General features: G+C 65.6%; 43 protein-coding genes and 1 pseudogene. 19 read left to right on the forward strand and 25 right to left on the reverse strand.

Annotation, left to right across the window (positions count from 1 at the left end; all coding sequences use genetic code 11):
- Nucleotides 1-204: 204 nt before the first annotated feature.
- The 6 genes and pseudogenes from A5692_RS22005 to A5692_RS22030 all read right to left on the reverse strand — a co-directional run.
- Nucleotides 205-540: pseudogene (locus A5692_RS22005) on the reverse strand (AMP-binding protein); the annotation flags it as partial.
- Between the two features lie 11 nt (nt 541-551).
- Nucleotides 552-1028: an aromatic-ring-hydroxylating dioxygenase subunit beta gene (locus A5692_RS22010; protein ID WP_067926473.1), complete on the reverse strand. Its 477-nt coding sequence runs from the start codon at nt 1026-1028 to the stop codon at nt 552-554.
- A gap of 53 nt (nt 1029-1081) precedes the next feature.
- Nucleotides 1082-2383, reverse strand: coding sequence for a Rieske 2Fe-2S domain-containing protein (locus tag A5692_RS22015; RefSeq protein ID WP_197509365.1), 1302 nt, complete (start codon nt 2381-2383; stop codon nt 1082-1084).
- Nucleotides 2380-2853, reverse strand: a complete 474-nt coding sequence (locus tag A5692_RS22020) for an OB-fold domain-containing protein (RefSeq protein WP_231984407.1) — start codon at nt 2851-2853, stop codon at nt 2380-2382. The genes A5692_RS22015 and A5692_RS22020 overlap by 4 nt, the downstream gene beginning before the upstream one ends.
- Nucleotides 2850-4001 carry a thiolase family protein gene (locus tag A5692_RS22025; RefSeq protein ID WP_068059863.1) on the reverse strand — a complete coding sequence of 384 codons (1152 nt, stop codon included), beginning with the start codon at nt 3999-4001 and terminating at the stop codon, nt 2850-2852. Before A5692_RS22025 ends, A5692_RS22020 begins: the two co-directional genes overlap by 4 nt.
- Nucleotides 4001-4279 carry a hypothetical protein gene (locus A5692_RS22030; RefSeq protein WP_067926379.1) on the reverse strand — a complete coding sequence of 93 codons (279 nt, stop codon included), beginning with the start codon at nt 4277-4279 and terminating at the stop codon, nt 4001-4003. Before A5692_RS22030 ends, A5692_RS22025 begins: the two co-directional genes overlap by 1 nt.
- Nucleotides 4280-4537: 258 nt before the next feature.
- Between A5692_RS22030 and A5692_RS22035 the strand changes: the two genes are divergently transcribed.
- From A5692_RS22035 to A5692_RS22055, 5 genes are read left to right on the forward strand one after another with little or no spacing between them, the layout of a single operon-like run.
- A complete protein-coding gene (locus A5692_RS22035; RefSeq protein WP_231984412.1) occupies nt 4538-5389 on the forward strand; it encodes an alpha/beta fold hydrolase in 852 nt (283 codons plus the stop codon).
- On the forward strand, nt 5386-6201 hold the full coding sequence (hpaH, locus tag A5692_RS22040; RefSeq protein WP_067926385.1) for a 2-oxo-hept-4-ene-1,7-dioate hydratase: 816 nt from the start codon (nt 5386-5388) through the stop codon (nt 6199-6201). Before A5692_RS22035 ends, hpaH begins: the two co-directional genes overlap by 4 nt.
- Before the next feature lie 2 nt (nt 6202-6203).
- Nucleotides 6204-7004, forward strand: coding sequence for an aldolase/citrate lyase family protein (locus tag A5692_RS22045; RefSeq protein ID WP_067926387.1), 801 nt, complete (start codon nt 6204-6206; stop codon nt 7002-7004).
- Entirely contained in the window at nt 7001-8152 is a 1152-nt protein-coding gene (locus A5692_RS22050; protein WP_067926482.1) for an acetyl-CoA acetyltransferase, read from the forward strand. The genes A5692_RS22045 and A5692_RS22050 overlap by 4 nt, the downstream gene beginning before the upstream one ends.
- A 4-nt stretch (nt 8153-8156) precedes the next feature.
- Nucleotides 8157-9644: a class I adenylate-forming enzyme family protein gene (locus A5692_RS22055; protein WP_067926390.1), complete on the forward strand. Its 1488-nt coding sequence runs from the start codon at nt 8157-8159 to the stop codon at nt 9642-9644.
- A gap of 172 nt (nt 9645-9816) precedes the next feature.
- On the opposite strand, the gene A5692_RS22060 is transcribed toward A5692_RS22055, so the two are convergent.
- From A5692_RS22060 to A5692_RS22075, 4 genes are read right to left on the reverse strand one after another with little or no spacing between them, the layout of a single operon-like run.
- Nucleotides 9817-10740, reverse strand: coding sequence for an SDR family NAD(P)-dependent oxidoreductase (locus tag A5692_RS22060; protein WP_067926393.1), 924 nt, complete (start codon nt 10738-10740; stop codon nt 9817-9819).
- Nucleotides 10737-11171: a Zn-ribbon domain-containing OB-fold protein gene (locus A5692_RS22065; protein ID WP_067926396.1), complete on the reverse strand. Its 435-nt coding sequence runs from the start codon at nt 11169-11171 to the stop codon at nt 10737-10739. Before A5692_RS22065 ends, A5692_RS22060 begins: the two co-directional genes overlap by 4 nt.
- Before the next feature lie 4 nt (nt 11172-11175).
- Nucleotides 11176-11970 carry an enoyl-CoA hydratase/isomerase family protein gene (locus tag A5692_RS22070; RefSeq protein ID WP_067926399.1) on the reverse strand — a complete coding sequence of 265 codons (795 nt, stop codon included), beginning with the start codon at nt 11968-11970 and terminating at the stop codon, nt 11176-11178.
- Nucleotides 11970-13100: an NDMA-dependent alcohol dehydrogenase gene (locus A5692_RS22075; RefSeq protein WP_067926402.1), complete on the reverse strand. Its 1131-nt coding sequence runs from the start codon at nt 13098-13100 to the stop codon at nt 11970-11972. Before A5692_RS22075 ends, A5692_RS22070 begins: the two co-directional genes overlap by 1 nt.
- Nucleotides 13101-13260: 160 nt before the next feature.
- Here A5692_RS22075 and A5692_RS22080 point away from each other — a divergent pair, with 160 nt between their 5' ends.
- The 3 genes from A5692_RS22080 to A5692_RS22090 are packed head-to-tail and all read left to right on the forward strand — an operon-like array spanning nt 13261 to nt 15513.
- The gene (locus A5692_RS22080; protein ID WP_082962988.1) at nt 13261-13707 is read left to right on the forward strand and encodes a MaoC family dehydratase N-terminal domain-containing protein; all 447 of its coding nucleotides are present in this window, start codon (nt 13261-13263) and stop codon (nt 13705-13707) included.
- Nucleotides 13704-14126: a MaoC/PaaZ C-terminal domain-containing protein gene (locus A5692_RS22085; RefSeq protein ID WP_067926405.1), complete on the forward strand. Its 423-nt coding sequence runs from the start codon at nt 13704-13706 to the stop codon at nt 14124-14126. The genes A5692_RS22080 and A5692_RS22085 overlap by 4 nt, the downstream gene beginning before the upstream one ends.
- Before the next feature lie 49 nt (nt 14127-14175).
- Nucleotides 14176-15513: a TetR/AcrR family transcriptional regulator gene (locus A5692_RS22090; protein WP_067926408.1), complete on the forward strand. Its 1338-nt coding sequence runs from the start codon at nt 14176-14178 to the stop codon at nt 15511-15513.
- Here the strand turns inward: A5692_RS22090 and A5692_RS22095 are convergent.
- The gene (locus A5692_RS22095; RefSeq protein WP_067926411.1) at nt 15510-16364 is read right to left on the reverse strand and encodes a 3-carboxyethylcatechol 2,3-dioxygenase; all 855 of its coding nucleotides are present in this window, start codon (nt 16362-16364) and stop codon (nt 15510-15512) included. The two genes, A5692_RS22090 and A5692_RS22095, sit on opposite strands and share 4 nt — an antisense overlap.
- Nucleotides 16365-16530: 166 nt before the next feature.
- On the opposite strand from A5692_RS22095, the gene A5692_RS22100 reads away from it, so the two are divergent.
- Entirely contained in the window at nt 16531-17706 is a 1176-nt protein-coding gene (locus A5692_RS22100; protein ID WP_067926415.1) for an acyl-CoA dehydrogenase family protein, read from the forward strand.
- Nucleotides 17707-17733: 27 nt separating this feature from the next.
- Nucleotides 17734-18756, forward strand: coding sequence for an acyl-CoA dehydrogenase family protein (locus A5692_RS22105; RefSeq protein ID WP_067926418.1), 1023 nt, complete (start codon nt 17734-17736; stop codon nt 18754-18756).
- Here A5692_RS22105 and A5692_RS22110 read toward each other — a convergent pair.
- The gene (locus A5692_RS22110; RefSeq protein ID WP_068059865.1) at nt 18753-19838 is read right to left on the reverse strand and encodes a TIGR03857 family LLM class F420-dependent oxidoreductase; all 1086 of its coding nucleotides are present in this window, start codon (nt 19836-19838) and stop codon (nt 18753-18755) included. The genes A5692_RS22105 and A5692_RS22110 overlap by 4 nt on opposite strands.
- A gap of 69 nt (nt 19839-19907) precedes the next feature.
- Here A5692_RS22110 and A5692_RS22115 point away from each other — a divergent pair, with 69 nt between their 5' ends.
- Nucleotides 19908-20984 carry a phosphotransferase family protein gene (locus tag A5692_RS22115; protein WP_082962990.1) on the forward strand — a complete coding sequence of 359 codons (1077 nt, stop codon included), beginning with the start codon at nt 19908-19910 and terminating at the stop codon, nt 20982-20984.
- Between the two features lie 29 nt (nt 20985-21013).
- Here A5692_RS22115 and A5692_RS22120 read toward each other — a convergent pair whose 3' ends face one another.
- Nucleotides 21014-22480, reverse strand: coding sequence for a FadR/GntR family transcriptional regulator (locus tag A5692_RS22120; RefSeq protein WP_067926427.1), 1467 nt, complete (start codon nt 22478-22480; stop codon nt 21014-21016).
- 157 nt (nt 22481-22637) lie between these two features.
- On the opposite strand from A5692_RS22120, the gene A5692_RS22125 reads away from it, so the two are divergent.
- A complete protein-coding gene (locus A5692_RS22125; protein WP_231984408.1) occupies nt 22638-24233 on the forward strand; it encodes an AMP-binding protein in 1596 nt (531 codons plus the stop codon).
- 65 nt (nt 24234-24298) lie between these two features.
- Here the strand turns inward: A5692_RS22125 and A5692_RS22130 are convergent, their stop codons facing one another.
- Together A5692_RS22130 and A5692_RS22135 are read right to left on the reverse strand one after the other, a co-directional pair.
- Nucleotides 24299-25498, reverse strand: coding sequence for a cytochrome P450 (locus A5692_RS22130; RefSeq protein WP_067926433.1), 1200 nt, complete (start codon nt 25496-25498; stop codon nt 24299-24301).
- A gap of 51 nt (nt 25499-25549) precedes the next feature.
- On the reverse strand, nt 25550-25771 hold the full coding sequence (locus tag A5692_RS22135) for a hypothetical protein (protein WP_156766214.1): 222 nt from the start codon (nt 25769-25771) through the stop codon (nt 25550-25552).
- Between the two features lie 376 nt (nt 25772-26147).
- Between A5692_RS22135 and A5692_RS22140 the strand changes: the two genes are divergently transcribed.
- The 3 genes from A5692_RS22140 to A5692_RS22150 all read left to right on the forward strand — a co-directional run bounded on the left by A5692_RS22140 (nt 26148) and on the right by A5692_RS22150 (nt 30003).
- A complete protein-coding gene (locus A5692_RS22140; protein WP_156766215.1) occupies nt 26148-27758 on the forward strand; it encodes a class I adenylate-forming enzyme family protein in 1611 nt (536 codons plus the stop codon).
- A 260-nt stretch (nt 27759-28018) separates the two neighbouring features.
- Nucleotides 28019-29320, forward strand: a complete 1302-nt coding sequence (locus tag A5692_RS22145; RefSeq protein WP_067926441.1) for a phenylacetate--CoA ligase family protein — start codon at nt 28019-28021, stop codon at nt 29318-29320.
- On the forward strand, nt 29317-30003 hold the full coding sequence (locus A5692_RS22150) for a hypothetical protein (protein ID WP_068059876.1): 687 nt from the start codon (nt 29317-29319) through the stop codon (nt 30001-30003). The genes A5692_RS22145 and A5692_RS22150 overlap by 4 nt, the downstream gene beginning before the upstream one ends.
- Nucleotides 30004-30073: 70 nt before the next feature.
- On the opposite strand, the gene A5692_RS22155 is transcribed toward A5692_RS22150, so the two are convergent.
- From A5692_RS22155 to A5692_RS22185, 7 genes are all read right to left on the reverse strand, one after another.
- Nucleotides 30074-30310, reverse strand: a complete 237-nt coding sequence (locus A5692_RS22155) for a hypothetical protein (protein WP_067926447.1) — start codon at nt 30308-30310, stop codon at nt 30074-30076.
- A complete protein-coding gene (locus tag A5692_RS22160) occupies nt 30310-31455 on the reverse strand; it encodes an amidohydrolase family protein (RefSeq protein WP_067926450.1) in 1146 nt (381 codons plus the stop codon). The genes A5692_RS22155 and A5692_RS22160 overlap by 1 nt, the downstream gene beginning before the upstream one ends.
- Nucleotides 31456-31926: 471 nt before the next feature.
- Complete coding sequence (locus tag A5692_RS22165; RefSeq protein WP_231984411.1) at nt 31927-33015, reverse strand: cytochrome P450; 1089 nt, start codon at nt 33013-33015, stop codon at nt 31927-31929.
- A 213-nt stretch (nt 33016-33228) separates the two neighbouring features.
- Entirely contained in the window at nt 33229-34683 is a 1455-nt protein-coding gene (locus A5692_RS22170) for an aldehyde dehydrogenase (protein ID WP_068059879.1), read from the reverse strand.
- A 35-nt stretch (nt 34684-34718) separates the two neighbouring features.
- On the reverse strand, nt 34719-35483 hold the full coding sequence (locus A5692_RS22175) for an SDR family NAD(P)-dependent oxidoreductase (protein ID WP_067926487.1): 765 nt from the start codon (nt 35481-35483) through the stop codon (nt 34719-34721).
- Nucleotides 35484-35623: 140 nt separating this feature from the next.
- Nucleotides 35624-35815: a hypothetical protein gene (locus A5692_RS30020; RefSeq protein ID WP_082962992.1), complete on the reverse strand. Its 192-nt coding sequence runs from the start codon at nt 35813-35815 to the stop codon at nt 35624-35626.
- 266 nt (nt 35816-36081) lie between these two features.
- A complete protein-coding gene (locus A5692_RS22185) occupies nt 36082-36795 on the reverse strand; it encodes a histidine phosphatase family protein (RefSeq protein WP_067926462.1) in 714 nt (237 codons plus the stop codon).
- 83 nt (nt 36796-36878) lie between these two features.
- Here A5692_RS22185 and A5692_RS22190 point away from each other — a divergent pair, with 83 nt between their 5' ends.
- Nucleotides 36879-37751, forward strand: a complete 873-nt coding sequence (locus A5692_RS22190; RefSeq protein WP_068059885.1) for a MaoC/PaaZ C-terminal domain-containing protein — start codon at nt 36879-36881, stop codon at nt 37749-37751.
- On the opposite strand, the gene otsB is transcribed toward A5692_RS22190, so the two are convergent.
- A complete protein-coding gene (otsB, locus tag A5692_RS22195; protein WP_068059888.1) occupies nt 37748-38875 on the reverse strand; it encodes a trehalose-phosphatase in 1128 nt (375 codons plus the stop codon). The genes A5692_RS22190 and otsB overlap by 4 nt on opposite strands.
- Nucleotides 38876-38916: 41 nt before the next feature.
- Nucleotides 38917-40263: a wax ester/triacylglycerol synthase domain-containing protein gene (locus tag A5692_RS22200; RefSeq protein WP_067926471.1), complete on the reverse strand. Its 1347-nt coding sequence runs from the start codon at nt 40261-40263 to the stop codon at nt 38917-38919.
- 164 nt (nt 40264-40427) lie between these two features.
- Between A5692_RS22200 and A5692_RS22205 the strand changes: the two genes are divergently transcribed.
- The 3 genes from A5692_RS22205 to A5692_RS22215 all read left to right on the forward strand — a co-directional run bounded on the left by A5692_RS22205 (nt 40428) and on the right by A5692_RS22215 (nt 44959).
- Complete coding sequence (locus A5692_RS22205) at nt 40428-43745, forward strand: error-prone DNA polymerase (RefSeq protein WP_068059892.1); 3318 nt, start codon at nt 40428-40430, stop codon at nt 43743-43745.
- A 76-nt stretch (nt 43746-43821) separates the two neighbouring features.
- Nucleotides 43822-44169: a hypothetical protein gene (locus tag A5692_RS22210; protein ID WP_067919056.1), complete on the forward strand. Its 348-nt coding sequence runs from the start codon at nt 43822-43824 to the stop codon at nt 44167-44169.
- Between the two features lie 145 nt (nt 44170-44314).
- Nucleotides 44315-44959 carry a nitroreductase family protein gene (locus A5692_RS22215; protein WP_068059894.1) on the forward strand — a complete coding sequence of 215 codons (645 nt, stop codon included), beginning with the start codon at nt 44315-44317 and terminating at the stop codon, nt 44957-44959.
- 28 nt (nt 44960-44987) lie between these two features.
- Here A5692_RS22215 and A5692_RS22220 read toward each other — a convergent pair.
- Nucleotides 44988-45899, reverse strand: a 912-nt coding sequence (locus tag A5692_RS22220) for an IS481 family transposase (protein ID WP_156765893.1), incomplete at its 5' end; no start/stop codon positions are given.

Raw genomic sequence — 45899 nt, forward strand, 5'->3', positions numbered from 1 at the left:
GCACATCGTGGATGACTCGGGTGCCCGCGCCGCCATCGTGCACGGCGACCAATTCGACAGGTTCGCCGTCCCGCTGGATACCTTGGACCCGTTCATGATTGGCAACGACTACGAGCGCCGCCTGGCCAACGCGTCCCCTGCCGCACCGCCATGCGCGACGTCGCCCGACGATATGGCCGTCATCCTCTACACCAGCGGGACGGCGAACCTGTCGAATTGGTCGCCGTGCACGATGGCGGCGCGGGCACCCGAGTCATCCACGATGTGCACGACCTCGTCAGGGGCGAGCCGGATGTTGACGGGGATGGCGACGAGCCCCGCATACGACAGACCGAAGGAGATCTCTGGCCATTCGATGCAGTTCCGGGCGATGACGACGACGCGGTCGCCGGCCTGAAGACCCCGATCGAGCAGGACGTTAGCCAGTCGGCGGGCACGGTCGTCCAGCTGCGACCAGGAATGCCGCCGGTCACCATCGATTAAGGCGATCTTGTTGGGGTAGCGGCGGGCGTTGTTGGCGGCGATGTCGTGGATGAGCAGCAACGTTTCCCCTAGATCAGGAAAGCCAGCGTGTCGACGGGCCCGCTCGCGTCGATGAGGTGGACGATCTTTCGGACCAGCCACAGCTCGCCATCGGCGTCCGCGCGCCTGACGGTATGCACCACCCGGCCCGCCCAGACACGCTGTCGCACACGGTATTCGAACAAGGCGAAGTTCGACTCCACGGTTATGGTGTCAGCGCTCGAGCCGACGACCTCGGAGTTCGACAGCAGCCGGCGCAGGTGTGACGGTGGGACCTGCGAGTGCCGGTTTCCGGTGTTCAATTGCGCGACGCGGCTTTTGATGCGCCGCCGGTTGTCGTTGATGTAGGCCAACGATGTGCGCGGATCGTCGTCGGGATTCATCGGTACTCGGTATTCGGCGTCGTCGGCCCACAGCGACTCCCAATCCGAGTACCGGCCTTCGTCGGCCAGTCTTGACTCGAGGTAGAGAAACGACAGGATGTCGGAATCGGGTACGGGGCGCATCGCGGCCGCGATCGCGGCGGAGCGATCGCCGGTAGCGGTGTCGGCTTTCGTGCTCACGAGGCTGCTCCGCTGACGACCTGCGCCCAGCGAGCGTAGAAGCCCCGCTGCGGCGTCTCTGCGCTCTTGTCCGAGTTGACCGTTCCCGTCTCGTCGACGACGTCGGTGGTCACCCCTCGGGACAGCACCAGCCACTCCGGCGTCGTCGCGGCCAGCCCGGCCTGGTTGCGCATCCCGATCTCGCCGTCGTCGGCGATCAGGAACCCGGCCGGGCCCATGGCGCCCTCGGCGCGGCGCATGGTGCGCTGGTTGAGGTTGTCATGGCCCGGAATAAGCACTGCGGTGGTGTAGGCCACGGTGCGGTTGACGGCCTGCGGTTCGACGAACATGACGTTCATCTCGGCGAGAAAGAGGTTGGGCCAAATTAGCGTGTGCGGGGGTCCCACCACGAGGGCGTCGTGGGTCTGGTCGGGTCCGTAGGCGCGCTCGAGGGCATCGACATAGCCAGCCAGCTTGGCCCGGGGGATGCGCCCGTACCAGACGAATTCCTCGTCCAGTTTGCGGTATTCGTCGGAATAGTCGATCTCCGAATGCCCGTTGCCCATGTCGCGGACGACGACGTCGACTTTGGTCGGTACGTGCGACACCTTGGCGGGGCGAATCGCGTCGTACACCGATGCGTGGGTGAACAGGGCGTGGTAGCCATCAACGTTGTTTTCCACCACCATCTTCCAGTTGGCGTGGTGGAGATGCTTCATCCAGTTGGCCCGCAGATCGATGCGGCGGGTGGGGGACAGGTTCAGCAACCTGTCGATGGCGTGCGTGGCGTTGCCGAGGTGCTCGGCCAGCGTCGGTCCGTCCGCGCTCAACGACGCGAAGATGAATCCGCCGTAGCTGTCCACCCGGGGGGTGAGGGCCAGGCCGAGCTCGCCGCGTACCTGTTCGAAAGCATCGCCGTAGGCCTCGCGCATGGGGACGCCGCTGAGCTCGCCGGTGTTCTTGAAAGTCCAGCCGTGGTAGGGGCAGCGAAACGCGTTGGCATTCCCCTTGTCTGCGTTGCATAACCGGTTGGCTCTGTGGCTGCAGCGATTGAGCAGTACTCGGACCACGCCGTCGCGGCCGCGCACGACGATCACTGGGTCGGTGCCAATCATTCGCGTGAGGTAGTCACCGGGTTCGCTCACTTCACTGTCGTGGGCGACGTAAACCCATCCCATGCGGAAGATGGTGTCCATTTCGCGCTGGAAGATGGCCGGCGAGGTGTAGACCGATCCGTGCACTCGGTCTGGTCGCACGACGTCGGCGATGTCGTCATGGGGCGTGGGTGTGGGCTGCTTTGATTTCTCGACTGTCGTCACGACGATCCTTTGCTGTACTCGATGGCCGGGATGGTGGTCGCTCCAAGGCGTCTGAAGCTCAGGAAGACCTTGGTTCCGATCGGGGGGGCAGCGGGGCAGGGCGTCGCGGTCGTGACCACGATGCGGTGACCGCTGGCGAGTTCGACGTCGACGATCGGATACGGGCGCTCGGCAACGACTAGCCCGCGTTCGTGCCGATGCATCATGGTGGCGGCGTGGACCTTGCCGACCGCTTCGACTTCGCGCCACAGCACTTCGAGTGCGCCGCAGCCGTCGCACCGCTGTTGCTCGAGCTCAAGCGCCAAATCGCAATGCGCACAAAAAGGCATTGCCAGCACCCCGTGCGCGGCGAAGTCGTACAACGGCTGGAGGGGATCGCCCTGCACTTGGGGCGCCACTGATTCTGCGAGTAACCAGTCGGCTGCGCAGTGCGCGGCTGTCGGGTCCACGGAGGTGTCCGGAATACTCACGCAGCACGCTCCAGGACTACCACCGCGTGGTGGTCCATTCGCCCGCCAAGCCCGCTGACCAGTGCGGTGGACGCATCCGAAACCTGGCGAGCACCGCCCAGTCCGCGCAGCTGCAGGATGGCTTCGGCGAGCGGTGTCATGCCCTGGAGGTAGAAACCGGCCAGCTGGCCTCCGCCGGTGTTGACAGGCCGATCGCCGCCCGGCCCGATGCGGCCTTCCTGGACGAATGCGCCGACGGGCGCGTCGTTGGTCAACCCGTATTCGGCGAGCAGGATGAGTGTCACGATCGAGAACGGGTCGTAGAGTTCGACGACGTCGATGTCCGACCTGGCCATGCCGGCCTGCGCCAATGCGGTGTTCACGGCGCTCCGTCCACCGCCGAACCATGACTCCGCCCCAGCGCGCCTGCGCCGCACGGGGTGCGACCGGCCGAATCCGCGCAGTCGAATCCTATTGTGGCCCAAGGCCGTGTCACCAGTCACTACCACGGCGACGGCACCGTTGACTGGGCGGGCGCAATCCGGGCGGCGGAGCGGCTCGGCGATCATCGGGGCGGCGTGGTAACTGTCAGCATCCAGCGGACTGCGATCCACGGCATCGGGATTGCCGGCTGCCCAGCGGCGTGCCGTGACGGCGACCGTGCACAAATCCATCGCAGACCCACCCATGACGTGGAACCAGCGCTGGGCCAGCAGCGCATAGGTCGGTACCGAGCCAAGCAGTCCCGACGCCCGCTCCAGGCCTCGGGTGCCGCTGTGGCCGCCGCTGTGGGCGTAGGTCGAACCGGAACCGCGTCCTGCAACGATCGGGGCGTCGGCGAATACGCAGACGACGGTGTGCGCCTCACCGGAGGTGATCGCGTAGTGGGCTCGCTGCAGCATGGCCAGGGTGGTGGCGCCCTTGATCTCGAGGTGCTCGAGCAATCGCAGGTCGACAAGTCCCGCGGTGGCAGCCAGCCCGACCCCCACCCGCTCGGGTCGCACGCCCTGGGAGGAGGCCACCAGAAGGCCGTCCACATCGGCATGGCTGATGCTCGCGTCGCGCAGCGCTGCGACGATCGCGTCGCATGCCAGGCGCGCGGGAGTCGCGCCGGGTCGCAAGGACATCGGCGTCATGCCCAGACCCGCAATGTCGACGTCGGTGCCCATTAGCCCGCGCTGTACTTGCGTTCTGCGCGGTAGGTGCCCACGTGCAGCCACCGCTCGCGATCGCTTTCGGTGGACCGCGTCATGCTGGCCAACTCCAAAGGGCATAAGAACACCAGATCCCCGCTGTCGAGATCTTCGATCGCCAGCCGGTCACCGTTGCCGTTCGAATCCAGCCACAGGCGCACCCCGGCGAACTCATTGACCACGTCGGCTAGTGGTTTGCGGCGACCGGGCGCTGGATGCGGGACGTCTGCCTGCGCATCCTTGTCGCCGCTCATCGATACCGCTTCTTTCGACTCGTCTGGATCAGGGGTCACCCCAGTATTACCGCATAGCACTGTCAGAATCAACGCTGGGCGTGTGGGAGGGCGTCATTGCGCTTCACCGGCTTGGACATGCAGACTATCGGTACCAATGTTTGGTGATTGAGTAGTGACAATAATGTCAGAAATGTATAGATGAGGGAGCCCGTCCCAGTGACACAACCCGCCACGGTTGGACCCGCCGCGTCCGAAGAGGCCTACCGCAGCATCTGGATGTACCTCAAGCAATTGTCGTTTTCCCAGCGCTATCTGACGGTGCCTGTCAACGGGCAGGTGGTGCGCACGCGGGTGGCCGAAGCCGGCGATCCGGCGATGCCGCACGTGGTCCTCCTGCACGGCACCGGTGGTCACTGGGAAACCTTCGCGCCCAATCTTGGCGAGCTGTCTGTGCACTTTCATTGCATCGCGCTGGACATGGTCGGTAACGGGTTCACCGAGAAGCCGGATTTCGACTACGAGATCCCCGTCTACGTCGAACATGTGCTTGCGGTGATGGACGCGCTCGGCATCGAGCGGGCGCACCTGGTGGCGATGTCGCTCGGGGCGTGGGTGGCCGCGGCCATCGCGGTTCGCTATCCGGAGCGGGCCGACCGGCTGATCCTGATGTCGCCGGCCGGTAAGGAGGCGTCGGCGACCAATATGGCCCGTATCCGCGCCGAGCGGACCAAGGCGGTCAACGAGCCCACGTGGGAGTCGCTGCACGCGGTATTCGCGCATCTGATTGCCGATGAGCGCAACCGGCTGCCTGATCTCATCGGGCTGCGGCAGGCGATCTACCAACGTGAGGACACCCGGGCCAGCATCGATCATCTGCTGATCCTGCAGGATCCGGATGCACGAGACCGTAATCTGATTGCGGAGGCGGATTGGCGATCGATCAGCTCGCCGGTCACGGTGGTTGCCTCGGGGCGCGACCACGGCGTGTATCAGGAAACCGCTACTTCGATCGCGGCACTGATCCCCGATGCCAGGATTTTGGAGATGCCCGAGGTACGTCATTGGCCACACTTTGAGGACCCGGACATGTTCAACGCCGCGGCTGTCGCGTTCCTCGCCGGCCGATGACTCGGCCGTCGCCCGCCGATATCGATGTCCTCGCTGCGGAATTGCACCGTGCTGAGCGCGAACGCCGCACGATTTCTCAGCTGTCGCTGAGGTATCCCGAGATGACGGTTGAGGACGCCTACGCGGTGCAGCGGGCACTGGTTGGACTGAAGGTTGCTGATGGTCGAGTCATTAAGGGCCGCAAGGTAGGTCTGACCTCTAAGACTATGCAGCGGGCGGTGTCGATTGACGAGCCCGACTTCGGCGCGCTCTTTGATGATATGTTCTTCGCCGACGGCGGGCGGGTACCGCTGGGCAGATTTATCCGCCCACGAATCGAGGTCGAACTGGCCTTCGTGCTGGGGCACGCACTGCGTGGTCCCGACGTTACGGCGGCTGACGTAGTGGCGGCCACCGACCACGTCGTGCCGGCTATGGAGATCCTTGACGCCCGGGTGGATATGACCGACCGCGACACCGGGCACCGGCGCACGATCGTCGATACGATAGCCGATAACGCCGCCAATGCGGGATTGGTCCTGGGTTCTCAGGCGGCGTGTCCTGCGGAGCTGGACTTGCGCTGGGTGCCGGCGCTGCTGTTGCGCAACGGTGTCATCGAAGAGTCCGGGGTATCGGCGGCGGTGCTGGACAACCCGGCTCACGCGGTCGCGTGGTTGGCCAATCGCATTGCCGGATATGGAATCTCGCTGTCTGGGGGTGATGTCGTGCTATCAGGGTCGTTCACCGCGGCCATTTTTGCCGACCCTGGCGACGAATTTGTCGCCGACTTCGGGGAGCTGGGAACGGTGTCGATCACGTTCGCGGAGCTGTGACGATGAACAGTCAGTGGACGCAGCGCATGCGTAGCGGGACCCGACAGATCGGCATGTGGGTGGCGTCGGGCAGCCCGTATGTCACCGAGATCTGCGTGGGCTCGGGGGTGGACTGGGTGTTGCTCGATCAGGAACACGCCCCCAACGATTTGCGCAGTACGCTCGCTCAATTGCAGGCCGCCGCTGGGTATCCGGATACCGAGGTGGTGGTTCGGCCGCCCGTTGCTGATCCGGTCGTGATCAAACAGCTGCTGGACATCGGAGCGTGCAATCTGATGTTGCCGATGATCGATTCCGCGGAACAGGCTTTGGCCGCGGTGGCTGCGACTCGTTATCCGCCGGTGGGCATTCGAGGAGTAGGCAGTGCGTTGGCGCGGGCGTCGCGGTGGAATCGCCGGACAGATTACCTGCGCACGGCTGATCGCGATGTCTCGGTGACGGTCCAGGTCGAGTCCGACCGTGGCCTTGCTGCGCTTCCGCAGATCGTTGCCGTCGAAGGTGTGGATGCCGTGTTCATCGGCCCGGCCGATCTGGCGGCGGCACTGGGCCACCTGGGCGACCCCGAGCATCCCGAGGTGGTGGCCGCCGTGGAACGTGCCCTCGTGATCATCGCGGCGGCCGGAAAACCTGCAGGTGTCAACGCATTTAACGAAGTTCTTGCCCGCCGATATCTTGCCGGGGGGGCGAGCTTTCTGCTTGTGGGCGCCGACGTCACGTTGTTGGCGCGCGGTGCGGAGCGGCTTGTCGATACTTACGAAGAGGTGCGTGAGGCGCCCACTGGCTCTGCGGAGGTGTGGCGGTGAGCCGCGCTGTTGCCATTGCCGGGGTGGCACTGTCGGAACTGGGTACCGTCGGTGACCGCAGCCCCTATGACTTGATCGCGCAAGCGAGTCGGCGCGCGCTGGACGATGCGGGGCTAACTGCCGCTGACATTGACGGGCTGGCCTCCACTGGGCAGGGAATGTTGGCTCCCGTCGAGGTGGCCGATTATTTGGGGCTGCGACCGACATGGCTGGATTCGACGTCGGTGGGCGGTGCGGCCTGGGAGGTGATGGCATCGCATGCAGCCGATGCGATCGCCGCCGGTCACGTCGACGTCGTGCTGCTCACCTACGGGTCAACTGCCCGTTCGGATCTGCGACGCGGGTTGCGTGGGGCCGGAATCGCGTGGGGCGCCCGCGGCCCGATGCAGTGGGAGGCGCCGTATGGGCACACGCTGATCTCGAAGTACGCCATGGCCGCTCGCCGGCATATGCACCAGTACGGCACCACCATCGAGCAACTTGCGGAGGTCGCGGTGTCCGCGCGGACGAACGCCGCGCTCAATCCGGAGGCTTTCTACCGGGATCCGATCACGATCGACGACGTGTTGGGCGGTCCGATGATTGCCGATCCGTTCACCAAACTGCACTGCTGCATCCGCAGTGACGGCGCGGCGGCGGTGGTCTTGGTCGGTGCGGACCGGGCCAGGGACCTGCCGCGCGATCCGGTGTGGATACTGGGCTCGGCGGAGACGACGTCGCACATGCTGACCTCGCAATGGGATGACCTGACTGTGGGACCCGCCGCTGTCAGCGGCCCGCTGGCGTTTCAACGCGCCGGCGTGCGTCCGGACGAGATTGACGTGGCCACGATCTACGACGCCTTCACCTACATGGCACTGCTCACGCTGGAGGATCTCGGGTTCTGCGCGAAGGGCGATGGCGGTCCGTTCGTCGAGTCCGGTGCGTTGCGGCTTGGTGGCGCCTTGCCGACGAACCCCGACGGCGGCGGATTGTCGGCGTGTCACCCGGGCCAACGCGGGCTTTTCCTCCTGGTGGAGGCGGCCCGGCAGTTACGTGGAGACTGTGGTCCGCGCCAAGTTCCGGACGCGACGCTGGCCTGCGTGAGCGCGACCGGCGGCTGGTTTTGCTCCAGCGGCACGATGATCCTTGGTCGTGGAGCACCCTAGCCTGATGGCCGTCCCACCCCTGAACCCCGACGAATTCGCCGGTACCGCTGAATTATTCGCGGCCGCCGCGCAAGCATATGGCGACCGGATCGCCTACGTCGACCGCGGCGACCGGATCGGCTTCGCCGAGTGGTACCGGCGGTCCCAGACGGTGGCAGCGCAGATGCGCAGGCGCGGGGTGGGTGCCGGTGAGGTCGTCGCGTTGTTGTTGCCGTCGGGTATCGACTACGCGGTGTGCTACGGCGCCGCCGCGCTGCTCGGCGCGATCACCACCGGTGTCAATCCGCGGCTGGGCCCCTACGAAGTCATCGGGATCCTCGCGCGGGCGGACCCGGCGTTGGTGGTGGTCGACGAGGCTACGGCAAAAGCCGAGCTCGCCGGCTGCCCAACGTTGCGCCGTGCCGAACTGGCGTCTGGTGTCGGCGCGGTGGTCCCGCCGGCTCCGACAACGCGCAGTGATCCTGTGGCACTTATTTTCTCGAGCGGAACGACTGGGCAGCCTAAGGGTGCGATCTTTGACGCTGACAATCTCGCGGCCGGGGCCCTCGCATCGGGGGTGATGAGCGAGCCCTTCGACCGGCGGCTCACCTCGACGCCGTTTTCGCACGCGGGCTACATGTTCAAGTTATGGGATCAGCTCGTGTGGGGTTCGACTCTGGTCATCCCGGATACGCCGTGGTCGGTGCAGTCGATGGTGGCTCGGCTGACCGAGGAGCGGATCACGGTCGCCGGCGCGGTGCCCACCCAGTGGGAGAAGCTTTTAGATAGCGATGTCAGCCGAGAGTCGCTGAGCCATTTGCGAATTGGCGTGGTTGCCAGTGCTCCGGCTTCACCCGAGCTCGTCCGGCGGGTCGGCGAGCGGATTGGCGTTCCGCTCGTGGTGCGGTACGCGATGACGGAATGCCCGACGATCAGCGGCACCGATCCCGACGATCCGCCCGATCTGCTGTGCACGACGGTGGGCCGACCGGCCCCGGGGATGGCGGTCCGGATCAACGACGGATTGGTGGAGGTCAGCGGTCCGTGCGTGATGCGTGGATATTGGCGCCAACCTGACTTGACGGCCGAGACCGTACGGGACGGATGGTTGCGGACCGGGGATGTCGGCGAGATCGGAGAGGACGGCTGTCTGCGCCTGCTGGGCAGGAGCGGCGATATGTACATTCGCGGCGGATTCAACGTGCACCCGTTGGAGGTCGAACGGGTGTTGGCCAGGCATCCTGGCGTCGCGCGCGTCGCGGTGGTGTCGCGGCCGGCCCCTGTTATCGGCGAGATCGGTGTGGCCTTCGTCGTGCCGGCGGGAGAACCGCCTTCGCTTTTCGATGTTCGCGGTTGGGTGTCGGACCGACTCGCCGACTACAAGGCTCCCGACGAACTCGTCATCGTCGACGAACTGCCGCTGACGGCGATGTTCAAACCTGATCGCGCCGCACTGCGGCGGCGGCTCGAGGCGGCGTCGGGTGCCCGCGGTGGCCCGGGTCAGCGAAGGTGAAGAACGGGAAGTGCTGTTCGACCGGATCGGACGTAGCCACCCGCACTTGCACGGGTATCGGGACAGTGCGGCGAAATTGGGCCGGGAGCTGCCTTTGGTCGTGATCACACCACGGCCATCGCAGTGGTGACGGAGCGGTGTTCTGGCGGAATTTGCGCACTCGGGGTGTGGGTCACCCGCCCAGCCGCAGGCCGGTATTGCGCGTGCCGAAGATTTCGGTAGCGAAGATGGAGCCCAGTTTATCTGCGTCCCAACGCGTTCCGCCGTTGGAGGCCGCCGCGACCGGATGCCACCCCTTGAGCAGCTGCAGGTTCTCGCCCATCGCTCGGACCACCTGCCCGCTGACGTGCCCGGCCTGTGGGCTGGCCAGCCATGCCACCACGGGTGATGCCAGGGAGGGATCCTTGGGGTCGAATTCGTCCTCACCGCGTTCATCGGGCTCGATGGCCGGTGCCGCACCCGGCATGGACGCCGACATCCGCGTCCGTCCACCGGGGCTGATCACGTTGGCGGTGGCGCCGATCGAAGCCAGTTCCACGCTCAGCGTCTGGGTCAGCCCGACGATGGCCGACTTCGCCGCGCTATAGTTGGTCTGTCCGAAGTTGCCGTGCAGACCGGCGCCCGAAGTGGTGTTGATGATACGGCCGTACACCGGGCCCCCGGTCTCCTTGGACTCGGCCCGCCAGCGGCGTGCCACCGCCCGGCTCAGCAGCCAACTCCCGCGTACATGTACGCGCATCACCAGGTCGAAGTCCTCCGATGACATATTCCAAATCGCTTTGTCCCGAACGATTCCGGCGTTGTTCACCACGATGTCCAGTCGACCGTAGCGCTCATACACCCGGCTCACCGACTGGTCAACCGCGTTCTCGTCACCGACATCGGTGAAATCGGCGAACGCAGCTCCGCCGCGGTTCTTGATGATGTCGACAACCTCGTCGGCGATCTTGCCGGAACCCGTCCCGTCGAGGGTGGTCCCCAGATCGTTCACAATTACCGTGGCCCCATGCTTGGCAAGCTCCAGCGCGTGGCCGCGGCCTATGCCGTGGCCAGCCCCGGTGACGAGCGCGACCAGTCCATCCAGCAGGCGGCTCATTCGTTCTCCTCATCAGTGGTGTCGGGAATGAAGATCGTCAGGTATGGAGATTCGTCGTCGGCGCCGTCGACGGGCCGAAAGCCCGCAATCACCGCCATGCCGACCGACAGGGTGCCGGGGTCGAAGCCTTCGATCAGGGTCATCACGCGGGGCCCCTCCGCGAGTTCGACGATGGCCGCGACGTAGGGCACCCAGTCGCGAAACGGCGGCATGTCGTTGACGTGGATCGTCGAATAGGTGTAGATCGTGCCCTTACCACTTGCGGGTGTCGGGGCCACGTCGGGACTCCAGCAGCGCGGGCACAGTGGCCGCGGGTAGTGATGCACCGACGAGCAGGCCCGGCAGCGGGCGATGAGGAGCTCACCGCGGCGCGCACCCTCCCAATACGGTCGGCTCGTGCTGTCGATCATCGGAATGTCGTTGCGCGCCATCGGGTCACCACCCCGTGAACTGCGTCGGACGCCGCTCGACGAAGGCACGCACGCCCTCGGTGGAATCGTGCGAGTGCGATTGAATCTCCTGTGCCATCGCCTCGGTGACGAAGGCGGCTGAACGGTCGCAGTCCAGGGAGTCGTTGAGTAGGCGCTTGGTCAAAGCGATGGCACTTGTTGGGCCAGTTGCGCAGCGCCGCGCGAAATCTTCGATCGCAGCATCCAATTGGGACTCCGGAACGACGCGGTTCACCAGGCCGAGCGCAAGTGCCCCAAATGCTGAAAGCTGCTCGCCGAAGAACGCCAATTCCTTGGCCTTCTGCATCCCGATACGGCGGGGAAGCAGATAACACCCGCCGCCGTCAACAACGAGGCCGCGTTTGACGAACGCCTCGGCGAAATATGCTTGCTCTGTGGCGATGACCAGATCTGAGGCGTACACGAGGTGAGCGCCGAGGCCGGTCGCCGCGCCCTGCACCGCCGCGATGACCGGCTTCTGGCAGTCCAGTACGCTGGCGACCAATCGCTGGGCTCCTGTCATGATCCTGCGCATCGGATCGAGCACCCGTTTGGGCGATTCGTCGCGTCGTTTGGCGAGAGCGGCGACATCGGCGCCAGCGCAGAAGTGCTTGCCGACGGCCCGCACCACGACGACCCGGATGAGCTCGTCTGCATCGGCGTTGTGCAGCAGCGCGATCAGTTGATCGCGATCCTCTGGGCGGAGCGCGTTGGCCGCTTTCGGCCGGTTGAGGGTGATCGTCAGGACGCCGTCGGAGGAATCACTCAGAATTCCGCTCATCACCGATCCTCCCTGCCGGCCGGAAACACAAGCACGCCACGCACGTTAGCGCCCGACCGAAGGTCGTCGAACGCCTCGTTCACCCCATCGAGCGGGTATTCCCGTGTAACCATCGCATCCAGATCGACCTGCCCCTGCGAGGCGAGTTCGAGGATCTTGGGTATGTCCGCTCGCGGGTTGCCCGAGCCGTAAAGCGTTCCGACGAGCTGCTTTTCGGTCAGCGTCAGATCCATGAAGTTGGCCGTGATCGACCGGTCAAGCATCGGGTGAATGTTGGTGATCACCACGCGTCCTCGTTTGGCGGTCATCGACAGCGCCTTGCCTACCAACTCGCCGTCACCAACGCCCATCGCGCAGATGAATCGGTCGACTCCACGGTCCCACGTCGCCGCTGCCACAACCGATGTCGCGTCATCCCAATTGAGGCTGGTATGGGTGGCGCCCATCGTCACTGCGGTGCAGCACTTGGTCTCGGACGGGTCGATTACGACGATGGCGCGGGCCCCGGCGAGCTTAGCGCCTTGAACGGCGGCCGCGCCAATGCCCCCGAAGCCGGCGACCGCCACGGTATCGCCCGGGCGGACGTCGGCCGCGTACACCGCCGAACCCCACCCCGTGACGAAGCCGCACCCCAGCAGACATGCCCTAGTCAGTGAGACATGGGGATCGACCTTGACGCAGCTAGCCTCGTTCACCACGGTGTGGTGCGCGAACGACCCGACACTGCACGCTAGGGCGAGGTCGACATCGCCGAGGTGATGGCGGGAGGTGTTGTCGTGCAGCTGGGTGCCCAGATACATCCGGGCTCCCAGGTCGCACAGGCTTTGATGACCCGTCGAACATGAGTGGCAGCGGCCGCAAGAGGGGACGAAGCTGAAGACCACATGATCGCCCGGTTGCAGCCACGTCACGTGTTCGCCGACCTCGCGCACGACACCGGCGCCCTCGTGACCTCCGATGCACGGCAGCCGCAGCGGCATGTCTCCGGTGACCAGATGCTCGTCCGAGTGGCAGATTCCCGAGGCGTGCATCTCGACGAGCACCTCGGGCGCCTTGGGCGGATCCAATTCGATCGTTTCGACGATCCATGGCTTCCCGCGTTCGCTCAGAACGGCGGCGTGTGTGTGCACCCTGGGTCCCTCCTGGGGCTGCGCGGCTGCCGGACGGGCCGACGATGACGACTTACCTGATTGGTCGGGCCAATTCTGGCATCACTGTATTGCTATTACAACTACGTGTACTGCTGATACTGGCTTGACATCAAACCTATTTCTGACAGTATTGACTACTATGGTCAACGCTGCCAACGTCGCAGAACCGGCTCCTGTCGGCACGGTGAGCCAGGCGTGGGAGATGGTCGTGGAGCGGGGCAAGCTGAACGAGTTCGCGACCGCGATGCAATCAGACCACCCCGCGTACCGCGGGCCCGATGCAGTGATAACGCCGACATTCCTCATCTCGGCGGCGCGCTGGGCGCCCGCGGGTAGCCGGGTGGCCGTCGGCTTCAACCGCAAGCGGCTGCTGCACGGTGAGCAGGAGTACACCTTTCATGGCGCGCTGCCGCGCGCGGGTGATGTGCTGACAGTGTGCGAACGGGTGGCCGACCGGTTCGAGAAGCCCGGAAAACGCGGCGGAGCCATGCGTTTCGCGGTTGTCCTCACCGAATTCCGTCGATCTGACGGCACGCTGGTGGCGGAAGCCAAGGCAACCTACATCGAACGCGAGGCCGGCGCGTGATACCAGACTCGCCGGTACTGGCGACGCTCGCGCTGGGTGACGAGGCCCCGCCGCGGCAGTTCGGCCCGCTCTCCAAGGAGATGTTCGTGCGCTACGCCGGTGCTTCGGGTGACTTCAACCCGATGCACTACGACGACGATCTGGCGCGGTCGGCGGGATATCCGTCGGCATTCGGGCAGGGCATGTTCACCGCCGCGCTGCTCGCCACCTTCGTGACGGATTGGCTAGGGCCATGGCAACTGCAACGCTACGGTGTGCGATTCAGGGGACAGGTGTGGCCGGGTGACACGCTTACTTGCACCGGTCGCGTCACCGCCATCGACCATGACCGCAATCGGGTGACAGTCGAGATAAGCGTGATCCGGCCCGATGGCACCGTAGCGGTATCGGGTTCGGCGGACTACCTGCAGGCGCCGTGACGAATCGACGCCCCGCACCAGTGGGCGCTTCCGCCTAGACTGAACGACCATGTCCGGGGCCGAGGTCGTTCGTCGATCGAGTTACGGCCCGACCAGTCCGCGCATCGGCAGTCGCGGTGCCACGACCCGCAGACGCATCGCCGAGGTTTCCCTCGAGCTGTTCGGACGCATCGGCTATGTCGACACCTCTGTCGATGCTCTGGCCAGGGCGGCAGGCGTGTCGCGCGCCACCCTCTACCAATACTTCCGGGGTAAGGACGACATTTTCCTGGAGTTACTCGAGGAATGCCGCGAGGCGTTGTACCGGGTGTCGCGCCGAATCGGCCCGCTTGGCGCCGATGCGACTGGTTTCGACAATCTGCACTGGTGGTTGGGGGAGTGGAGCTGGGTCTTCGAGAAGTACTCGACGATGTTCATCCAATGGTCCGCCGTCGCGTCGATGGATCAGACCGCGCGCGACCAGATCACGCGGTCGATCCGTGGCTACAACCGCCTCATCGCCGCAAGGTTGAAGGCGTCCGAGATGGAGGGCCTCGATCCCGAGGCCGCGGCAATGATGATCACCGGGCTCGTCCACGACGTCAACCTGTTCGTTCACACCGGCCGCGCGTACGGGCGCAGCACGCAAGATGTCGTCGACACACTTTCGGTATTCCTGCAGTCGATGCTCTACCCGGCAACGCGGCCCGAGGTGTTGAGCGGTCTCGACCCGCCTGGTCGCACTGAACAGCGCGGGACGATTGCGTTCGCGCAGCCTGCGCTGCCCGACCTGACCGGCCTGTCCGTCGAAGACCGGATCGCGAAACTGAGCAAACGGTCGGCGCAAACGGTCGAGGGGCTGGTTCGCGCCGGGACCACGCGGTTTAACGCCTACGGGTATCGCCGGACATCGGTGGAGGACATCATCGATACGGCGCAAGTCGCTCGGGGAACGTTCTATAAATACTTCGCCGACAAGTTGGACATGCTCGTCGCTATCAGTGCCGATATGCGTGATCAGCTCGCCGCGATTGCGGGCGCGGCCGATGCGCTCGATCCGGTTACCGACCCCGAAGGTTTATTTGATTGGCTGATGCGCTCCTACGATTTCTACGAATGTCATTTCGGTTCCATCGAGGCGTGGAACGGCGGTGTCACAGATAGCCCGCTGATCGCCGCTATCGGACGCGCCAGCGAGGCCCACTTCGACTCCGCTGCTGCGACGATGCTGGCACGAGCCCCGCAGCATTACCCCTTCGATCCGGTGGTGTCGGCGCTGATTTTGCGGGCGTCATCCACCAGCGTGCTCAACAAGGCCAAGGAAATCCTGCATCCTGTTTCGGGTGAGGAGCTTGTGAGGTTGACGACCAGTTGTGTGCGGCGCGGATTCTTCGGTGAGTCAGGCTAAGCCGAGACCGCCACGGCCATGCCGGTAATCCATTCCGGCACTGGCTGATAGACAAGTGTGCGCAGCGGCTGGCCGCCGCCCGCTGCGGCTGCGGCCAGCCAGGTCCGCACCTCGTTGGCGCCCGATCCGCCACGTATACGCGCTGTATCGACCAAGTGGGTGAGCGCTTCGGGATCCCATCGCGCGAATGCGGCGAGCACTTCCTCGTCCCAGTCGGGACGGATCTTTTCGCGTGCGGCGGGCATGCCTTCGCTGATAAGCCGGCGACGCTCATCATCGGTGAGCTGATATGCATCGACATCGAGGCTGGGAGGCGAGTGCGATAGCCCTCCGGTACCGATCACCAACGCACGCAGGTGCTGCCGGTCAAGGAACTCGGCCACCGCCACACCGAAATCCAGCACTCGCGCGGCGGTGGGCAGCGGGGCGGTCGCACAGTTGATGGGTATCGGAATGACGGGCTTGGCGGCGACGTCGCCTAAGAGGTCTCGTAACGGTTGCGCGAAGGCGTGGTCCAGTGCGATGTCGCGGCAAACCGCCACGTCGAAATTCGCGCCGAGCAGGAACTCACAAGCAGCGAGGCCGACGTCGGTGGCGACGTCGAGCGTTCCACCGGGGTGCGGTCCCTCGGCGATGATCGTCGCGGAGAGCGCCACGGCGAACGTCGGCACGACGTGATTGAAGGCGCGGCGGTGGTCGCCGCCGAATACCACCACGACGTCGGGATCGAACCCCTGACACCGTTGCGCCGCATCGGCGAGCGCTGCACGAAACTCCGTCCCTTCGCGACGTTCGGTGTCGCGGTCCTTGCCGGGGCTGTGGCTGGCACACACGACGAGGCGGTCAGCCATGCGACAGCCCGTCGGAACGCAACCGCGGTCTAGAGTGCTATTGAGGATGCTCATTAACCCGTTACCTTACACTTGCGGGGGCTGCCGGGCCCGTGCTTAATCATCATGAGTATCATGATTGCGATAATCGACCGCTGATGGGCAGCTGGACGACGATGGTGAGGCAATGGATCTGACGTTCTCAGCGGGGCACATCGAGTTCCGCGACGAGGTGCGTACCTGGTTGGACGAGAATGCGCCCACCGAGCAGCGGCCCGATGTGCCCGACCTGATCCGTGAGTACGACCTCGGGTGGCAGCGCACCCAGTGGGGTGGTGGTTGGGCCGGGATCTCATGGCCGGTCGAATACGGTGGGCGCGGCCTGTCGCTAGTCGAGCAGCTCATCTGGTACGAGGAGTACGCGCGGGCCGGACTTCCGCCTATCGATGCATGCTTTGTCGGCCTCAGTCACGCCGGTCCGACTTTGATGACGAAGGCGACGCCCGAACAACGCAGTTTCCACCTCCCGAGGATCCTTCGTGGCGAGGCCATCTGGTGCCAAGGGTTCTCCGAGCCGTCGGCGGGCTCCGATTTGGCATCGCTGCGGACGCGGGCAGTCGTCGACGGTGACCAGCTGGTCGTCAACGGACAAAAGATCTGGACCAGCTTCGCCAACGTCGCCGACTATCAGGAATTGCTCGTGCGAACCACCTCGGACGGCAAGAAGCATCACGGCATCACGTGGGTGATCTGCGACATGCACTCGCCTGGAATCGATATCCGTCCGATCAGGACCATCGACCACGGTGCCGAGTTTTGTGAGGTGTTCTACGACGACGTGCGGATTCCGGTCGCCAACGTCGTTGGCGAGATCGACAACGGTTGGGCCGTCGCCATGTCGACTCTTGCGTTCGAACGCGGAACAGCTTTCACCGCAAGCCAAGTCAGGCTGTCGAACACCGTGGAGAGTCTCATCATGCTGGCGCATGAGACCACCGGGCCGGACAACCGGCGGCCGGCCATCGCCGATGACGAGATCGCACGCAGGCTGGCGACTGCACGAGCCGAGGTCGCCGCAATGCGCGCGATGACCTATGCCAGTGTGAGCGCGAACGCCCGCACCGGCACCCCCGGTCCGGGGGGATCGATGCTGAAGTTGTTCTACAGCCAGATCGCCGTGTCGGTCGCCAAGCTGGCCATGGATATCCTCGGAACCCAAGGGCTGCAATTTAATTCGCGTTGGGGACGACCGATGGGCTGGTCGGGTCACTACCTCTATTCCTATTCGGTGCCGATATCCGGCGGTACATCGGAGATCCAGCGCAACATCATCGGTGAACGTGTGCTGGGTCTGCCCCGGTGAGGGCGAGCGCGAAGGACTGATCGACAAATGGACATGTCGCCGTCACAAGAACAGCTTGAATTGGCCGCAGCGGCCGCAGAGTTCTGCGCTGAGCACGGCGCGCTAAGCGGTCTGCGGGAACGGGCTGACGCCCCGTCGGCGGTCGAACCGAAGGTCTGGCACGCGGGGGCCGAACTCGGTTTCCTTGGTTTGAGCGCGCCCGAACACATCGGTGGCCAAGCGCAACGCCTTGAGGATCACGCGTTCGTGTTCCGCGAGGTGGGAAAGTCATTGCTGCCAGGTCCCTTCGTTGCATGCGTGGTCGCTGCCGAGCTCGCCTGCCACGGCGGGGACGTCGAGCTGGGCGCCCGGTTCGTTGACGGCTCGGCCCGGGCCGGTGTGGTCAACGCTGTGGGCGCCGCCGTGGACGCCTCGCGACTGACCGGGACTGTTCAGCTCGTGGATGCGGTCGATGCCGAAATCGCCGTGGTCTACAGCGAGTCCGGTATCGGCCTGGTCAGGATCGCAGACCTTACTGAGGTGGTTTCAGTGCCGTGCATCGATCCCGGTAGCCGCATCGCCCGCGCGCACGCCGCCGAGGTGCCAGTGTCGTACTGGGCCGCTTCGGACTCGCATCCTGCACTGCATCTCGCGCGGGTGCTGACGGCGGCGCAGCTGGCTGGAATCGCTGAGCGCGCGTTGGCGATCACCGCCGAGCACGCCAAGACGCGAATTCAGTTCGACCGGCCGATCGGGGTCAATCAGGCTGTCAAGCACAGGTGCGCCGACATGGCAGTGGCGGCGGACGCGGCGCTGCAGCAGACCCTCTTCGCTGCGGTCACCGTGTCGGGAAAGCACCCCAACGCCGAACTACAGACCAGGGCGGCCAAGTTCATCGCGGGCCGCGCCGCGATCGAGAACGCCGCGAGCGCGATCCACCTGCACGGTGGTATGGGGTTCACCTACGAGCACGACATCCACCTCTATCTTGAGCGGGCGCACGTCCTTAATCAGATATTCGGTTCGGGCGCAGCTCAACTCGGCTCGATACTTGCGTTGCCGCAACCCTAAATCGCCGGACCGGACGACCCGGTGCACTCGGCGGCATGAGCCATCAGCGGTCCGAGCAGCTCTGGGGTCGCGCCGTGCAGCACGAGTTCATCCGCCCCCGCGGCGAGGTATTCGACGAGTCGTTCGGCGCAGTGCCGAGCCGAGCCCACCACCGCCGCCGACTCGATCCATGCGCTGGGAATGCACTGCTTGGCGACGTCGGCGAGGTCGTATCGGGTGAACCGGTAGTCGGCTATCGCTGTGCTACCGCCAAAGAACGGGTGTGCGCGCAGTTGTGTCAAAGGGGACGGATCCCAATGGTTGGCGGCGGTCAAGCTCTCGCCGTAGCCGGCGATCTGGAAATAGGTCACGGCGCGAGCGGCGATAGTGGCAATCTCTTCGCGCTCGGGCAGTTCGGGCGCCACCAGCACACAGGCATACACCCGCACCTCGCTCGGGTCGCGCCCGCTGCGGTCCGCGGCGTCACGCACGGCGGCGGCCGAGCGGGCCACCGCATCCACCGTCAGCATGGGGTGTAACAGCACCCCGTCGAAGTGCGTGCCCGCCAATTCGAGGCTCTTGGGCCCGATCGCTCCGAACACCAGCGGCGGTGGAGCGACGTTGGGCAAGTCCGTGAGGCGGAGCTTGGGAAAGGTCCCCGCGGGGCCCGAATAGGACACCTTCTCGCCCCGACACAGCCGACGCAGCAGGTCTGCGGTGTCGGTGACGACCGCGTTCGTGACGGGGGGTAGACCGTAAGCCTTGGCCGCCGCCGGATTCAGGCGGCCCAATCCCAGGACGAAGCGGCCACTGGCCAAGCCCTGCAGCGTCATGGCTGTCGAGGCCACCTGAAGCGGATGACGCAACCCGATGTTGGTCACGCCGGAGGCAACCTTGATGGTGGTAGTCGCCTGCGCGACGGCAGCGGCGAGCGGCCCGATGTCCTTGTTGCCCAACCGTTCACTGATCCACGCGGTCGACAGTCCCGTTTGCTCTGCCGCGCGCGCCTGCCCGATTGCAACGCGCGGATCCAGTACGCGTCCCGGCAGGAGGTATGCGCCGAACCGATCATGCGGCGAACCATGAGGTTCGAGGGTTCCCATCGTTTCCTTATACTCTATTATCGCCATTGATCAGGCATCGGTGTCGGTCGGTCCGGGAAGGCGACGTCTGTGACCATTGCCACGCAGCGCGACATCGATGCCACCGGTCGCACGCTGCACCGCTGGTTCGTTGCCAGGGCGGGTGCGCGCGTCGTCCACGATGTGGAAGTGACGCCGTCGAAGAGCGGGTTTTCCAACGAGACCTTCATGTGTCGCGTGCGGTGGTCGGATGCCGCGTCGAACGAACACGATGACAGTCTGGTGCTGCGCATTGAGCCGACCCACCATCAGCTCTTCCCGACCAGCGACGCGCTGCATCAGGCCGCGGTCACGGAGGCGCTGGCTCGCGCTTGCCGACTTCCGTTGCCGCAAATCCGCTTCACCGAGTCCGAGTCGCAGTGGTTCGGTGCCGCGTTCTACCTGATGAATCGAATCGATGGCCGGATACCGACCGATGTGCCGAGCTATCACAAGCGTGGCTGGGTGGCTGAATTATCAGCCGCCGAGCGTGCGCGCCTCTACGACAATGCGGTTGCAAAGCTGGCCGAGCTGCATCAGCTAGATCAGCGGCGGGTTGCACCTGTGCTTTCGCCCATGTCATCGACCGGCAGCCCCTTGCAGGCCTACGTCGAACATGTGACGGCATGGGCGAGGTGGGCGGACGCTGATCTGCAGATCAACCGGTCCTGCATCGCAGAAGCGTTGCGTTATGTGCAACGCGCCCTACCCGGTGATGTCGCGCCGGTGGTGGTGTGGGGCGATGCACGCATCGGCAACATGATCTTCGGAGCGGATCTGTCCGTGGCCGCAATGCTTGACTGGGAGGCCGCTACCATCGGCCCCGCCGGCATCGACGTCGGGTGGTGGTTAATGTTCGAGGAGTACATCTGTGAGGCCAGCGGGCTGACGAGACTGCCGGGTATCCCGTCTCGTGACGAGATGCTAGAGCGCTACGAGTCTTTCCGGGGCCGCGCGGTCAAGAACATAAACTACTTCGAAGTGCTTGCCGCTCTTGTATTCTCGTTGATCAACAGTCGGCTGGCGACGTTGTTGCGGAATGCCGGAGTCGACGAGCGACAGGCGGGGCAGTTCGCCGAACGCTCGACCGGCATGCTGAGTCGCGGGCTCGACGTCGCGAATGCCTAAGTGCGATCGGCGGGTCCGACCGGACATGATCAGGCGTGCCACCAGTCGGCGAGTGCACGCAGGTAGCGGCGCAGTCGGTTCTTGGCCAGGCCGGGGTCGTTGACCAGCAACGCGTCGACGATCGCGGCGTGCACGGCGGCCAACTCGGGTGCGCGGGGCCCGGCCGCGGGGTTCGTCACGGGAAGCGCTGCGCTGTGACGCTCCCACAGTTCCAGTAGCACCGTCAGGAACAGTCCAAGAATCGGATTGCCGCTGAGATCGGCGAGCTCGGTGTGGAATACCCGGGCGGCTTCCAACACATCGGACTCCGGCGTGCACTCGTCGATTAACAGCGATCCGCGCAGCCGGTCGGCAACGCCGGGTTCGTTGATGCGCGCCGCGACATTGTCCAGGCAGCCGAGCTCAATGGACTCCTGCACCCCGAGCAGGTCGCGGACCTCGATGTGACGGTAGTCGAGGTACAAGCTCATCGTCTCCACGCTCGCCTCGGCGTCGGGTGCTGACACGACGAGTCCGCCCCCAGGTCCCCTCCGCATCTCCGCGATGGAGTGGAATTCGAGCAAGCGGATGGCTTCGCGCAATACCGACCGGCTTACGGCGTAGCGGCCTTGCAGGGTGCTTTCCGAGCCCAGCACGTCGCCGACTCGTCCGTCGCCGTGCCGGATGTCCTGTCGAATTCGTTCTGCTACAACCTCGGCCAGCTTGTCGCCGCTGATGACGTTCTCAGAGGCCGATGGGCGCCCCTGATACGACAGCATCTTCGCCTGATCGGCCAACCACGCACCCATGGCCTCAAGGTGGTTCTGCATGACGAATTGGGCGCGCGCTGCGTTGCCGGCGATGATCGCTTCGACGACCGCGCGATGGGCGTTGACGGCTTCGTGACCCATCTCCGCCGAGGTCGCGGCACGCTGGCCGCCCTTGGTCACCTTCGAGTAGCGCTCAGTGAGCTGAGCCAGGATCTCGATGAACAACGCGACTGCCGGGTTCCCAGACAGTTCCCCGATCGCGACGTGTACGACATGGCCGGAACGGCCGCGATGGAGCAAGTCGGAATCGTCTGCCGCCAAAACCGCACGCAGATGTTCGACACCCTGCTCGTCGACGCGCTCAACAGCAAGTGCCACCGCCAGCGGCTCGAGCAGGAGCCGTGCTCCGATGAGGTCTTCGAGGTTGGTGCCGATGCTCTCGAGATAAATGACCATCGCCCGGGTGGCGCCGCTGGGTTCTGGAGCTCGGACTACCAATCCGCCCGCGGGGCCGCGACGCATCGTGGCGGCCTGGTGATGCTCGGTGAGGCGGATTGCTTCGCGCAGCACGGCCCGGCTGACCCCGTATCGTTCGCGTAGTTCCCCCTCGGAGCCAAGTAGAGTACCGACGGGCCACCGTCTACGGATGATGTCGGATTCGATCCGTTTGGCGGTCAACTGGGCGAGCTTGCCCCTCGAGCCGCGTACGCCGTTCGTATCGGCCGCCGACAAGCTGGGCGAAGTCATTGAGTGTGCTCCATACGGTCAGTGAGTTGCACAGAGCGTACTGCCAGCCGGCGCGTCGTGGTGGATCCCGCGCTAACCAGTGCTTGATCCAGCTTCCTCGGGGAAATCTGGGCTCATGCTATCCTCCCCGATTGAGGATACTTAATAGATTCCCGCGATGCGCGCACTTTTTCCGCCTGCTCAAAGTCGCGCCGAAGGCCCGATCCATGAGGAGTGTCGTATGTATCGGTTGACGCTGGGTGATGTTCTGGATCAGAACAGTCGCACCTATCCCGACAAGGTCGCCACCGTGTGTGGCGAACACCGCTACACCTATCGCCAACTGAGGGAACGGGTCGATCGGCTGGCGGGCTGCCTTAACAAGGCCGGCGTTGGCGAGGGCGATCGGCTGCTGTGGCTGGGCCAGAATTGCCACCGGTTGCTCGAGTTGATTTTGGCAGGCGCGAGGCTGGGCGCGATGACATGCCCGGTGAACTGGCGGCAGTCCGTCGACGAGTTAGTGTTCGTGATCGAAGACCTCGACCCCAAGGTCGTGCTCTGGCAGGAGGACACCCTCGGCGACGTGTCGAAGGAGGCCCGCACCAAGGTCGGCGGCGCCGCGCTGTGGGTTCAGCACGACGGCGATGGCGAAGACGGCTACGAGCGTTTGCTCGCCACGAATGAACCGAACTCCTCGTTCGGCGATGTCGATCCGGCATTGCCGGTCGTGGTGATGTACACCGCGGCTTTCGGTGGTCGCCCGAACGGTTCAATGATCACGCAGCTCGGGCTGCTAACGCAGGACGCGAACCTCTTCTATCTCGCCGAGATCACTTCGGAATACGTGTATTTGAACTGCGGACCGTTGTTTCACATTGGCAGCCTGATGTTCACAGTGGCCACCTTTCACATCGGCGGAACGAACGTATTCATCGCGCGAGCCGATCCGCAGCACGTGATGGAGGTAATCAGCCGCGAGCGTTGCGTGTCGGGATTCGTGCTCCCCCCCACCATCGAGAAGATCGTCGAACTCAACGCCGATGGCGCGCACGACTTAACAAGCTTCCGGTCGCCATTTCCGATGCCCGGCTGGGTCGACATGGTCTCGCCTGACACGTCGGCGTTCTTCCGTGGTGGATACGGTCAGACCGAGGCTACGGGATTCAACTGCTTCGCCGGATACGGCGGCAAGGCAGGGGTTTCGACGGCTGGGCGTCCATCGCCGTGGACGCGCGTCTACATCCTGGACGAAGACGGTCGCGAGGTGCCGCAGGGCGAAGTCGGCGAGATCACGTTCGACGGTCCGATGGTTCATGCGGGGTATTGGAACAGGCCGCAGATCAACGCCGAACGCACCCGCAGTCGCGGCTGGCGGACCAACGACCTCGGATTGCGGGACGAAGACGGCATCATCAACTTCATCGGACCCAAGACACAGATGATCAAGTCCGGTGTCGAGAACATCTATCCTGCGGAAGTCGAGCGGTGTATCGAGGAACTCGATGCGGTCAAGGAAGCGGCCATCATTGGTGTGCCGGATGCCCAGTACGTGCAATCGGTCAAGGCGATCATCGTCGTTGAGCCGGGACACACGGTCACGGCAGAAGACGTAATCGCCCACTGCAAGGCGCGCATTGCGTCGTACAAGAAACCAAAATTCGTCGAATTCCTCGACGCGTTCCCACGTTTGGTCACCGGCGGCAAGGACTATGCGCTGTTGGACCAGAAGTTCGGTGGCGGTGGCTACCCCGGCGGAGGTACCCGCAGTCAATAGGCGCCTGCCAACGAGCGGCGGCCCCGCCCGTCCGTTCTTGTTGAGCTGCGGCCGGGGACCGCCGTTCAGCCGTTCAGGAATTTGAGGGGCAGGTACTCCGCGCTGCGCACCGGCAGGTTAACGTATCGGACGTCTTCGCCAGGCGCGAGCTCATAGTGTGGCAAGCGCTTGTGCAGTTCTTCGATCGCGATCTTGAGCTCCATGCGGGCGAGATTGGAGCCCAGACAACGATGCGTGCCGCTGGCGAAAGCGATGTGCTGATGACGCGGCCGATCGATGTTGATACGCAAGGGATCGTCATGCACCGACGCATCGAGGTTCGCTGTCGCCCACGATGCGACGATGGCCTCGCCGGCCTTGATCACGAGGCCGTCACCGAGGTCAATGTCCTCGGTCGGGTAGCGCGTGCCGACAGGCACCGGCGACTCGTAGCGCAGTAGTTCCTCAACCAATCCGCGAATCAGCGACGTATCGGCGATGACCCGGGCGCGTTCGTCGGGATGCCGAGCGAGCCAGTCGATCATCAACGAAAGTGACGATGTCACGGTGTCGAGGCCGGCAAACATCATCAGCGTGATGATGTTCATCAGCTCCATGTCGTTTAACCGTTCGCCGTCAATCTCGGTCTCCAGCAGGATGCCCAGGACGTCATCGCGGGGCTCGGTGGCGCGACGATGAGCGAGGTGCTCGGTGAAATAGGTGACCAGGCGCATGCCGGCGGCAGCTCCGATCTCCTGGTTCGCTTCGGGGGTCTTTCCGGTGGGATGAAGGATGTCCTTCATGAATTGCAAGAAGAAATCGAGATCCTTTGTGGGAGCACCGAACAATTGCAGAAATGTCAGACAGGGAAGCGGCACGCAATAGCGCTGGGTGATGTCCACGACGTCGTCTCCTGCGAACCCATCGACGAGCTCACCGGCCAGCTGGCGCACCGCATCCTGGAGACGTGCCACCTGCTTGGGCGTGAACATCGGATCGAGGATGCGCCGCCACTTGGCGTGGTCGTCGCCGTCGATCTCGAGTGGGATCAGGGGCATGGGAACCCCGAATGCCGGCCCGCGGCCACCCACGCCAAGGACCTTGGGGTGTCGATTGATCCTGATGATATCGTCGTGGCGGTAGAGATAGACGACACCCTCTTCGACACGCTCGTACCGAAGATCGGCGACCTTTTGCGCGAGATACGGCTGTGGAGGCTGGACGTGTTCGGTCGCCTTACCGTATTCCGAGAGCCGGAAATCGAACGGCTCGAGTTTGGTCTCCATATTCTTTGATCTCCTGATGTTTTGATCTTGCGATAAGTGCCGTGGTCGTTTCTAACGGATGTCGAGCATGTCGCGACCGGTGAAGCCGGCGGGCGCATCTTTCACCCCGGGACGCACCGGCCACGCGCTCGTAGAAGTCGGCGGGCTCTCACCACGCGGGTCGCCGGCCAGCAGCACTTCGCGCCCGGACGCGTCGTAGCTGTGTTGGTCCAAGCTCACCCAAACGCCCCAACCGTCGGGCAATTCGCCGACGGCGTCTTGTACGAGCGCCATGTGGGTCTCCTGTCGCATGCTGGCGAGACCAGATCGTAGGTGAACGTTGGTCAACCGCTCATCGAGCGTACAACAAAGAGCACTCTATTCGAACCCTGTTCCCGTCGGTGCCGCGCATCCGGGTATTTCGCGCCAGGGTGAGCTCCCCAGCGCCGCGTCGCGGCCGGCTTAGCCGGTTACGAGAATGATTAAAGTCCGAGGTAAACAGCGATATTGGCCGGATTCCGGCGGTCGACCGTGCGGCGGCCTATCGGCCGGATTGGGCGCCTGCCAGTCGATCCTGTTGATGATGAGAGGAGCGCAAGCGAGCCGCAGAAGCGCAATCTAGGACACTATTTTCGCCGCCCGGATACGCGCCGAATATAGTGCCGTATCAGTGGGTGATGACAGATTGCTGGAGGTAGCGATGGGCAAGGTCGACGGTCTGTCGTTGTGGTTGCGTGATCCCGACTTCCCCTGGATCGACCAGTCCGTTGGTGCTTTACTGGAACACCGCGCGCGCCACGACGCGGGCCGGGTTGCGCTGTACTGGTCGGCCGCCGGCGGCACGATCACCGCTTTGACGTACGCCGACGTCTATCGCGACGCGTGCAGGATTGCCCGAGGACTGCTCGAGTTAGTCGAACCAGGCCAGGCGGTCGCGGTCTGTGGCCCCAATTCGATCGAGTGGGTATTGCTCGAGTACGCCTGCGCCCTCGCGGGCGTGGTGTTGGTGCCCATGAATCCAGCGATGCGTGAAGACGAGTTCCTTCACATCCTCGACATGACCGACAGCCGTGTGGTGCTGGCGGTGAACGAGTTCCGCGGACGGGGCGTCGTCGACTCCCTGCGGTCGGCGGCGGGCTCATGCGCGGGGCGCCCGCAGGTCCTGGAGCTGGTCGACTGGGCGGGATCGACCGACGGCACCAACTCCTTGCCCACCGTCGATCCCAAGGCGCCCTTCATCATTCAGTACACCTCCGGCACGACGGGACGACCAAAGGGCGCGGTGCTCGACCACGCTGCATCGGTCAACGCGGGGGCACTGTGGGTAGGGGGCTGGGGGCATACCGCCGATGACATCCTGGTGACCGCGGCGCCGTTGCACCACATCGGCGGTTCGGTGGCGATTGTGCTGGGTGCGCTTGCCGCCGGCTCGTCGTTCGGCACCTTGGCAACTTACGACGTCGATCAGCTGATCGCCTTCGTCAAGAACACCGCGGCGACCGTCGTGGCGGCGGTGCCGACCATCCTCTACGACCTGCTCGAGCGACCCGGCTTCAGCCCGGATCAATTACCCTCCTTGCGCACCGTCATGGGGGGAGGCGCCTACGTTCCGCCGGAGGCGATCCGCACGATCGAATCGCGGTTCGGCGTGGAGTGCATAGTCAGCTATGGGCAGAGCGAAGCCCCGGCGTTCTTGCAATCGAGCCGCGACGACCCGCCTGAGCTGAAGGCGACATCGCTGGGACGACCGTTGGCAGGCCGCGACGTACGCATCGCCCTGCCCAACGGCGTTACGGCTCGCGACGGTGTGGTGGGGGAGATTTGTACCCGTTCGGACATGCGCATGGTCGGCTATCTTGGCCAACCTGAGGCAACCGCCGAGGTCGTCGATGACGACGGATGGCTGCACACGGGGGATCTCGGAGCGATGGACGAAAACGGGTACGTGACGTCGCACGGGCGTGCGCGAGACGTAATCATTCGCGGCGGCGAGAACATTTACCCGGATGAGGTCGAGGCTGTGCTGTCCACGCATGAATCGGTGGCTGCCGTGGCGGTGGTTGGTCAACCCGACGTCCGTTGGGGTGAGGTGCCTGTGGGATTTGTCCTGCTCAATGCCGGTTATGACATGGACGAGGCACGGTTGATGGAGTACGGGCGGGAGCGGCTCGCCTCGTTCAAGGTGCCCAAAAAGTGGATTCCTATCGAAGCCATGCCGCTGACGTCGTCGGGCAAGGTTCGCCGCGTCGAGCTGCGAAAAGCGTTGTCCGAGAAGGCGTGACGTGGCTAGACCCCGGTGAGGGGTATCCGTTGGCGGCCGTGCAGGTGTTGGCGCCGAAATGAGGGCTGCTTGGGTCCTGACAGGCCGTCGGAGGTCACCGGACCGAATCCATTCCCAACCATGGTAATGCGCGGGGAAGCGGCAGCGGCGGGTGCGATGTCAGCGCCGGCGCGCCTTGACTCGCTCGGCGGCTCAAGCCATGATGTGGTATGGACAATGAGTATACTGTTTAACTATCGACGGCGAATCCCCGGAGACCGATGAGTAAAGAAGATCTGTTCGAACCTGAAATCGAGGCCATGCCACGGCCGGAACTCGAACAACTGCAGGAGCAACGCGTTCTCGAGCTGATTCCGTATGTTTACGAGCGGTCAGACTTCTACCGCATGCACTGGGATGAAGCGGGGGTCAAGCCAGCCGACATCCGGTCGTTGCAGGATTTCAAGGAGCGAATCCCGTTCATCAACAAGGACATGATCCGCGACTACCGGGAGAAGACCGGCGACCCGTACGGAGGGATCCTGTGCGTCGACCCGGCCGACTTGACGTCGATCGCGTCGAGTTCGGGGACCACCGGTGACCCGACGTTCTTCAACGAGCAATATGACGAGTACATCCCGCTGATGGTGGGTTGGGTGCGGGCACTTTGGGAGCACGGCCTGCGACCGGGCGACCACGCGATCACCGGGTCAGCGACGTTTCGCGGTGCGTCCTGCCACGAGCACCGAATCCTCGGTGTCGTACCGATAGCGATCGACAGCTGGTTTGGCCAATGGGATGCGGTGCTGGACGCCATCAAGCGGTACGACGTCAGGCAGATCCATGTTGTGGGACCGCTGATTTCGGAACTCGAGCGTCTCAGTCATCACCGCGACATGCGTGAGGCGCTGGCTCCGCTGAAGTTCATGACCTTCGCCGGTGAGCCGATGGGGTCGCGCATGCAGCAGACCGTCCGGGAGGAATGGGACACCGACCTGGTGATGTGGACGAGCGCCGGCGACACCGGAACCGCGTGGGAATGTAAGCAGCACAACGGATACCACGTCCACGAGGACACCGTCTTGGTGGAGGACCTCGTCCCCGACAAGAACGAGTCGGTAATCGAAGGGGAAGTCGGCGAATTGGTCACGACCGACCTCGATAACCTCGTTGCGCCGTTGATCCGCTATCGCGCTGAGGATCTGGTGCGAGTGAATCGGCAGCAGTGCGAATGCGGTCGTACTCATGCCCGGTTCTGGCCGCTGGGACGGGCGGGCGACCTGACGATCGTACGGGGCAAATCGGTCATGCCGCTGGAAGTATGGGCGGTTATCGAGCAATTCGACGAGACCCGCTCGGCGCTGTTCCAAATCATCCGGCCGCAGAAAGAGGTAGATGAGCTGCGCTTGCGCGTGGGTTATGCGCCGGATTTGACCAAGGACACCGCCGAACTGCGTGAGCGGATCTGCGCAGGTTTGGCCGAAGCGGTCGGTATCTCCCCCACCGTCGAATTGCTCGAGGAGAAGGAAATCGTCGCCCGTGCGTCATCGGCGGCCAAGATTCCGAGGATTGCGAAGTCATGAGCCAACAATCAACCATCGCCAGGGCTGCAAAGCTTCAGCGGCCAGGGATCGCCTGGATCGGGCGCTACCGGATAGGTGACGATGTCATCGACTTCACCGTCAGCGAAGACGACTTCGCGCGCGACACCGCCTGGGCTGCGCAGGTCTTACGCGGTCACGGCATCAGCAAGGGAAGTCACGTTCTGGTGACGGCCACCCCATCTGAGACGCCGTGGATTGATGCGTTTCGCGTCGGTGCTGGCGTGGCGGGCGCGGTGTATTCGAACGCCGAACCGTGGAACTGGGACGCGCGTCGTTCGGAGATGTACATCCGCCGGCTGAACACTGAAATGGTGATCGGGCTGAGTGCCGAAACGGTCACAGCCATGGGGCAAATCACCGATGCCGCCGTTCGGCTCGGCTCTGTTGGCACCATCTTGGCCAGGCCGGAGGCGCTGCCGGTGCTCAACGACCTCGGCATCGAGGCGGGTTTGTACGTCCGGTTGGGTCCGGCCGTGGCCGTCACCGCGCCTGATCGTGCGGGACTGCAGTACGACGAGGATGAGTGGGCGCTCGAGACCGTCGATGGACAGCTTGTCGTGTCCACGGTGGGGCCACGCGCGACGCGGTTCGACCGGCAGCCTACTGGTGTGGCGGGCGAAGTGACGTCGACGCCGGGCGGCGCTCGTATCGCCCTGCGCTGACCTCGCGCGGCAAGAAAGCGCCGGCCGGAATCTTCGGCCGGCGCTTCATCTCGTCAACAGACCGGCAGACCTAACCGCCTGCCCTGGCCGAGACCGCTTTGGCGGCCGCGGTCTCGGCGGTGTGTTTGCGGGCCAGCTCGAGCCCGGCCTGCAGGCTTTCGGCGGTCATCACCCAGTCCTTACACGAGCAGCCGCAAGAGTAAGTCCCATCGTCGAGCGGGATGACGGACTGCACGTCGCATTCACCCGAGGACACCGCGTCGGATAAGAACTCCCTCGGCGAATCGTGCAGGACATTGTCGGACATCAGGCGCCGGCACCCACGGGCTCCTCGACGGGAACCTGCGGCACATCGGGGAACAGTTCGTAGAACGTGCCGCGCATGACCCGCTCGGCCACCTTCGGATCGGCGTCGTCGAACAACTCGTGCAGAGTCTCCTGCGTGTGGCCGAACGTCCCCTCCATGTGGGGGTAGTCGCTGCCCCACATGACGTTGTGGTAGCCCATGTAGGTCGCGGCCGCGACCGCGCTTTTGTCGTGCTGGAACGAGGCGTACACCTGGCTGAAGATCTGTTCGCGGATCGGACGCTCGAGCTTGGGCCGCACCGCCATGTGGTGCTGACGATAGCCCTCCTCCATGCGGTCGGCGATGAACGGAACCCATGTGGCGCCGCCTTCGGAGACCAACACCTTGAGGTTCGGTCGCTTGTCCAGTGCGCCGGACGCGACCAGCTTCATGACCGCCCGCTGGCCTTCGAACGTCGTCTCGGTGTAGTTGAGGACGGCGCCGCCTGGACCGCGGTACTTCTGGCCAGGGTTCCGTGTCTTGTCACTCAGATCGACGGGCTCGCTGCCGATATGGAAAGCGACGACCATGTTCGCGGCATCGCATGCGTCCCAGAATGGCTCCCACTCGGGATAGTTGTAGTCCTTCTGCATGGGATGAGGCAGGGTCGGCAGGAAGACCGCGCGGTAGCCCATCTCGGCGATGCGCTCCAGTTCCTTGACCGCGTCGCCGATGTCGAGTGTGGACACTTGACCGACGGTGACCAGCCGCGGGCTGGCTTTCTCCAGGGTTTCGTACGCCCAGTCGTTGCTGACCCGCAAAGCCTCACGCAGCAGTTCTGGGCTGCGGAACGACGAGCACCACAACCCGAGGGAAGGGTAGACCACCTCGCCCCACACGCCCTCGTTGTCCAGGTCGTTGATGCGGACCGACACGTCCTTGCCGCCCGGAGCGCCGACGGTCATCTCCATGAACTTGCGTGCGGCACTGGTGGGAAGTTTGCGCCGGAACGCCATACCGTCGATATGGACAGTCTCCCACTCGCCGTCGGGGTCCTTGACGGATCTTGGTACGCGTTCGGCGAGGTGAGGCGGCAAGTTGTCCCGCCATAATTCGTCGGGCTCCAGGAAGTGCGAGTCACCGGAATTGGCCCAAAGTTTCGTCATTATGTCCCTTCTCTGTTCGAGGCTGCGGCAACCTGCTCGCCAGCACGGATCGGGGTCTCAATCCCTCGTCGACATCAACTATACGCTGTCAAGTGAGGTTGCGCGAGAGCCGCCGCGACCGCTGTCCAGTCACCTGACCGGCCCCTAAATGAGTAGTCCGCTTAGCCTGCGGTGCAAGTCGCCGGTTCAACGACGTTGGGCCCGTAGTCGTCGGGGCAGCACAGCTGCGGTTCCTCGTTGCGCCACACACGCCGGCGCGTCGCAGGCCATCGAACTCATATCGACGTCGGTGTGAAACGCTGTTTCCCCGGACCTCGATCGGTGGAATGCCGCAAGACATGGTGGCCCAGGATGTACAGACGATCCGCGCTCCGCTCGGTCGGTTGCTGCGTGGATCGACAGCGGCCGCCGCGCACGCCCAGTATCTATCGGCCGGCGCCCAGGCCTCGGCTTCTCACCGGTCACTCGCGGTCAGCGCGGCATGTACTCGACTTGTAGGTGCTTGATCCCGTGCACGAAGTTGGCCCGCAGGTAGTCCGGCTCGCCCACCGTGCGGATATCTGGCAGCGTCGAGAAGAGCTTGAGGAAGAAGATGGAAAGCTCGAGTCGGGCCAGGTTCGCGCCCAGGCAGTAGTGAGGTCCGGGGGCTCCGAATCCCAAGTGCGCGATTTGCTTTCGGGTGATGTCGAATTCCGTGCCGCGTTCGAAATAGTCTTCGTCCTGATTGCCAGAGCGGTACCAGAGCACTACTTTGTCTCCGCGCTCGAATACCTGGTCGCCGAGCATTACACCGTCGCGGGTGACCGTGCGCCGCATGTGCAAGACCGGCGAGGCCCACCGGACGATTTCTTCGACGGCAGCCTTGGTATGGGTCTGGGGATCCGACAGCCACAGCGCCCGCTGATCGGGAAACAACGTCAAGGCGTGCATGCCGTGCGCGATTGCGTTACGGGTGGTCTCGTTGCCCGCGGTGATGAGCAGGATGAAAAACGCGGCAAGTTCCTGGGGGCTGAGGTTGTCCTCATTGCGCGCCGCGACAAGTGCGGTGATCACATCGTCACGGGGATTGTTGATCCGATCGTTGGCGAGTTCTGCTAGCAGCGCGGCGAGTTCGTCGCTGGCGGCGTAGATGGCCGAGCCGACCGCTCGCGGGCTCTGGTCGGGGACGTATTCAGGATCGCTAGCGCCCATGATGATGTTGGTGAGATCGAATATGCGCCGTTCGTGGCTGCGCGGAACCCCCATCATGTCGTTGACGATGCGCAGCGGAAGTAGGGCCGCAACTTCGGTGACGAAGTCGCATGCGCCACGCTCGCGCACGCCATCGAGGATTGCCCGGCTCTGTTGATCGACGTCGGCGCGCACGCGCTCGAGCGACCGGGGAGTGAAGCCGCGCGAGACGATCTTTCGTACGCGGGTGTGCTCGGGGTCGTCCATAGTGATCACCGAACTGCGGTACTCGAGCATGGCCTGCGACTGATCGAAGATGAGCGTGCCCTGCCCCGAGCAGAAGTCTCCGGCGCGGCGGCTTACCTCCCGGATGTCGTCGTAGCGCGTCAACGCCCAAAAGCCGCCGCCGCGCGGGTTGCCTTGCGTGTCGCGCTCTGGACAGTACGGGCGGGGTTCGTTGGCGCGCAGCCATGCGAACGCGGCGTCTCGCTCGTTGGCCGGTCTGGTCCACCAGCTCAGGTCGTCGAGGTCAATTGTGGGTGTGCTGTCAACGGATGCCATCGCGCGCTACCTTCGTGTCGGTCGGACGGTCGTGGGTTTGGGTCATTCGTCGGTGGCCCCGGCTAGCAGGATCGATTGGTATTCGATGAAGCCGGTGACGCCCTCGGGGCCACCTTCGCGGCCGATGCCTGATTCTTTGAAACCGCCGAAGGGGCTACCTAGATCGATTGGGGCTGAGGAGTTTACGGCGACTGAACCGGCTCGTAGCCGGGCGGCGAGGCGTTCGGCGCGGGTCGGGTCGGAGGTCCACACGCTGGCCGCCAAACCGTAGGGCGTGTCATTGGCGATCCGGACGGCGTCGTCGTCGTCGGAGTATTCGATGGCGAGCGCCACCGGGCCGAAGATCTCGTTGCGGGCCAGCGCGGACGTGGTGTCGACGTCGGCGAACAACGTCGGCTCGAAGTAGTGGCCGGTGGTCAGGTCCGCCGGTCGACGTCCGCCGGCGACGAGTCGGGCGGTCTTTGCGCCCTGCTGGACAGTGGCTTCGATCCGTTCCAGTGCCTGTGCCGAGATGACGGGGCCGATTTCGGTGGCGCGATCCGCGGGATCTCCGACGCGAAGGGACCGGACACGCTCGGCGAGCGCGCGGACTATGTCGTCATACCGTGTCCTGGGAATCAGTATGCGGGACAACGATGTACATACTTGGCCGCTACCAGCCATCGCGCCGAGCACCAGCGCGTCGATTAGCGCGTCGGAGATTTCGGCATCGTCGGCGACGATCGCGGCGGACTTGCCCCCGAGTTCCAGGGTGAGGCGGCGCAGGTCGCGGCCGCAAGCCTCCGCTATTCGGCGGCCCACTGCCGTCGATCCGGTGAAGCTGACCTTGTCGATTTCCGGGTGAGCCACCAGATGTGCGCTGACGGCGTCGTCGGCGGGGACGACGTTGAGGATGCCCCGCGGGATTCCAGCCTGTTCGGCGGTTTCAGCGAGCACGAACAGCGACAGGGGGGCCTCTAGCGACGGTTTGAGTACCACCGGGCAGCCGGCCAGCAACGCCGGTGCGATCTTGAGTGCAGTGGTGAATAGTGGTGCGTTCCATGGGACTACGGCGGCGACGACACCGACCGGCTCACGTCGGACCAGCACGGTCCCGCCGGTCAGTGCCGGGCGTGTCTCCCGCCATGGATAGGTGGTGGCGAGTCGTTGATGCACGCGAAGTACGCCGATCGCCGAGCCGACTTGGGCATTGGCGGCCCAGGCGCGCGGGCTGCCCACCTCGTCGGAGATGAGTTCCGCCAGTTCGTCACCGCGCGCCTTGAGCGCCTTGGCCAATCGGGCGAGGCGCTCGCCGCGCTCTGCGGGCCCAAGCTCGAGCCACTCACGACTCTCGTGGGCCGCCCGGGCCGCGCGCACCGCCCGATCGACGTCAGCGACAGCGGCTAGCGGCACTTGGCCGATCGGCAATTCGGTGGCGGGTGACTGAACCTCGACGTAGGTGTCGGTGTGCGGCTTGAGCCACTGTCCGTCGATGAATAGGCGGTCGTATGTCCGCATGCGGTGTCCTTCGCGGTTCGCTAGCTATCGGGCGCTCAGCGGAGCAGGGTGCGGCCACCGTCCACCATGAGAGTGGCCCCCGTCACGTAGCGCAGATCCGTGGCCAAAGACACGATGACCGGTGCGATGTCAGTTTCGGAATCGCCCAGCCGACCGAGTGGGACCTTCTTTAGCACACCGTCGAACCAGCGGGAATGCTGCTGGGCGTATTTCGCCACGTTCTCGGTCAGGGCGGCAGGGCACAAGACGTTGACCGTAATCCCGTAGCGGCCCCATTCCTTGGCCGCGTGCTTCGTGAGCCCGCGGATCGCTTCCTTATTGGTGCCGTACGCGGAGAACCCCGGGTCACCGTCGACACCGGTGGACGACGCCATGTTCACGATGGTGCCGCCGGTCTCCTTCATGTACGGCAAGCACATTTGCATGGCATGGAAGGTGGGGAACAGTCCGCCATTCATCGCCGACCGCACCATGTCACTGGTGGTGTCCTCCAACGGGACGGGTACTCCCGCGCTCACCCCGCTCTGGGCATTGTTGACCAAGATTGTCGGTGAGCCGAATTCTGACACCGTGCGGTCGATAACGCCCTTCAGCGCGTCGATGTCGGACACGTCGCAACCGATGGCGATCGCCGTTCCGCCAGAGGTGGTGATCTGCTCGACGACGTCAGCCACCCGGGAGTGCGTGCGGCTCGCCGCGCACACCGATGCGCCCTCGGCGGCCAACCGCACGGCGATCCCTCGGCCGATGCCCTGGCCGGCGCCGGTCACGATGGCCACCTGTCCCTTGAGTCTGCTCATTGCGGTGCTGGCTCCCATGTGCTCGCGGTCGAATGCGCTCATCGGCGGGCGGCGAAACGGCATTTTTCTCGGCGTTTCGGCCCACGGGGCTTGGCGGTAATCGTCCGTGAGCCACGGCCGACGCCCCAATAAAGAGTGTACTATATGCCAGGTGCGGCACCGCTGCCGTAGTGAGATCGCATAGCTAGCCAAACACGATGCGTTCTGCAGAGCGATGCCCAGCCCACGGCATCGGCGAGTCGGAACTCCTCGGTGATGATTGCGTTGAAGCGGAAGTCGACGATGTCGGCACCGCCGTGCTTCTCGGGCGTCTCCCAGTTCAGCAGACCCAGCTTGCCTACTTCTCGGTCGACGTGGCCGCGTTGCTACGACTCCTCGATAGGCGGCACAAAGGAGGTTTCGAAGAACGAGCGCGCGGTGTTGCCGAACTCATTGCGTTCGGGCTCGAAGCTCTTGCGTTTCACCTGACCTCCATCGGTGCGAGGCATCGGATGGTCGCCGGCGTGATCGGCGACTGACCCATGAACCCGATAAGCTAATACTCAAAGTGGCGTCCTATTGCTTGCGTCAGCCGGGCGCGGCGGGTCGCCACCGTCAACTAGCTGTGGAAGTCGCGGATGCCGTCCCAGTCCACCAGAGTCCAGCCGGTCATCGGGTTACCCGTGATCACCACGCGCCCGATGTTGGGCAGCGGGTGACTGGTCAGCAGGGTGTCCTTTGCGTTCCTCGCGTTCATCAGCGTCCAGTACTCGATGGCGAACTTGTGCGAGAACACCACCGGATTGTGCTGGCCGCTGTTGTAGACCTTTTGGATGGCCGCGGTGAATCCGTCGTTGAACTGCTTGCCGTTGATCGACCCGGGGATGCTGTCCTGGACGTCCCCCCTGAGCCAGTCCGCCGGGGCCAGCAGGTACGTCGCGTTCTCCTGGGCAACCGGCTTGCCCTCGAACCAGCCGGCGTTGATCTCCTGGATGCCTTGCAATACCTCGACCTGCTTGCCCAGTTCGGCGGCCAACGGCGCGGCGGTCTGCTGGGTTCGGGCCATGGTCGAGGCGTAGATGCCGTCGTAGTCCTTGTGGCCCGCCTGGTGGGCGACCTGCTGGGCCTGCCCCTTGCCCTCCGGGCTCAGGCCGGGGCCCGGCACCGAGGTGTCGATGATCCCGCTGGCGTTGGCTTCGGACTCGGCGTGCCGGATGAACGTCACCGTGATGCTGCGTGCCTGCGGCGATCCGCCACAGGCGCCGACGATTACGGCCGCGGTGAGCGCCGCGACCGCCTTCGACACATTCCGGACCAACCTGCGCTTCGGCATGTCGATAGCCTGCCCTGCCGACGGCTTCGGTGGGAAGGGTTTGCGATGGTTAGGTGGAGAAAATACGTCAGAAGGAGACTCAGATGGCGATTGAACCGAGTGCCGTCGGCGCGGTGACCGAACCCATGCTGTTCGAATGGACCGACCGCGACACCATGCTCTATGCGCTCGGTGTCGGCGCCGGCATCGACGACCTGTCGTTCACCACCGAGAACAGCCACGACATCGACCAGCAGGTGCTGCCCACCTACGCGGTGATCTGCTCCCCGGCCTTCGCCGCGGCGGGCAAGATCGGGACGTTCAACCACGCCCTCCTGCTGCACGGCTCGCAGGGCATCCGGCTGCACGCGCCGCTGCCGCCCGCCGGGAAGCTGTCGGTGGTCTCGGAGGTCGCGGACATTCAGGACAAGGGCGAGGGCAAGAACGCCATCATCGTGCTGCGCGGCCGGGGCACCGACCCCGACTCGGGCGAGTTGATCGCCGAGACGTTGACCACGCTGGTCATCCGCCAGGCGGGCGGTTTCGGCGGATCGCCGGGCCAGCGCCCGATCGCCCCCGAGTTCCCGGACCGCGAGCCGGACGCCAGCGTCGCCCTGCCCACCCGCGAGGATCAGGCCCTGATCTACCGGCTGTCCGGTGACCGCAACCCGCTGCACAGCGATCCCTGGTTCGCCAAGGAGCTGGCCGGATTCCCCAAGCCGATCCTGCACGGGCTGTGCAGCTACGGGGTGGCCGGTCGCGCGCTGGTCGCCGAGCTCGGCGGCGGCGTCGCGGCCAACGTCACGTCGATCGACGCGCGGTTCACCTCACCGGTGTTCCCCGGCGAGACGCTGACCACGCTGATCTGGCGCACCGAACCGGGCAAGGCGGTCTTTCGCACCGAGGCCTCGGGCGCCGAGGGTTCCGGCCCTCGCGTGGCGCTCGACGACGGCGCGGTGGAATACGTCCAGGCCTAGCCCGACAGCCGGCCCGCCAGGCGGGCGGTGAACTCGCCGGCCTTCGCCGGGCTGTCCAGGGCGAACCGCGCCGCGGTGGCGCGGTCACCGTCGTCGTAGTGCCGCACCAGGATCGGCACCCCGCCGTCGCGGACCGCGTCGAACGCGTCCTCGTCGGTGATGTCGTCGCCGAGATAGACCGGCGTCAGGGCGCCGGACTCGGCCTCGGTCAGGTGAGAGAGCACCCAGCGCAACGTCTTTCCCTTGTCCCAGTCCAGGTCCGGGCGCAGCTCGATGACCTCGCGTCCGGTGGTCACCCGGAGGCCGTCGCGACGGCCCGCCGCGCGCACGGCGGCCGCCACCTCGCCGACGCGGTCCCGCGCGGCGTTGCGGTAGTGCACGGCGACGCCAAAACGCTTGTGCTCCACCACCACACCGGGGATGGAGCCCAGCCGCTCCCGCAGCTGGGCGGCCGCGTGTTCCAGCACTGGGACGGCCGTCGCCGCCTCGTCGTTCTGATGGTGCGCGCCGTCGGGCGCGGTCAACTCGAAACCATGGCTGCCGGCATACCAAATCCCGGGAACGCCAACACGTTTCGTCACATCGGCCAGATCGCGGCCCGACAGCACCGCGACCGGGCACCGCGCCGCCAGCTGCCGCAGCGCCTCGGTGGCCCCGGCGACCGGGACGGCGGCGTCGGGGTCGTTGACGATGTCGGAGAGTGTGCCGTCGAAGTCGAAGAACACCGCCGGCCTGCGCTCGGCCAGGTCGTCGAGCACCGTCAGCGCGTCGGGCAGCTGCGACATCCGGAGGTCCCCGGTGCGCACCGTGACCTCGCGAGCGTCGGCGACGACCGCATCCGCGCCGGCGTCTGCCAGCGCGTCACCGTGCCCGACGCCGATGACCAACGCGAACCCGCCGGCGCGCGCGGCCTTGACGACCGCTTCGTGGGTCGTGACGACCACGCCCCGCCCGGGGAGCGCGCCGACGTCGTCGGCAGCCCTCGACAGGTCCTCGGCCGAGGAGAAAACGGCGGTGGCCACGCCGATCTCATGCAACCGGCCGTCCAGCGCGGGCTCTGGCGCGTCGAACAGCACCGCGTCGTGGCGACGCGGGTCGATGACGACCGACCCCGACTCTGGCATGACCCAACCTTCTCACGAGGATCGGTCCGGCCGGGAGTGGGTCAGTGCCGCGCTTGTCCCGGGAAAGGCGGGCGCGGCCCCGGTGTGCGGCCGGGGAAGGCGCGGTGGGAACGCTTGCGGCGACGATCGCCGAACAGCAGGACCGAGTCCTGGCTGAGCGCGACGAGGCGTGCCATGCCGAGCTCGATGCCGGCGGCCAATTGCTTGACGTCGAACGCGGCGCCGCGCTCGGCGGTGATACCGAACACGAGTTCGTCGCCGTAGCTGAGCACCGCGACCCCGGTGCTCAACTCGACGGCGGTCGGCGGGATGGGCAGCACGCGCTCCATCGTCTGACCCATCAGCCGCAGCCGGTGCCGCGGCCCAGGCGCGTTCGTGGTCAACGTCACGATGGGACGCTGCGGCAGTCGCGACAGCAGTTGGATCACGCCGTCGCGCACCATGTTCGGCAGGCAGTTGAGCGCCGCCTCGACGATGCCGCCGGACGGTGTGGGGTCGGTTCCCCCGGCGCCCCAGCGGGTCTGCACGGTGCGCAACCGCTGGACCGGGTCGTCGTGTTCGACGGGCAGGTACGGTGACCGGACCGGCGTCGGCACCAGGGCGCGCAGCGAGTCCGCCCGCGGTTCCTCGCCGCGGCCGAGCAGGACCGTGCGGAAGCCCTCGGCGGTCGCGGCGAGCGCGACGTCGTTGACGGTGGCACCGAACCTGCGGCAGACCCGGTCGACGTCGGCGATCGGGACGCGCACCGTGGCGTAGCGCCGCAGGACGGCGGCCCGGTCGTGTGTCCGCAAGGCGGGCCAGACCGCGCCGAGGACGGCGCCGGTCGCGGTCCAGGACATCCGCCACAGCGCGTCGGGCCAGTCGTTTCGGCGCCGTGGCGCGCGCGAAACGGGTTCGGCGGCAGGGGTGTTGGCGAAGGCGGCGGCGTCGGCGTCGTCGCACAGCCGGGTGAGCAGCTGCGCGGGCGAGTTGCCGTCCGTCAGGCGGTGATGGGTCTTCATCAGGATCGCCCAGCGGTTGCCCTTCAGGCCTTCTATCACCCAGCATTCCCAGGGCGGACGGTCCGGGCGTAGGGGTCGCTCGAGGGCGTGGGCGATGGCCGCGGCCAGCTCGGCCTCGTCACCCGGCCGGGGGATCGCCACCCGGCGCACGTGGCGGCCGAGGTCGAATCCCGGGCAGTCGACCCACTCGTGGTGCGCCGGGTGGGGCCGCAGCAATTGCGTGCAGCGGGGTATTGACCGAATGCGTTCGGCCAGAAGGCATTCGAGTCGACGGTAATCGGGTGTGCCGCCATCGACGATGGCCACCGCGCCGATCGCCAGGCCGGCGTGCTGGTCGGGATCCTGAGCCTTCAGGAGTGCCGTATCCAATACCCTCACCTGCGCCATGCTCGCCCCCGCCGGAAATTTCGCCCGGTTACCAGTGTCTGCCCTGCCCCGCTTCCGCGGTAGGCACGCGGCGTTAAGACCTTGTTTAGGAGTTGAAGATCGGTTTAACAACGGTTGGCGCAGGCGAGAGGCAATTCGAACATATTTTCGATAGACTGCGAACCGTGGGTTGGTTTAATGGCCCGCCGAGCTGGGCGGAGATGGAGCGGGTGCTCAACGGCAAGCCGCGCCATGCCGGCGTGCCGGTGGCGCCAGGGGAGGATGCCCCCCTGTCGCCCAAGCGCGGAACGTACCGGCCGCCGGACGGTACCCGGGCGGCCCGCTCGTCCGTCACTCATTCCGTTCCGTATGCCGAGCTGCACGCGCATTCGGCGTTCAGCTTTCTCGACGGGGCCGGTACGCCGGAGGAGCTGGTGGAGGAGGCCGCCCGGCTGGGGTTGCGCGCCCTGGCGCTGACCGACCACGACGGCCTGTACGGGGCGGTGCGGTTCGCCGAGGCGGCCGCCGAACTCGAGCTGCGCACCGTGTTCGGCGCGGAACTGTCGTTGGGGCCCTCGCAAAGATCCACAGCCCGCACCGAGGCCCCCGACCCGCCTGGCCCGCACCTGCTGGTGCTGGCCCGCGGCCCGGAAGGCTACCGGCGGCTGTCCCGTCAGCTGGCCGCGGCGCACCTGGCCGGCGGGGAGAAGGGCAAGCCGCGCTACGGGATCGACGCGCTGACCGAGGCCGCCGGCGGGCACTGGCACATCCTGACCGGATGCCGCAAAGGCCATGTCCGCCAAGCCCTTTCCGACGGCGGCCCGGACGCGGCGGCCCGCGCGCTGGCCGACCTGGTGGACCGGTTCGGCTCGCAAAGGGTCAGCATCGAGCTGACCCACCACGGTCAACCCCTCGACGACGAGCGCAACGCGGCGCTGGCCGGGATCGCGCCGCGCTTCGGTGTCGGCGTCGTCGCCACCACCGGGGCGCATTTCGCGGGCCCGTCGCGGCGCCGGCTGGCCATGGCGATGGGCGCCATCCGGGCGCGGCAGTCCCTGGACGCCGCCGCCGGGTGGCTGGCCCCGCTGGGGGGCTCGCACCTGCGGTCCGGCGAGGAGATGGCCCGGCTGTTCGCCTGGTGCCCCGACGCGGTGAGCGCCGCCGCCGAGCTCGGCGAACAGTGCGCGTTCGGGCTGGCGTTGATCGCCCCGCAGCTGCCGCCCTTCGACGTGCCCGGCGGGCACACCGAGGACAGCTGGCTGCGGCAGCTGACCATGACGGGCGCGCGTGACCGCTACGGGCTGCCCGACGCCGCGCCGCGCGCGTACGCCCAGATCGAACACGAGCTTAAAGTGATTGCGCAGCTGCGGTTTCCGGGCTACTTTCTGGTGGTCCACGACATCGCCCGGTTTTGCCGGGAAAACAACATCCTGTGTCAGGGCAGGGGATCGGCGGCCAACTCCGCGGTCTGTTACGCCCTGGGTGTCACCGCGGTGGACCCGGTGGCCAACGAGCTGCTGTTCGAGCGCTTCCTGTCGCCCGCCCGCGACGGGCCGCCCGACATCGACATGGACATCGAGTCCGACCAGCGCGAAAAGGTCATCCAGTACGTCTACGACAAATACGGCCGCGACTACGCCGCCCAGGTCGCCAACGTCATCACCTACCGGGGCCGGATCGCGGTGCGCGACATGGCCCGTGCCCTGGGCTTCTCGCAGGGGCAGCAGGACGCCTGGAGCAAGCAGCTCGGCCACTGGGACGGGCTGGACCCTGCCTCGCCCGACTCGGATGTTTTAGAGGGCATCCCGCCGGCGGTGGTCGAGCTGGCCAACCAGATCCGGAACCTGCCTCGGCACATGGGCATTCACTCCGGTGGCATGGTGATCTGCGACCGCCCGATCGCCGACGTGTGCCCGGTGGAGTGGGCGCGCATGGAGAACCGCAGCGTGTTGCAGTGGGACAAGGACGACTGTGCGGCAATCGGTTTGGTGAAATTCGACCTGCTCGGGCTGGGCATGCTGTCCGCGCTGCACTACGCGATCGACCTGGTGGCCGAGCACAAGGGGATCGAGGTCGACCTGGCCCGGCTCGACCTCTCCGAACCCGCGGTGTACGAGATGCTGGCCCGCGCCGATTCCGTCGGCGTGTTCCAGGTCGAGTCACGCGCGCAGATGGCTACCCTGCCGCGGCTGAAGCCGCGGATCTTCTACGACCTGGTGGTCGAGGTCGCGCTGATCCGTCCCGGGCCCATCCAGGGCGGGTCGGTGCACCCCTACATCCGGCGGCGCAACGGGCTGGACCCGGTGGTCTACGACCACCCGTCCATGGAGCCGGCACTGCGAAAGACGCTGGGGGTGCCGCTCTTTCAGGAGCAGCTGATGCAACTCGCGGTCGACTGCGCCGGGTTTTCCGCCGCCGAGGCCGACCAGCTGCGCCGCGCCATGGGCTCCAAGCGTTCGACCGAACGCATGCGGCGGCTGCGCGGGCGGTTCTACGACGGCATGCGCGCGCTGCACGGCGCGCCCGATGAGGTGATCGACCGGACCTACGAAAAGCTGGAAGCCTTCGCCAATTTCGGCTTCCCGGAAAGTCACGCGCTGAGTTTCGCGTCGCTGGTGTTCTACTCGTCGTGGTTCAAGCTGCACCACCCGGCGGCGTTTTGCGCGGCGCTGCTGCGCGCGCAGCCGATGGGTTTCTATTCGCCGCAGTCGCTGGTGGCCGACGCGCGCCGGCACGGAGTGACGGTGCACGGCCCGGACGTCAACGCCAGCCTGGCCCACGCCACGCTCGAGAACGCGGGCACCGAGGTCCGGCTCGGTCTGGGCGCCGTGCGCTACATCGGCGACGACCTCGCCGAGCGGTTGGTGCAGGAGCGAAAGGCCAACGGCCCGTTCGCTTCCCTGCTGGACCTGACGGCCCGGCTGCAACTGAGCGTGCCGCAGACCGAGGCGCTGGCGACGGCCGGCGCGCTGGGCTGCTTCGGCATGTCGCGGCGCGAGGCGCTGTGGGCGGCCGGGGCCGCGGCCACCCAACGGCCGGACCGGTTGCCCGGCGTGGGCTCGTCCTCGCACGTCCCTGCGCTGCCCGGGATGAGCGAGCTGGAGCTGGCCGCCGCCGACGTGTGGGCCACCGGCGTCTCCCCGGACAGCTACCCGACGCAGTTCCTGCGGGCCGACCTGGACGCGATGGGCGTGGTGCCCGCCGAGAGGCTGCTGGACGTGCCCGACGGTGACCGCGTGCTGATCGCCGGCGCGGTGACCCACCGGCAGCGGCCCGGGACGGCCCAGGGGGTGACGTTTCTCAACCTCGAGGATGAGACGGGAATGGTCAACGTGCTCTGCACGCCTGCGGTGTGGGCGCGGCACCGCAAGCTGGCCAACAGCGCGCCGGCGATGCTGGTGCGCGGCCAGGTCCAAAACGCCAGCGGCGCTGTCACCGTCGTCGCCGAGCGGCTGGGCCGCATCACCCTGGCCGTCGGGTCGAAGTCCCGCGACTTTCGCTAGAAATCGACATCGCCCATCCGCATGCGCCGTAAACTATCGCCTCATCGCTGCGGCTTATCCAGATTAGGGAGTCGAAATGACATTCAACCGTAGTCGCCTTGGCGCTGCGATGCTGGGTTGTGCTGCGGCGCTTGTTCTTCCAATCGCGGTTGCCAGCGCCGATCCGCCCGACCCGCACCAGCCCGACATGACGAAGGGCTACTGCCCGGGCGGTCGATGGGGTTACGGCAATTTGGCCGTGTGCGACGGCGAGAAGTACCCCGACGGGTCGTTTTGGCACCAGTGGATGAAGACCTGGATCGTCGGCCCCCAGTTCTACTACGACTGCGTCGGTGGCGACGAACCCCTCCCGGGTCCGCCACCGCCCGGTGGCTGCGGCGGGGCGATTCCGCCCGACCAGCCAACCCCGCCGCCCCCGCCCTGACCCGACCGAGCGCGACGAGACGACGGCGCTTCCGCGTCGAACGTGCACTGACTGCGCAATTTTGGCCGAATTTTCACCGAGGATGCACGCTCGGTGCCTGAGACGCCGTAGGGGCGGCCATCAACCGCCTCGGTAGTCTCCAAGCATGACCCTCAACTTGTCCGTCGACGAAGTCCTCACCACCACCCGCTCGGTCCGCAAACGCCTGGACTTCGACAAGCCGGTCGGACGCGAGGTGTTGATGGAATGCCTCGAACTCGCGCTGCAGGCGCCCACGGGCTCCAATTCGCAAGGCTGGCAATGGGTGTTCGTCGAGGACGCCGAGAAGAAGAAGGCGATCGCCGACGTGTACCTGGCCAACGCCCGCGACTACCTGAGCTCGCCGGCGCCGCAATACGGCGAGGGGGACACCCGCGGCGAGCGGATGGGCAAGGTGCGCGACTCCGCGACCTACCTCGCCGAGCACATGCACGAGGCGCCGGTGCTGTTGATCCCCTGCATCGAAGGCCGCGACGACCAGAGCCCCGTGGGTGGGGTGTCGTTCTGGGCCTCGCTGTTCCCGGCGGTCTGGAGTTTCTGCCTGGCGCTGCGCTCCCGCGGGCTGGGCTCGTGCTGGACGACGCTGCACCTGCTCCGCGACGGCGAGCAGCAGGTGGCCGACGTGCTGGGCATCCCCTACGACAAGTACAGCCAGGGCGGGTTGTTCCCGATCGCCTACACCAAGGGCACCGACTTCCGCCCCGCCAAGCGGCTGCCCGCCGAGCAGGTCACGCACTGGGACGCCTGGTAACTAGATGTCGTGACCTGACACGTTGTTGTCAGGCAGCGAGTCGGCTGATTGGTGGTCGTCCGCCGAGGGCGGAGTGGCCTCGTCGAGTGTTGTAGCGGCGAAGGAATTGGTCAAGACCGCGTCTACGCAGGGTGTTGTTGGTCCAGGGGCGGGCGTAGGCCCATTCGTTGAGCAGGGTCCGGTTGAACCGTTCTGCTTTGCCGTTGGTCCAGGGACAGCCGGGCTTGCTGAATCGGCGTTTGAGTTGCCAGGCCGAACAAACCCAGCCCCAGTCGGTGCCGTGTCGGTAGACCAACGCGTTGTCGGTCAGTAGCCGACGCACACGTACGCCTTGGGCAGCGAACCAGGCCACTGCCCGGTGGAGAAACCCCGCGCACGTCGGATCCTTTTCGTCGGGGAGTACTTCGCTGTAGGCGAGCCGGGTGTAGTCATCGATGGCGGTGTGGACGTAGTCGTAGCCGATCTTGGTCTTCTTGTGCCGGTTGGCAACTGAGACCGCGGCGTCGCGGCCGTGCAGCCGCCATCCACCGCCTGACGGGATGCGGCCGAGCTTCTTGACGTCGACATGAACCATGGCCCCCGGCGTGGGGTGTTCGTAGCGGTTGGGGCTGCGCCGAGATGAGCGCACCGCCTCGCCGGTGATTGGGTCGATTGCACTCAGATGTGGCACCTGGTGGCGCGCCAGGATCCGCCCGACCGTCGAGGGATTCAGGTCGAGTTCGGCGGCGAGCACAACAGCGCCGCGTTTACGGCGTCGGCGCGCGGCGAGCACCTTCTGCTCGACCCGATGGCTCGTGCGGTTAGGCATCCGGATCGGCCGCGATGAACGGTCGGCCAGCGCGGCATCGCCGCCCTGGGCATACCGGCGCAGCCACTTGTACACCGTTGCCCGCGAAATCCCCAGTTGCTCAGCCACATGCGCAGCCGGCCAACCAGCGGC

It is taken from the genome of Mycobacterium sp. E342, from assembly GCF_001667665.1.
Classification (GTDB): Bacteria; Actinomycetota; Actinomycetes; order Mycobacteriales; family Mycobacteriaceae; genus Mycobacterium.

What these genes read in the sequence shown, in the direction of transcription:
- hpaH (WP_067926385.1), top strand. Translation starts at nt 5,386, where the DNA reads ATGACTCGGCCGTCGCCCGCCGATATCGATGTCCTCGCTGCGGAATTG.
- A5692_RS22170 (WP_068059879.1), bottom strand. Translation starts at nt 34,683, where the DNA reads ATGCGGACATACGACCGCCTATTCATCGACGGACAGTGGCTCAAGCCG.
- A5692_RS22155 (WP_067926447.1), bottom strand. Translation starts at nt 30,310, where the DNA reads ATGTCCGACAATGTCCTGCACGATTCGCCGAGGGAGTTCTTATCCGAC.
- A5692_RS22010 (WP_067926473.1), bottom strand. Translation starts at nt 1,028, where the DNA reads ATGCGCCCCGTACCCGATTCCGACATCCTGTCGTTTCTCTACCTCGAG.
- A5692_RS22100 (WP_067926415.1), top strand. Translation starts at nt 16,531, where the DNA reads ATGGATCTGACGTTCTCAGCGGGGCACATCGAGTTCCGCGACGAGGTG.
- A5692_RS22025 (WP_068059863.1), bottom strand. Translation starts at nt 4,001, where the DNA reads ATGGGCACCGACGTCGACATTGCGGGTCTGGGCATGACGCCGATGTCC.
- A5692_RS22110 (WP_068059865.1), bottom strand. Translation starts at nt 19,838, where the DNA reads ATGGGAACCCTCGAACCTCATGGTTCGCCGCATGATCGGTTCGGCGCA.
- otsB (WP_068059888.1), bottom strand. Translation starts at nt 38,875, where the DNA reads ATGCCAGAGTCGGGGTCGGTCGTCATCGACCCGCGTCGCCACGACGCG.
- A5692_RS22160 (WP_067926450.1), bottom strand. Translation starts at nt 31,455, where the DNA reads ATGACGAAACTTTGGGCCAATTCCGGTGACTCGCACTTCCTGGAGCCC.
- A5692_RS22070 (WP_067926399.1), bottom strand. Translation starts at nt 11,970, where the DNA reads ATGAGCGGAATTCTGAGTGATTCCTCCGACGGCGTCCTGACGATCACC.
- A5692_RS22135 (WP_156766214.1), bottom strand. Translation starts at nt 25,771, where the DNA reads ATGGCGCTCGTACAAGACGCCGTCGGCGAATTGCCCGACGGTTGGGGC.
- A5692_RS22190 (WP_068059885.1), top strand. Translation starts at nt 36,879, where the DNA reads ATGGCGATTGAACCGAGTGCCGTCGGCGCGGTGACCGAACCCATGCTG.
- A5692_RS22045 (WP_067926387.1), top strand. Translation starts at nt 6,204, where the DNA reads ATGAACAGTCAGTGGACGCAGCGCATGCGTAGCGGGACCCGACAGATC.
- A5692_RS22060 (WP_067926393.1), bottom strand. Translation starts at nt 10,740, where the DNA reads ATGAGCCGCCTGCTGGATGGACTGGTCGCGCTCGTCACCGGGGCTGGC.
- A5692_RS22150 (WP_068059876.1), top strand. Translation starts at nt 29,317, where the DNA reads ATGAGCCAACAATCAACCATCGCCAGGGCTGCAAAGCTTCAGCGGCCA.
- A5692_RS22215 (WP_068059894.1), top strand. Translation starts at nt 44,315, where the DNA reads ATGACCCTCAACTTGTCCGTCGACGAAGTCCTCACCACCACCCGCTCG.
- A5692_RS22200 (WP_067926471.1), bottom strand. Translation starts at nt 40,263, where the DNA reads ATGGCGCAGGTGAGGGTATTGGATACGGCACTCCTGAAGGCTCAGGAT.
- A5692_RS22130 (WP_067926433.1), bottom strand. Translation starts at nt 25,498, where the DNA reads ATGGAGACCAAACTCGAGCCGTTCGATTTCCGGCTCTCGGAATACGGT.
- A5692_RS22105 (WP_067926418.1), top strand. Translation starts at nt 17,734, where the DNA reads ATGGACATGTCGCCGTCACAAGAACAGCTTGAATTGGCCGCAGCGGCC.
- A5692_RS22035 (WP_231984412.1), top strand. Translation starts at nt 4,538, where the DNA reads ATGTACCTCAAGCAATTGTCGTTTTCCCAGCGCTATCTGACGGTGCCT.
- A5692_RS22055 (WP_067926390.1), top strand. Translation starts at nt 8,157, where the DNA reads ATGGCCGTCCCACCCCTGAACCCCGACGAATTCGCCGGTACCGCTGAA.
- A5692_RS22090 (WP_067926408.1), top strand. Translation starts at nt 14,176, where the DNA reads ATGTCCGGGGCCGAGGTCGTTCGTCGATCGAGTTACGGCCCGACCAGT.
- A5692_RS22120 (WP_067926427.1), bottom strand. Translation starts at nt 22,480, where the DNA reads ATGACTTCGCCCAGCTTGTCGGCGGCCGATACGAACGGCGTACGCGGC.
- A5692_RS22175 (WP_067926487.1), bottom strand. Translation starts at nt 35,483, where the DNA reads ATGAGCAGACTCAAGGGACAGGTGGCCATCGTGACCGGCGCCGGCCAG.
- A5692_RS22210 (WP_067919056.1), top strand. Translation starts at nt 43,822, where the DNA reads ATGACATTCAACCGTAGTCGCCTTGGCGCTGCGATGCTGGGTTGTGCT.
- A5692_RS22185 (WP_067926462.1), bottom strand. Translation starts at nt 36,795, where the DNA reads ATGCCGAAGCGCAGGTTGGTCCGGAATGTGTCGAAGGCGGTCGCGGCG.
- A5692_RS22080 (WP_082962988.1), top strand. Translation starts at nt 13,261, where the DNA reads ATGGTCAACGCTGCCAACGTCGCAGAACCGGCTCCTGTCGGCACGGTG.
- A5692_RS22095 (WP_067926411.1), bottom strand. Translation starts at nt 16,364, where the DNA reads ATGGCTGACCGCCTCGTCGTGTGTGCCAGCCACAGCCCCGGCAAGGAC.
- A5692_RS22030 (WP_067926379.1), bottom strand. Translation starts at nt 4,279, where the DNA reads ATGAGCGGCGACAAGGATGCGCAGGCAGACGTCCCGCATCCAGCGCCC.
- A5692_RS22125 (WP_231984408.1), top strand. Translation starts at nt 22,638, where the DNA reads ATGCGCGCACTTTTTCCGCCTGCTCAAAGTCGCGCCGAAGGCCCGATC.
- A5692_RS22065 (WP_067926396.1), bottom strand. Translation starts at nt 11,171, where the DNA reads ATGGCGCGCAACGACATTCCGATGATCGACAGCACGAGCCGACCGTAT.
- A5692_RS22145 (WP_067926441.1), top strand. Translation starts at nt 28,019, where the DNA reads ATGAGTAAAGAAGATCTGTTCGAACCTGAAATCGAGGCCATGCCACGG.